The organism is Paenibacillus timonensis (assembly GCF_022427145.1).
Classification (GTDB): domain Bacteria; phylum Bacillota; class Bacilli; order Paenibacillales; family Paenibacillaceae; genus Fontibacillus; species Fontibacillus timonensis.
Genome location: NZ_JAKSXN010000051.1, coordinates 1 through 41,306 on the forward strand (window position 1 = coordinate 1; position 41,306 = coordinate 41,306).

General features: G+C 57.2%; 31 protein-coding genes and 2 riboswitches. Of the genes, 4 read left to right on the plus strand and 27 right to left on the minus strand.

Annotated elements, in window-relative coordinates:
• Positions 1–25: 25 nt before the first annotated feature.
• From MJ257_RS18425 to MJ257_RS18470, 10 genes are all read right to left on the minus strand, one after another.
• Positions 26–1,180 (minus strand): GGDEF domain-containing protein, encoded by a 1,155-nt coding sequence (locus tag MJ257_RS18425; RefSeq protein ID WP_240270611.1) that lies wholly within the window; start codon positions 1,178–1,180, stop codon positions 26–28.
• Between the two features lie 172 nt (positions 1,181–1,352).
• Complete coding sequence (locus MJ257_RS18430) at positions 1,353–2,369, minus strand: DMT family transporter (protein WP_240270612.1); 1,017 nt, start codon at positions 2,367–2,369, stop codon at positions 1,353–1,355.
• A 129-nt stretch (positions 2,370–2,498) separates the two neighbouring features.
• A riboswitch (FMN riboswitch) is annotated at positions 2,499–2,655 on the minus strand.
• A gap of 105 nt (positions 2,656–2,760) precedes the next feature.
• Positions 2,761–4,047, minus strand: coding sequence for a glycoside hydrolase family 18 protein (locus MJ257_RS18435; RefSeq protein WP_240270613.1), 1,287 nt, complete (start codon positions 4,045–4,047; stop codon positions 2,761–2,763).
• 82 nt (positions 4,048–4,129) lie between these two features.
• Entirely contained in the window at positions 4,130–5,005 is an 876-nt protein-coding gene (locus tag MJ257_RS18440; RefSeq protein WP_240270614.1) for a MetQ/NlpA family ABC transporter substrate-binding protein, read from the minus strand.
• A 17-nt stretch (positions 5,006–5,022) separates the two neighbouring features.
• Complete coding sequence (locus MJ257_RS18445) at positions 5,023–5,685, minus strand: methionine ABC transporter permease (protein ID WP_240270638.1); 663 nt, start codon at positions 5,683–5,685, stop codon at positions 5,023–5,025.
• A gap of 20 nt (positions 5,686–5,705) precedes the next feature.
• Complete coding sequence (locus MJ257_RS18450; protein WP_240270639.1) at positions 5,706–6,470, minus strand: methionine ABC transporter ATP-binding protein; 765 nt, start codon at positions 6,468–6,470, stop codon at positions 5,706–5,708.
• A gap of 173 nt (positions 6,471–6,643) precedes the next feature.
• The gene (locus MJ257_RS18455; protein WP_240270615.1) at positions 6,644–7,525 is read right to left on the minus strand and encodes a nucleotidyltransferase domain-containing protein; all 882 of its coding nucleotides are present in this window, start codon (positions 7,523–7,525) and stop codon (positions 6,644–6,646) included.
• Positions 7,526–7,568: 43 nt separating this feature from the next.
• Positions 7,569–8,333 carry an SDR family NAD(P)-dependent oxidoreductase gene (locus MJ257_RS18460; RefSeq protein WP_240270616.1) on the minus strand — a complete coding sequence of 255 codons (765 nt, stop codon included), beginning with the start codon at positions 8,331–8,333 and terminating at the stop codon, positions 7,569–7,571.
• Positions 8,334–8,497: 164 nt separating this feature from the next.
• The gene (locus tag MJ257_RS18465) at positions 8,498–9,832 is read right to left on the minus strand and encodes an S-layer homology domain-containing protein (protein WP_240270617.1); all 1,335 of its coding nucleotides are present in this window, start codon (positions 9,830–9,832) and stop codon (positions 8,498–8,500) included.
• A gap of 213 nt (positions 9,833–10,045) precedes the next feature.
• A complete protein-coding gene (locus MJ257_RS18470; protein ID WP_240270618.1) occupies positions 10,046–10,384 on the minus strand; it encodes an ArsR/SmtB family transcription factor in 339 nt (112 codons plus the stop codon).
• Positions 10,385–10,521: 137 nt separating this feature from the next.
• Here MJ257_RS18470 and MJ257_RS18475 point away from each other — a divergent pair, with 137 nt between their 5' ends.
• Positions 10,522–11,928 (plus strand): MFS transporter, encoded by a 1,407-nt coding sequence (locus MJ257_RS18475; protein ID WP_240270619.1) that lies wholly within the window; start codon positions 10,522–10,524, stop codon positions 11,926–11,928.
• A 97-nt stretch (positions 11,929–12,025) separates the two neighbouring features.
• Here MJ257_RS18475 and MJ257_RS18480 read toward each other — a convergent pair whose 3' ends face one another.
• From MJ257_RS18480 to sdaAB, 6 genes are all read right to left on the minus strand, one after another.
• A complete protein-coding gene (locus MJ257_RS18480) occupies positions 12,026–14,560 on the minus strand; it encodes an ABC transporter permease (protein ID WP_240270620.1) in 2,535 nt (844 codons plus the stop codon).
• On the minus strand, positions 14,547–15,260 hold the full coding sequence (locus MJ257_RS18485; protein ID WP_240270621.1) for an ABC transporter ATP-binding protein: 714 nt from the start codon (positions 15,258–15,260) through the stop codon (positions 14,547–14,549). Before MJ257_RS18485 ends, MJ257_RS18480 begins: the two co-directional genes overlap by 14 nt.
• Before the next feature lie 114 nt (positions 15,261–15,374).
• A complete protein-coding gene (locus MJ257_RS18490; protein WP_240270622.1) occupies positions 15,375–16,427 on the minus strand; it encodes a sensor histidine kinase in 1,053 nt (350 codons plus the stop codon).
• Complete coding sequence (locus MJ257_RS18495; RefSeq protein ID WP_240270623.1) at positions 16,424–17,113, minus strand: response regulator transcription factor; 690 nt, start codon at positions 17,111–17,113, stop codon at positions 16,424–16,426. The genes MJ257_RS18490 and MJ257_RS18495 overlap by 4 nt, the downstream gene beginning before the upstream one ends.
• Positions 17,114–17,196: 83 nt before the next feature.
• Positions 17,197–18,078, minus strand: coding sequence for an L-serine ammonia-lyase, iron-sulfur-dependent, subunit alpha (sdaAA, locus tag MJ257_RS18500; RefSeq protein ID WP_240270624.1), 882 nt, complete (start codon positions 18,076–18,078; stop codon positions 17,197–17,199).
• 16 nt (positions 18,079–18,094) lie between these two features.
• The gene (sdaAB, locus tag MJ257_RS18505; protein ID WP_240270625.1) at positions 18,095–18,766 is read right to left on the minus strand and encodes an L-serine ammonia-lyase, iron-sulfur-dependent subunit beta; all 672 of its coding nucleotides are present in this window, start codon (positions 18,764–18,766) and stop codon (positions 18,095–18,097) included.
• Between the two features lie 183 nt (positions 18,767–18,949).
• A riboswitch (glycine riboswitch) is annotated at positions 18,950–19,076 on the minus strand.
• Between the two features lie 510 nt (positions 19,077–19,586).
• On the opposite strand from sdaAB, the gene MJ257_RS18510 reads away from it, so the two are divergent.
• Positions 19,587–25,046 (plus strand): S8 family serine peptidase, encoded by a 5,460-nt coding sequence (locus MJ257_RS18510; RefSeq protein ID WP_240270626.1) that lies wholly within the window; start codon positions 19,587–19,589, stop codon positions 25,044–25,046.
• 61 nt (positions 25,047–25,107) lie between these two features.
• On the opposite strand, the gene MJ257_RS18515 is transcribed toward MJ257_RS18510, so the two are convergent.
• From MJ257_RS18515 to MJ257_RS18560, 10 genes are all read right to left on the minus strand, one after another.
• Positions 25,108–25,728 (minus strand): hypothetical protein, encoded by a 621-nt coding sequence (locus MJ257_RS18515; protein WP_240270627.1) that lies wholly within the window; start codon positions 25,726–25,728, stop codon positions 25,108–25,110.
• Positions 25,729–25,747: 19 nt separating this feature from the next.
• Positions 25,748–25,957, minus strand: a complete 210-nt coding sequence (locus tag MJ257_RS18520) for a hypothetical protein (RefSeq protein WP_240270628.1) — start codon at positions 25,955–25,957, stop codon at positions 25,748–25,750.
• An 83-nt stretch (positions 25,958–26,040) separates the two neighbouring features.
• Positions 26,041–27,024 carry an ABC transporter ATP-binding protein gene (locus MJ257_RS18525; RefSeq protein WP_240270629.1) on the minus strand — a complete coding sequence of 328 codons (984 nt, stop codon included), beginning with the start codon at positions 27,022–27,024 and terminating at the stop codon, positions 26,041–26,043.
• Between the two features lie 16 nt (positions 27,025–27,040).
• On the minus strand, positions 27,041–27,853 hold the full coding sequence (locus tag MJ257_RS18530) for an ABC transporter permease (RefSeq protein ID WP_240270630.1): 813 nt from the start codon (positions 27,851–27,853) through the stop codon (positions 27,041–27,043).
• Positions 27,850–28,638: an ABC transporter permease gene (locus MJ257_RS18535; protein ID WP_240270631.1), complete on the minus strand. Its 789-nt coding sequence runs from the start codon at positions 28,636–28,638 to the stop codon at positions 27,850–27,852. The genes MJ257_RS18530 and MJ257_RS18535 overlap by 4 nt, the downstream gene beginning before the upstream one ends.
• A 448-nt stretch (positions 28,639–29,086) precedes the next feature.
• Positions 29,087–31,195 carry an alpha-galactosidase gene (locus MJ257_RS18540; RefSeq protein ID WP_240270632.1) on the minus strand — a complete coding sequence of 703 codons (2,109 nt, stop codon included), beginning with the start codon at positions 31,193–31,195 and terminating at the stop codon, positions 29,087–29,089.
• A gap of 7 nt (positions 31,196–31,202) precedes the next feature.
• The gene (locus MJ257_RS18545; RefSeq protein WP_308193222.1) at positions 31,203–33,353 is read right to left on the minus strand and encodes an alpha-galactosidase; all 2,151 of its coding nucleotides are present in this window, start codon (positions 33,351–33,353) and stop codon (positions 31,203–31,205) included.
• Positions 33,354–33,529: 176 nt separating this feature from the next.
• On the minus strand, positions 33,530–35,137 hold the full coding sequence (locus MJ257_RS18550; RefSeq protein WP_240270641.1) for an ABC transporter substrate-binding protein: 1,608 nt from the start codon (positions 35,135–35,137) through the stop codon (positions 33,530–33,532).
• A 169-nt stretch (positions 35,138–35,306) separates the two neighbouring features.
• On the minus strand, positions 35,307–37,133 hold the full coding sequence (locus MJ257_RS18555) for a sensor histidine kinase (protein ID WP_240270633.1): 1,827 nt from the start codon (positions 37,131–37,133) through the stop codon (positions 35,307–35,309).
• On the minus strand, positions 37,111–38,676 hold the full coding sequence (locus MJ257_RS18560; RefSeq protein WP_240270634.1) for a response regulator: 1,566 nt from the start codon (positions 38,674–38,676) through the stop codon (positions 37,111–37,113). The genes MJ257_RS18555 and MJ257_RS18560 overlap by 23 nt, the downstream gene beginning before the upstream one ends.
• 250 nt (positions 38,677–38,926) lie before the next feature.
• Between MJ257_RS18560 and MJ257_RS18565 the strand changes: the two genes are divergently transcribed.
• The gene (locus MJ257_RS18565; RefSeq protein WP_240270635.1) at positions 38,927–39,898 is read left to right on the plus strand and encodes an ABC transporter permease; all 972 of its coding nucleotides are present in this window, start codon (positions 38,927–38,929) and stop codon (positions 39,896–39,898) included.
• A 21-nt stretch (positions 39,899–39,919) separates the two neighbouring features.
• On the plus strand, positions 39,920–40,813 hold the full coding sequence (locus MJ257_RS18570; RefSeq protein ID WP_240270636.1) for a carbohydrate ABC transporter permease: 894 nt from the start codon (positions 39,920–39,922) through the stop codon (positions 40,811–40,813).
• A gap of 276 nt (positions 40,814–41,089) precedes the next feature.
• Here MJ257_RS18570 and MJ257_RS18575 read toward each other — a convergent pair.
• On the minus strand, positions 41,090–41,306 hold a 217-nt coding region (locus MJ257_RS18575; protein WP_240270637.1), incomplete at its 5' end, for a hypothetical protein.

A 41,306-nucleotide genomic window follows, 5' to 3' on the forward strand; every position in this document is an offset into this window, starting at 1 on the left:
CCCCCAAGGGCCCGGCCTTTTTAAGTTAAGTTCCGCTGCGGGCCGCCCGGTTGCGGCCGGCGTGCTTCGCTTGATATAGCGCTTCGTCGCTCGACTTGAACAGATCCGACAACGAGGCATCGGAGCCCGACGGAACCGTCACGACTCCGATACTGATCGTGTAATCGGGCCATTTCCGGTTTCCCCTGCCTTCCGCCACGGCCGCACGCAGCGATTCGGCAAAATGATCCGAGGTTCGCTCGTCCGCCCCGGGGAGAAACATGGCGAATTCGTCTCCGCCATACCGGCCGAACAAATCCCCTGCCTTCAGCAAAGGCCGGACCGTTCCGGCGAACTCCCGCAGCAGCTCGTCCCCGATAGGGTGCCCGAAGGAGTCGTTGATCGTTTTAAAGTGATCGACGTCGATCAGGATGAACGACGCAGGGAGCGCTTCCTGCCTGCAACGGAGCAGCGTCTCCCGCGTCTCGTGCATGAACGCCCGGCGATTCAGTGCGCCGGTCAAGTCATCATTATTGGCCAACCGCAACAATTTTCGGTCCGCCTGTTCTTTCGACAACAGAAAAAAACCCGTATTCCCCAGCATCATGATCACGTATAGAGCAAGAAAGGATAAGGTTCGGTAAAAGCCCGGACCCAGCATGTCCACCGGCACGGGCGAAAATAAGGCCAGCGGGGTTCGAATGATCAACGCGGCTGCTACGGTCAAATACATGTAACCCAAAAGAAGCGACAACGTCGATCTTCCCGGGGAAGCCGCCATCCTGCCGGCAGGAACGCCGATCATGACCGCGATCGAAAGCGACGCCACCGCAATGCGAAGCGAAGCGGAGTTATGCAGGACTTCAACCAGCAGATAAGCAACCAGTCCAGCCCCCGTCCAATACAAATAAAACCGCCTAACCTTGGATCCGAACCCGCCAGTCACCCTCAGCAAAGCCGTCGATTCCAGCGCAACGCCGAACAGGAAAAACAGGTTGGCCGCAACGATGACCGCCATGCCCGGAGCTTGCCCCGATACGACGAATAGCCCCCAGGTCATAGCCTGAAGCCACTTGGAGGCATAAAACATCTCCAGCGCCGGGTCCTTGGCTGTTTGGTGCCTGTAAGCACTAAAGAGGATAACGGCAAGAAGGTGGCCCAGCACAAGCAATACGAATACCGTCATCCTATCCAGATTCATGTCCATCTTGACGTTTCCCACCGTCTCTATCGCATATTTATTTATCCTAAATTTAAATGATTACTCTATCATAACTCAAATATCGCGAAAGAGGGATGCGAGCATAAAAAAAGCGAGTTTCTCCGACCCAGGGAACGGGCGCAGGAACTCGCTTCTGTTTATTAACGAAATGTTATTGGTTAGCTGCTCCTTGGCGGGAGATCAGGAACAATGTGCCCCAAATCAGCACGAATCCGCACGCTTGAGCCACCGTAATCATTTGCTGGAAGGCGATCCAGTTGATCAGGACGCCAACCATCGGGAAGCTCAGCTCCGCCAGCGTGGCGACCGACGCTTTGGTCGTCGTCAGCCCCTTGTAGTACACAAGCAGGCTGAGGAGCCCGGGCAGCAGCGCTTGTCCCAGCATGTTGAGGGAGAGCGCGGCGATTTGCGAGGTGCCGGCCGGCAGATTCCAGGCAGCCCCTTCGTTCCAAGTGATGGCAAGCAGCAGCGGCAGGGCCAAAATAAACCGCAGCGACGTCACCGTCTCATATTTCATATGTCCGACCATCATCCGGCCCATCACCGTGGACCCGCCCCACAACGCGGCCGCGCCCAGCGACAGCAGGCTGCCGATCTGCACGAAATCGCTCCAATGCCCGATCGGCATCGTAAATCCGAAGGTCAGCAAATACGTTCCGAGCAGCGCAATGAGCAAGAAGCCGAAGAAGAACCGCGGCAGCTTCTCCTTGAGCAGCAATCCGGCCAACAGGATGGCAAACAGCGGCTGCATCTTTTGCAGCAGCAGCACGGCGTTCAGATCGCCGTTCGACAGCGCCATCGTAAACAGGATCGTGGCGATGGCCGAACCGCCCCAGGATATAAAGAGCAGCGCGCCGCCTTGCTTCCAGCCGAGCCCTTTGAGCTCGGTACGGTTTTTCCACAAGACCGGGATGGCGAAGAGCGCGATAATGAGATGCTCGATGAGTACGATCTGCGCCGAGGTGAGCGACTTCAGCAGGATGACCCGGAACAAGGGGTCGACGCCCCACAGTGCCGCGCCTAATACGACGAGCCAAAAACCGCTGCGCGATTTGCGAGCCTCCGTCGTCTTGGACGAAGGCTGAACCTGGCTTGACGTGCCCGCTAGCGCCCCTGCGCCCGCTCCGGCTTGGATTCGGATGCCGCTGCTTGCATTTGCTTTTTCCATCATGTTTGTCCCCTTCTTGAATAGAGGGTCTACGCAGAAAACCCCCGCATCGACCTTCGTAAAGGTTTGCGGGGGCTGACCAAATAAGCCTGGCAGGAACCGTGAGGTCCCTGGATCAAACTAAGCTTGATTGATCTTCTCCCATCCGGACTTTACCGTCGGCCTTGGAATCGCACCAAGTCAGTCGCGCGCGGCCGTTAAAGCCGCAGGCGAGTCGCGGGCTGCGGTTTCCCTGCTGGAAAACCTCACCGCCGGTCAGGAATTTCACCCTACCCCGAAGATCTCTATTCTTTTAAATTTTGATTACTTAAGTTGTTTCTATCATAACGCAGGATGTAGCGTAACTATGTTACAAAAATCACAAAGTCTGCCTGCATCCCCGAATTCGGAATTATCCCCGTTTGACCACGTCGAAATTGTTTTCGATCAACAGCCAATTTTGCGGGAAACTCAACCCTAGCTTCCAGTAGCTCATCCCGCGCAGCCCCAGCTCCTTGACCAGGTTAAACTTGGCTTGGATCGAGCGGGCGTCCTCAAACCATACTTCGTGTTCCCGTCCCTCGCCATCCCAATAATGAAAAAACGGAGCTTGGTCGCGCTCGCTGTACCGGATGGCGACGCCATGCCGCGCGGCGATTTGGATCGCCTGCTGCGGACTGACCGCCCGGGCGACGCTTCCCTGCACGAACGGCAGCGTCCAGTCGTAGCCGTACAGGTTTTGGCCCATCATGATTTTCGAGCCCGGCATCTCGGTCAGCGCATATTCGATCACCCGTCTGACCGGACCGATCGGCGACACCGCCTGGGCCGGACCGCCGCTATAGCCCCATTCGTAGGTCATGATCACGACGAAGTCGGCGATTTCCCCGTGCGCCCGGTAATCATGCGCTTCGTACCACAAGCCTTGCTGGCCGGCACTCGTCTTGGGCGCCAGGGCGGTAGACATCAGCCAGCCCTGCTGCGCAAAACGCGCCTTGGCTTTACGCAGGAAGGCGTTGTAAGCTTCCCGGTCGGCCGGCCGCAAGAACTCGAAATCGAAATGGATGTCCCGAAAGCCGTAATTGCTCGCCGTCGTAACGATGTTGTCCAGAAAACGGTCCTGCACCGGGATATCGTTCAGCAGAATCCGGCCAAGCTCATCGCTGAACTGATCGTTCTCCTGGTTCGTGATCACCATCATCAGCACGACCCGGTTCGCCCGGGCAATTTCCGGAAATCGGTTCAGCGGGGGCTCCCGCAGCGAACCGTCCCGCTGCGCTTGAAAGCTGAACGGGGCAAGGTACGTCAGGTGCGGCGCCGCTTCACGCGCGCTTTCCTCCAGCGCCGGCGCAACCGTTCCGCCGCGCGGCTCGACATAAGCGTTGAATTCGGCGTTTCTTCGCGGCCGCGGCGGGATGTACAGCCGAAATCCGACCGACAGGGTTTGGTCTGCGGAAATGGCGTTAACGCGGGCCAGCTCCTGATAACTTAAACCAAAACGCCGGGCGATCGACCATAAGCTGTCCCCGGGTTGAACCCAGTAATAGCTGCCGACGATCGGGATAACCAAGGTTTGTCCGACCACAAGCCCCTCGGGGTTCGGCAACTCGTTTGCCTCAACGATATCTTCATAAGGTACGCCATAGGCTTCCGCGATGCTATACGTCGTTTGGCCTTGCTGGACGACATGAATCTGCATCTACTCCCCTCCTCCATATGGATCATGCTATCTACATCCTATGAAGGAGCAAGTTTGGCCTATTCCGCTAGCTAGAGTTGCATTAGAATGCCGGAAGGGCAATCTCGTCGTAATTGTCTTTAAGGAACTGCTTCACTTCCGGGCTGGAAATTGCCTTGGCCAGCTTCTGGATCGCTTCCGAATCCCGGTTGTCTTGACGGGCGACCAGGGTAATCGCGAAAGCCGAATCGACGGTTTCCGTCAACAAAGCGTCCTTCTTCGGCGTTAGTCCCAGCGGGCTGGCATAAGCCGGGGTCATCAGCACCAAATCGGCGTCGTCCAGCATCCGGGCCAGCATGAGCAGGTCTACTTCTTCGAATTTATAGTTATGGCTGTTTTCCACGATGTCCGCCTGGGTGGCTTCGATACCCACCCCTTCCTTCAGCTTGATCACGCCGGCTTTATCCAGCATGACAAGCGAGCGGCCGATGTTGGAGGGGTCGTTTGCGATCGCGATCGTCGCCCCGTCCGGCAATTCCTCCATCGATTTATAGCGTTTGGAGTAAGCGCCATAAATCGCGTGGTATACCGGTTGAACCGGAACCAGCTCGGTATTTTTGCTCTCGTTGTACTGCTCCATGTAAGGCACGTGCTGGAAGAAATTCGCGTCCACTTCCTTGTTCGCCAGCGCGTCGTTTGGTTGTACATTGTCGGACAAAACGACGACTTCCAGGTTGATGCCTTCCTCTTTCAATTGCGGTTTGATCAACTCCAGGATGTCCGTCATCGGCGGAATCAAGGAAGCGACCTTCAGCGTGGTTGTCTCCGTCGCCTCGGACTCGGCCGTAGCCGGCGTCGCCACGCCCGTCTCTGCATTACCGCCATTCGAAGCGTTCGAAGCATTGCCATTGTTGCCGCATGCGCTTAGCACCAGCATCAGCAGCGCAAGCGTCATCATCCATTTTCCTGTCTTAAACATGGTTTCTCCCTCCGATATTAGCGTTTATCCAGCCAGCGGGACAACGCATTCCCTATAAATTGGATTCCTTGCACTAAAACGATCATCAGCAGGATCACAACGGCCATCAGCTCGGTTTCGAAGCGCTGATAGCCGTAGCGGATGGCGAAATCGCCAACCCCGCCGCCGCCGACCACGCCCATGACCGTCGAGTAGGAAATGAAGCTGATGGTTGAGGAAGTCAGCCCCAGCACTAGACCGGAACGGGCTTCCACGTACAAAAATTTCGTGATGATCTGAAGTCTTGACGCGCCCATGGACCGCGCCGATTCGATCACTCCCCGGGGCACCTCCAGCAGCGATTGCTCGACGAATCGCGCATAAATGGCGATCGCAACGACCGCCAGCGGGATGGAGGCCGCCAGCGTCCCGATCGCCGTGCCGACGATGAGGCGGGTGAGCGGAATCATAAACACCACCAGCAGCAGGAACGGAAAGGAGCGAACGACGTTCACTGCCCCGTTTAACAATCCGTACCCGAGCCGGTGTTCATAAAGCTGGCCTTTGCCGGTCAGATACAAGGCCGTCCCCGCCGGCAAACCAAGCAGGACGGCTGCCAGCAGCGCGATCCCGACCATGACGAAGGTCTCGCCGACCGCTTCGCCGATTTGGCTGCGAAACTGGACGAAGCCGTCCCACATCAAGGCTATATCCAACACCCTTACACCTCCGTCCCGCCAAGCAGCTGTTCCCGGTACGATGCGCGGTAACCCGCCATGCCGGCCGTTCCATCCTCCGCTTCGTTTCGTTCGAGCGTAAACGCATCGGTTAGCCGGCCGTCCTCCATGACCGAAACCCCTTGGCAAATGCTGCGCACCACGTCCATCTCATGCGTGACGATCACGATGGTCACCCCCAGCGTCCGATGGATATGCAGCAGCACCTCGAGAATCTCCGCGGTCGTCTTCGGATCCAACGAAGAGGTCGGCTCATCGCAGAGCAGGAGCTCCGGCCGGCTCGCCAACGCCCGTGCGATGGCCACCCGCTGCTTCTGCCCTCCGCTGAGGGAAGCCGGGTATTGGCCGGCTTTGTCCTCCAGGCCGACGAAACGCAGGCATTCCCGCACACGGTCGGCGCGCTCCCGCTTCGGCAAGCCCGCAAGCTCCAGCGGAACGGAGACGTTGCCGCTAACCGTCCGGTTATTCAGCAGGTGAAATTGCTGAAAAATCATCCCGATCGACCGGCGTACTTCACGCCGCGCCGCCTCAGGGAGCGCGGTAAGCTCCTGGCCCAGGACCGTTACTTTCCCTTGATCCGGCAGCTCCAGAGCGTTCATCATGCGCAGTAGCGTCGATTTCCCTGCCCCGCTGGGGCCGATGACGCCGTGGATCGTGCCTTGGGGAATCCGCAAGGATACGTCGCGTACCGCCTCGAATTGCCCGTTTTGCACGCTGTACGATTTACTGACATGCTCCAAAGCGATGATAAGCGCCCCCCCTTTCGGGCTTCTTCTGTACTACTTATTTTAAAGATCTGTTTCATCGATCTTTCACCAGTTGATTATAGACTATTAATTACGCTGTGTCACTAAATTATGTTCATTATTATAAGAGATAATCAAAAACGCAAAAAACCACCATCGACTTCGGTGGTTGTTTTTTACCCTAATCTGATGTTCCAAACCTCCCGCAGGACGGAGCGAAACAATTCATCCAGCCTGTCATGCAGCGTATCCTCGCTCCGGTTTCGGGATTCCAGCGCCGGAGCAAGCCGCTCAAAATATGCCAAGCGGTCGGCCAAGTATTCGTCCAACCGGGGAAGGCGGGGCTCCGGTTCGGGTTTGGCCCCGCTTTTCTTACGCGCCAGCAGCAGTCCGACCTCCTCCTGGAGCCCGCCGCCGCTTACGTCCGGCAATGCCGCCTCGACGAGCTTCTCGATGTCCATCGGCGGCGGCGTTCCGCGGCTCTCGATCCAAGCGCAGGCCAGCAGCGGCCGGAGGACGTAGAAGTAGGCCTTAGGCGCGGCCTTCTCGCCTCTCAGCTCCGTCCGCAGGTTGCGCTTCGCCATATGCAAATAATGGTGGATCGCCGCCTTCGCGGAGAAGGCGAGCGGCGTCAGGGCCTGCAGCCGTTCCGGAAGCCGAAAGGCTTCGGCGTAGACGATCGGCGAGGCCAGCCACTCGAATAAGGCCGGATTGCCTTTGCCGAGCAGCGACAACGCCTTGCGCAGATCCCAACCGGCCAGGTCAAGGCCGCCGGCGTTCCCCGGCTGAGCCAGCACGGAACCCTCCTCTCCAGGGTGGGAACCCCCCGTGCCGATGCCGATCGGGCGCTCGATGACGTCTCTTTTGTCCCTGATCGACAAATACCACTCCACCGGCCGCACGTAAAGGAACCTCACGTCGTAATCGCTGGCGGCGGACGCGTAAGCCCAGGCCCGGCTGCCCGCTTCGCAAGCGTAAAGAACGCGCACCCGTTCCGTTTTCTCCACTTGCCGCAATTGGCTCAAGATCAACGATCGATGGTCTTCCGTTTGCTCCATCCGCGCTAGCTCCTTTCTTGCCCGGCCTAGCCGGCTCCCGCGCCTAAATCGCCGGCATCACATTGCCGCCGCTGACCGGGAGGTAAGTCCCCGTAATAAATCCGGCCAACTCCGAAGCCAGGAACGCAACCGCATTGGCGATATCCTGATCTTCGCCCCGGCGTTTCAACGGAACTCCGGCGATATAAGCCGCATCGTTGCGATCCACAAGCCCGCGATCCTGTTCGCTGATCGTCCAGCCGGGCGCCACCTGGTTGACGGTGATCCCGTGCTCCCCCACTTCTTTAGCTAAGACGCGATAGACGCCGTCCATCCCTCTTTTTCCCGCCGTATAAGCCGACTGGTTGGGGAAGTTCTGCATGGCGCATTCGGTATTGATCCCGATGAACCGCCCTTTTCCCTTGCCGATCATGGCCGGAATAAATGCCTTGGCCAAAAACACGCTCTGCAGCACGCAGGATTCGAATTGGCTCACGTAATCCTCCGCCGGTTGTTCAAGCACGGAGGTCCAGTTATACTGCACGATCGCATTCGCAACCACGATGTCCGGATCGCCGAGCTCCGCCGCCACCTTCGCTTGCATCGCCACAATGTCCGCTTCCCGCGTAATATCGCCCTGCACGGTCATGGCCGTTCCGCCGGCCGCGGTAATCTCCCGCAGCAATTCCTGCGCTTTGGCTTCATTATGCATGTAGTGAATGGCCACCTTTGCGCCGCAAGCCGACAGCGTGCGTGTCATCACCCGTCCCAACTGGCCGGTCGCCCCGGTAATGAGCGCGGTTTTCCCCGATAGATCGATCGTTAACATTGGCTGGTTTCCCCCTTGAATCCGTTATCGCAGCTTAGCCCGAATCGGGCATCACTCCCATTCTACCTTTCGCCCATTGGAAAAGCGAACCGCAAAAAGGCCCGGCAAGGAGAATCCAGAAACCTCCCTTAAGCCAGACCTTTTTTTGCAAAATGGATGAAAATTTATTGCGATTTGGCCGCAATCGAGAACACGACCGTTTTGGCGTTATTATCAACCAGTACGCTCACGGAAAAATCCCCGAGGGTCGCCTGTTTGTCGGCTAGCGGCCGACCGGCTTCGACCTCGGCGCAAATCGCGTCGAACCAGCGGCGGAACGCGATGGCGTCGTAGGTGAACAGTTGATTGGCAAACAGCTCGATCGATTCCGAATTCCGGGCCAGCGTTCCTTCCCGAAGCCGGACCGTAATTCCGTACGTGTTGTACGTCGGATCGAGCCAGATCGCCGCTTCCTCCGCCGCCGTTCCGCCGGATGAACCGGCACCACCTGCGGCCGTGGCCTGCTGCACCGCCGTTTTCTCCTTTTCGTCCTTGTACAGGCGCAGCGTAGTGTCGAACAAATCGTAATTGGTGCCGCGCAACTGGCCGGCCTTCCGCAACGTATCATAGGCATCCCACATCCGTTTGTCGGGAAAAGCGACGATTCGTTGTCCCCCGCTGGCGGTCGGCACAAGCCGCTGCAGCTTCCCTTCCTCCGGTTGAATCGGGATCCGCTTGGTTTTGTCGGTCAGGCGGTTCAGAATCACGAGGGCCTCGGCCCGCGAAACGGTCCGTCCGACGCCGAAATTTCCGTCCGGGTACCCCTGCATGATCCCCTTGATCAACGATTCGGCGATGAACTTCTGCTGCCGGTCGCTTGCACTGGTCAAATCCCCATAGGACGCAGCCACCGTGCGGCTAAACTGCTCATCCTCCAGAAACTCGGTTTCTTGCAGCGTGTAATAGAGCACCTCCGCCACATTTTCCCGGGTCATTCCCGTTTGAAAATCGCTGTAACGGCTTTTGTTCAAAAAATTCAGATCGCTCGCCACATCGATATAGGGCTTGGCCCAATAGCCCGTCATGGCCGGTTTGAAGTCGAAATAACGGTAATCCTGTTTCAAGATCGTCCGGTTCTCTTCGCTCAGCGATTCGAGAAAAGAGGCCCGCCAAGTGCGCTCCAAGTTCGGATGTTGCTCGCTATAGGACAAGATCAGCATCTTGATGAACTGGTCCACCTGTACCGGCTCGTTAGGCCGAAATGTCCCGTCCGGGTACCCGTTTAGGATCCCCTGTGCGACCATGGACTCGATTTCCTCCAGCGCCCAATGTCCGCGAATATCTTTAAAAACACCGGTATTGCCGGATACGGCCGCCGCAGCCCCGGCAATGGACGGACCGATAAGATCTTTCGCCGTCCCGTACCCTCCAGCCAAGCCGATAAAGCCGGTCAGCAAGCAAAACGCTGCCGCTTGACGCAATCTCCGTTTGAAGATGCGCTTCCAATTGATTCTGATCATGACGTTAGCCTCCCAAAGTCTTTACACATGTTGCGTTATGTACAGCCGCGTAAATACGCCGCCACTACTCAGAAAACCATAATTCGGAACGGATGTGAATAGGCCGAACGACAGCCGGAATTCCGGCATAACCGGCGCGGATTCGCCTGCGCTAAACGAACCAGAAAAAGCCCGGGGGCAGTGCCCTGGGCCTGGTCGAATGAGACGTTCTTGTTACTCCGAAATGGTGCTTTCATCCTTCGGGTCGGATTTCTCGTACGCCAGAAGGATCGAATCCAGCAAGCCGGGAAAGCGGGATTCCAAATCTTCCTCCCGTACCGACATAAACCGCTGCGTGCCTTGGATGCGGGTAGACACGACGCCGGCCTCCCGCAGCGTCCGGATATGATGGGACAACGTCGATTTGGCGATCGGCACCTCGAAATAATTGCAAGGTCGTTCGCCGCTGCGGCGCATTTCAGCCACTACGCTGAGCCGGATCGGGTCGCTTAAAGCGTACAACACGGAAGACAACTGAATGTCATGCCGGTCGGGATGATATAGGACCTTCATCAGGAAAACTCCTTTATTTCAAAAATCGTGATGGTTTCATGATTCCCTATTTACATCATAAGCGATGTCATGCTATATTTCAATCGTTCGATAATATTCGAACATTAGAACAAAGAAAGAGTGGGTGAAAAGAGACCATGCAAAATATCTCCACCGAATTTGAAAATACCGCAATGCCGGCTTCCTCACCTTCCATAAACAACGAAGGTCTGTTAACGGCGTTGCTCGCGATTGCCGTCGTGTTGGTCATCATGAACACGGCCATGTTTAACTTGGCGCTGCCGGACGTCACCGAAGCCTTCCATTTGTCGGCCGCCGTCACTTCCCTGATCGTCACGGGTTATTCGATCATGTTTGCCATCTCGTCGATCACGTTCAGCCGTCTTTCCGATTTCCTGCCGATCCGGCGCTTGCTGGCGATCGGACTTACGACGCTGGGGATCGCCGCCGTCGCCGGATTGTTCAGCCCCAGCTTCTGGATGCTGCTTGCCGTTCGCGTGATTCAGGCATCCGGCGCAGGAGCGGTCGTCTCGCTGTCGCTGGTGACCTTATCCCGCTACGTACCCATCGAGCGGCGCGGCAAAGCGATGGCCTTGATCATGTCGGCCGTATCGCTGGGTCTCGGACTTGGCCCCGTGGCCGGCGGCGCGATCGTAGAATATTTCGGATGGAGATACCTGTTCATCATCACGGCGTTTACACTGCTGCTGGTGCCGCTGTTTCTGCGCCATATCCCGCGGGAACAACCGGTTCGCGGCGCGTTCGATACCCCGGGCGCGATTTTCGTGGCCGTCGGCACGACCGGTTTGCTGTTGTTTCTGACGGAGCATTCCTGGACGGCGCTGGCGTTTGGTGCCGCAGCGCTGGCTCTGTTCGTCTGGCGTATCCGCACCGCCTCCGACCCGTTCGTCTCGCCCGCGTTGTTTAGCAACGGGTCGTACCTCGCCTTGTCGATCGTCGGCATCGCAGCGTATTTGTGCAGCTTCGCCACCTTATTTTTGCTGCCGCAAATTTTGGTTCATCGCTTTGGGTTAACCGCCAGCCATGCCGGGCTGATCATCTTCCCGGGCTCAATGCTGGCGATGGTCGCCTCCCGCAGGGTCGGCTCCGTCATCGATCGCCACGGCAACGGCGCGATCCTGCGGTATGTTCCGCTGCTCGTGCTCAGCTCCATGCTTCTGTTCGCCCTGTTCAGCGGGCAATCTTGGCTGGCCATCCTGTTCATCTATATGCTAATCAGCTTAGGGTTCACGATGCTTTCCAGCAGCGTATCCAACGAAATTTCCCGGATTCTGCCGGCATCGCAGGTTGGCTCGGGGATGGGGCTCTACCAATTGCTGCAGTTCTTCAGCGGCGCCTTCAGCGTAGCCATGGCCTCCAGCGCCATGGAATGGCAGCACGGACTGTCGCTGTCCGCCGCCTACTCCAACATTTTCTGGGGACTCATGGTGATGGCGTTGCTCGCCCTCGGCTCGTCATTTGTTTATTTACGCAGCATGGCCATAAAAGGAAGATCGCAGCAAGGCACCTCTTTTGAAGCGTAACCCGGTTGAATATAACGAAAACCCCTGGGGCTAAACGGAACAAATGCTTTCCGCAGCCACCCCAGGGGTATTGCTGTTGTTCAAGGACATCCCGGACTTACTCGGCTTCCCGTAATCTCTCCACAATCGTGGCTTGAGACATCCTGCGGTAAGAGGACAAGGTCACGATCATAGCCATCCCAAGGAGCAGCGCTAACATACCGGCCATCGGCAACGGACTCATTCGGAAATCCGTAAACGCCATCCCGTTAGCGATTCCCTTGGCAACCCCATACGTTAATCCCATGCCCACCGTGCTCACGATTAGGCCGGTCAGCAATACGCTATAAAGGCCTTCCAGCACGAGCATCGATTTGAGCTGTTTCCGGGTCATGCCAACGCTCTCTAAAATGGCGAATTCGCCCCTTCTTGACCACATGCCCGTAATCACCGTATTGACATAATTCAGGATTCCAATCAAGCCAATCACCAAGCTCAGGCCGTAGCCGATCGTTTGGAAGACGCGGATAAAACCTTGCATCTCTTCCTTGTAGTCCTCCCGCGACTTCACAATTAAGCTGGGACTAGACGCCGTGAAGGATTTCACCGCCGATTCCGCTTCACCGAGTTTGGCCGGATCGACGTGGAGGGTCACGGACAACAGGATCGGATCCTTCACTGACTTCACGAACTCGTCCGCCGGCCAAAACACCTTAAAGCCTCCAACGGTGTAGTATTGGGTCCCCGCCGCATACAGCGCATCCGAACTGAATACCGCCATCACCTCGTAACTCTTGTGGATTCCGTCGAACTGGATCCGGTCGCCCGGCTGATAATAACGGGCATAATGATCGGAGCCCAGCAACGCTTCCGACACCAGCACATAATCGCCGGAGGCGAATTTGTTCCGGTCAAACGTCCCGGCGACGATATCCTTAGGTTCGATCACCCCGTACCACCCGGGATCCAGGCCATGGAGCTGCAAATCGACAGCCTTATTTTTTAGAATCCAGGCCATCGGGGACTCCTCGGGAGATTCCGTCTTCGACAGAGGTTCAATGATACGTTGGATCTTCTCGTTCAACGGCAGTGAGGCCATACGGTAGTACACTTTGTCCGCGCTCCTTACGCCATCGATTTGACTTAACTTCCGTGCGAACTCTTCCGTCAAGGCGGCTTTATCGGGAGCCGGGACATCCCCTCGTCCGCCGACTTCCTCCTTGATCACGAAATCCCCCGTAATAAAGCTGTTTAAATATTTATTGACGCTAAACGAAGAAATGACCGTATGAATCACGCTGAACAAAATCAGGCTTAACGACAAGGAGGCCAGCATAAGCAGCAGCTTCTTTTTGGATCGAAACAGATTTGCGAAAGCCATACGCGTGAGCTTGGCCCCCTGCGACGAACGTTTTACCTTTCGGCCCAGGCCCCGCCCCTCGTTCCCGGCGAGACCCGAATATTTCACGGCTTCGACCGGGGAAATTCGCGACGCCGTGCGCCCCGGTTTGCTGGCAGCGATCCGTACGGTCAGATAGGCAAAGAGGGCCGCCGCGATAAAAATCAAAGGGTTGCCGGAGCTCACCGTCTCCTCCGTTGCTTCGCTGGAGAACCCGCCGATCAGCGGCATCAGCCACACCCCTGTTCCGTATCCTAGAGCCAATCCAATGGGAAGGCCCACCAGATAGAGAAAGTTCGCTTGCTTGGAAACGACACGTTTGAGCTGACGCGGAGTGGTGCCGATGGTTTTCAAGAGACCGTAAAACTTAATGTCCCGCACGACAGAAATATGAAAAATGTTGTAGATCAGCAAATAACCGCTGACCATGATGATGAGGATTAGAACGAGGAAAGCCGCCACGCTCGTCGGATCTTCCTCCAGGCCGACGCTGCTATAGGCCCAATTCACCCCGTATGGAGCATCTATTCCGGTATCCGACAGCACCTTTTGCAGCTTCTTCTCAATCCCCAAGGAATGGTCAAACATGACATCCAGCCGAATCGTATTCACGTAACTGCCCGTTTTCCGAGCCTGCTCCGGATCCAGCCGGGATAGGTGCTGCTGGACGAAAGCTTCCGATACGAACGCCATCCCCGCCATCGACAAGTTTCGGTCCGCCGGAAAATACCCCGCCAACACAAACTCCTCCGTTACCGCTTTTCCGTCGATATCCAGATCCAGCTTCACCTTGGCCCCCAGCTCATGGGGGACACCCAGCAAATCAAGCACCCAGGTACTCGTCGCGATCCCTTTCCCCTCGGTTGGCAAACTGCCTTCCTCGAATCGGATGAAGCTGTGTTTGGCCTCTTTCTCGTCGATTTGATCGACTTCCAGCGCCGTGCCGCGAAAGACGTCGCTGGTTGCTCGGCCGACCAATACGGATTGGCCGTATTCCTTGATCAACGGATGCTGCCGGAGCTTCTCCGCCTCGGCGGGGGTGAGGTATTTGAAGCTGCCGTGATAATCCCCGCCGGCCGTCTTCATCTTGGTTAACTGCATCGATTCGTTGATGCTGAACGCCATCGTAAATACCGAAGTAAGCAGCAGCGTCGTTAGCACGATAGCGCTGACGATCATCGCGTTGCGCGGCAGGTTCGCCTTCAAGCTGCGGTGAACGATCGTTGCAACTCCGATTCGTTTACTCGCTGCCATTTGGCGCACCCGCCCCTCTTCCGGCTCGACCGGAACGGCTGACGATTTGGCCGTCCTCGATCCGCACGATGCGATCCGCAGAAAGCGCGATTTCTTCATTGTGCGTAATCATCACGATCGTCTGGTGGAATCGTTCGCTCATCTGCTTCAGCAGGACCATCACTTCCTGGCTTGTCCTGCTATCCAGGTTGCCGGTCGGTTCATCCGCCAATACGATGGATGGCTTCGTGGCCAGCGCCCGGGCAATCGCCACCCGCTGCTGCTGCCCGCCGGACAGATTCGCAGGTAAATGGTGCACCTTATCGGACAGCCCCAGTGCGCCGATCACCTGTTCCACATGCTCCCGATCCACGCGGGCACCGTCCAGCTCGATCGGTAACACGATATTTTCGTACACATTCAGGATGGGGATCAGATTGTAGCTTTGGAACACAAACCCGACCGACCGTCGCCGGAAAATCGTCATCTTCTCGTCATTCATGGCATAAATCTCGTTTCCATCCACGTACACTTTGCCTTCGGTGGGGCGGTCCAATCCGCCCAGCATGTGGAGCAGCGTGCTTTTTCCGCTGCCGCTTGTGCCCACGATCGCGACAAACTCGCCTTTATCCACGCTTAGCGTGATCCCGTTCAGCGCCTTGACGGCGTTAGACCCTTGGCCATAGGTTTTCTTTAACTCTTCCACTTGCAAAATCGGCATGCCGGTTTCTACCTCCCAAAAAAAATCCTGTACGCGTTCGTACAGGATTTAATGTAGCAGATCATTCTAACGATCGGATGTCCGAAAAATAACAGGATCGACATAATCCATCTTTTACATGCCAGGCAAGAACACAGAGAATACCGTCCCTTCACCAAGTCTGGACGACACTTTGATGTACCCGCCTTGAGCCGCAATAATCTCCCGGGCCAGATACAGGCCGATTCCGACGCCTTCATGCTTGGCCGCTTGCTTGCTGCGGTAAAAGCGTTTGAATATATCGTTCCATTCCTGCTCCGCGATGCCCATGCCCTGATCGGCGACATCGATGCGGACGAACATTTCCCCCGCCACGGCCGAAACCTGGATGCCGCTCCCGGCGGCGCTGTATTTGACCGCATTTTCCAGCAGGTTAAATAAGGCCTCGCCGGTCCATTTGGGATCATGCCGCACCGAAAACTCCGGGTCGCAGTCGATGGCGATTCCAACGCCTTTGCGCTCCGCGGCTGCGAAAACCTGCGATACGGCTTGCGTGATCGTCGGGATCAGCGGCGATACGGCCGTTTGCAAGGTGATCATCCCCGTCTCGAGCCGGGACATTTTGACCAAGGACCCGATCAACCAATCGAGTTTGGCCGCTTGCGTCTTTACTTGAGCCGCATACTGGCGGGCCTCCTCGCCTAGATCCGGGGTTTCCTCCAGCAGCTCGCCGTATAGCATGATGCTCGACAGCGGCGTTTTCGTTTGGTGGGAAATATCGGAGAGAAGCGTCTGAAGATGGCTTCGCTCCGCTTCGACTTGCCCTTCGCGCGACCGGGCCAGCTCGACATATCGAATCACCTTGTTCTCCAGTGCGGAAAGTTCCGTCTCTTCATAGCCAGTCAGGCGCGGCCGGCCGGCGATCGCCGTATCCACGATTTCATAGGCTGCCTGGATGGCGGCAGCCGACCTCGCCCGCAGCGTCCGAACGAAAGAACCGGCCAATAAGAGAAGCGCCCCGGCGAAACTTGCAGGCAGCCAAAGCGGGGGGGTAAAGACTTCCCCGGACCAAACCCAGGCGGCCAGCGGATAACCCAGCACCAACAGGACAAACAGCGCCCCGTAAACTAGGTAAAGCCAATCGAAGGCAAGCCCGTTCTCCCCGCCGGATTCCCCGCCGTTTGTCATGCCTGCACCCCCGTGTCGGCCCACAGGTATCCCAGCCCGTAGACGGTCTTGATATATTGGGGGGCAGAGGGATCCTCTTCGATTTTGGCCCGCAATCGTTTGACCGTAACGGTCAGCGCGTTTTCATCCACAAATTCGGCATCATGCCCCCATACGAGATAGATCAGCTGCTCCCGGGTCAGAATTTGTCCGCGGTGGCTTACCAGCGCTTTCAGCAGTTTTTGTTCCGTCACGCTGAGCGGGATGGCTGCGCCCTCCTTGCGGTAGTCCATTTTGCCGAAATCGAACACCAGAGAGCCGATATTCACTTTATCCTCGCGGCTCGGATCGCAGCGCCGGAGCACGGCCATCACCCGGGATCGGAGCACCATCAGGCTGAACGGCTTCGTGATATAGTCATCCCCGCCCAGCTCGAAGCCCATCACGATGTCGGACTCCATATCGTTCGCCGTCAGGAAGATGACCGGCACCCGCGAAGCCTCCCGGAGTTTGGCGCAGAAATCCAGACCGCTCCCGTCCGGCAGCCTGACGTCAAGCAGCACCAGATCGATCCCGCCCGCCGCCAGCCGCTCCTCCGCTCCGGCCAGATCATACGCTTGCTCCACGGCAATTCCGTCCCGGGCCAACGTCAACGCGATGCCTTTGTTTAAGCCTGCATCATCTTCAACGATCAGAATGTTCGTCATGACCGATTGCCAACCTGCCTTCCCAATTCCATTAAACTGGCCCTATTATACACAATCGGCAAGGAAAGGGGATGATAGATTGGTTACTTTTTTCGGCTGCGCAGCTCTTTCATGATCTTGCGGCCGGTCGGCGTTTGCGCCAGTCCGCCTTGCGCGGTTTCGCGGTGACGGCTGGGCATCGCCGAACCGACCTCCAGCATCACGTCGATGACTTCGTCCGACGGGATCGCGCTGCGCACGCCGGCCAGCGCCATATCGGCGGCGGCCAGCGCGTTAACGGCACCGAAGCCGTTGCGAACGATGCAGGGAATCTCCACCAGGCCGCCGACGGGATCGCAGATCAAGCCCAACGTGTTCTTCAGCGCGAGGCCGACGGCGTGCACCGCCTGCTCCGGCGTCCCGCCGCGCAGCTCGACCATCGCTCCGGCCGCCATCCCGATCGCCGATCCGATTTCCGCCTGGCAGCCGCCTTCCGCGCCGGAAATAAACGAATTGTTGGCGATCACGTAGCCGATGGCCCCGGCGCAAAACAACCCGCGCACGAGGTGCTCATCTTCCCATCCGAAACGCTCTTGGGCGCTGACGAACACGCCCGGGATGATGCCGCAGGAACCCGCTGTCGGCGTGGCCACGATCCGCCCCATCGAGGCGTTGACCTCCGACACCGCCAGCGCGTAAGCCATGGCCTGGCAAGCGATGTCGCCGACGGACGCCTCTCCGCCGACGCGGTAAGTCTCCACCCGCTTGGCGTCGCCGCCCGTCAGTCCGCTCGTGGAGACGATGTCCTCCGTCAGCCCCTTGCGTACCGCCGTTTTCATGATTTGGTAGTATTCGCCCATGGCGTTCAAGATCTCGGACTCCGATTGCCCGCTCTCCGCCGCCTGATCCTGAATCATGATGCCGGAAATCGTCTGGGATTCCCGCTCACATAATTCGACCAGCTCCCGCAAATTTTTAAATCGCATCCTGCCTGCTCCTTTCTTATCTCGTCAGATCGATATAAACTACCCGGCTGACATGCTCCAGCGAGCCGATCGCCTCCCATAATTCCGGCGGGATGGGCGAGTCGGCTTCCACGACGGTCAACGCCTCAGCGGTCCGCCCTTTCCGGTCGGTGATGATGTAGCCGATGTTGACGTTCTCCCGGCTGAACAAGGCGGTAATCCCGGCCAATACCCCTTGCCGGTCGGCATGGGATATGACTAGGGTCGGCAGCTCGCCCGAGCTCTTCACCTCAAACCCGTCGATGCTGCGAATGACGATCGTCCCTCCGCCGATGGAAGCACCCGTCACCTCCGTATGCCGGCCGTCTTGGCCGGTTAGTTTTATTTTTACCGTATTTGGGTGTGCTCCAGGCAGGACTCCCGTAGAAAATCCGATCTTGATCCCCTGCTCCTCGGCGTCTTGCAGCGAATGGCGGATTCGCTCGTCGTCCGTGCGGTAATCGAGGATGCCGCCAACCACGGCCAAATCGGTACCGTGTCCGCTATACGTTTCGGCAAAAGAGCCGTAGAAGCAAATCGCCGCTTCCGCCGGCGCACTCCCAAGCAGTTGACGGGCAAACCGTCCGATCCGCACCGCCCCGGCCGTATGCGAGCTGGAAGGCCCGATCATCGCGGGACCGATAATGGAGAACACGTTTTTGAATCGCATGGATTAATCTCTCCCTTGTTTACAATAAGGATGTCTCATCAGCCGATCACGAAAAAGAGACAGGACAAAAAGGCCGCTGCCCTTTTGCTCTGTCCCCGTTACCTGAAAGTTTAATGTTCCCGGTGAACCGTTGATCCGGGATCCATGTACCTCTTGGGTGGCTGATCGCTCTCTCCAGAGTGGCGTCCGATCATGGTCCTTGTACCTGAGAGATTCGGCTGCCGGGTTGCAGGACCGGCCCTTTGCTCCTTCGGTGCCGCTCTTGGCTAGCCGTTTCGGTTCGCCATGCGGACTCTCCCATCATCCTCATTCGCCTGTATGAATTGTATTAATGTAAAACGAAGTTAGTAAGATGTCAAGATAACTTACATAAGATTACGTATTTCGTCAATCTATTCTAGTCATATTTTCCTATTTTTATGTGAAAATATAGTTATTTTTCATATAGAACCACTTGTATCCTTAATTTTACAGATATATACTATCTCCAACAACTCCAGATTTTACCTTATTTTATGAATTGTTGAAAATAAGGTGCACTCCGCGTCAACTTTCCTTCACATCAGGATGACTTGGATTTCCGTTACGCCTCTCACTCCATCCGGCTTCAACTTCAACTTCAATTTCAACTTCTCATCCACCATGGCATACCCGCATTTGCTTCAATAACTTCGATTAAGGAGGTGATGAACAAAGGGACGCTTGCTCTTGCTCCACCCGTTTCCAGGCATAACGTGTCCGGACCTTGCCGAACGTTGCTCCGGGCGGCCGCCAAAGGATGTATGCTGGACTTTAAAACCTCATAAAGGGAGTGAAGAAGTTGATAAGTCTCAAGAGATTTCGCAAATCTTTCTCGCTTGGCATGTCGATTCTTCTGGCGTTGACCCTCGTTCCCGCAGCCTCTGCCGACAGCAGCGGAGTTTCGGGAAAAAGCAGCCTGAAGTCGACCGCGCCCCACGTGGCCGAAGCCAAAATCGACGCCAAATTGCAGACCCAGTTTAAGCAGGACGACTTCGTCACCTACCTAGTCAAACTCAAAGAACAAACCGATACGGCCTCGGTCGCCAAGCTGGCTCTCCAGAAAGCCACGCTGGAGAAAGCAACGCCTTCCGCCGCGAAGCTTTCCGCCCGAACCTCCGTCGTCAGCGCGTTGCGCGAGACCGCCTCCCGCACCCAATTCGCGCTGGAGGATTACTTGCAGAAAGCCCAGCAATCCGGAAACGTGAAAGACTACAAAAGCTACTTTATCGTAAATGCCATGGCGGTGACAAGTACGAAAGAGGTACTGGAGCAAATCGCCCTTTTTCCTGAAGTGGAGAAGATCCTCCCGAATGAAGAACGTCACTTGCAAAAGGTCGAAATCCATAAAGAACCGGCAACGCTGCCCGTCGAAGAGACGCCTTCCGCGAAACCGGCTGACGGAAAGGCGTCTTCGCTGGACGGCGCAAGCAAGGATCCGGCGAAGGTCACGCCTAGCAGCGTCGAATGGAACATCGCCCAAGTCAATGCCCCCGAGGTTTGGAACATGGGCATCGACGGGACCGGCATCGTCGTCGCCAACCTCGATACCGGCGTCGAGCTGAACCACCCGGCCTTGCGGAGCAAATGGCGCGGATTCGATGCCTCGGGCAATATCGTCGATCCCGAGCTCAGCTGGTACGATCCGCATAGCCATGCTTCGCTCCCGACGGATGGCCACGGCCACGGCACGCACACCATGGGGACGATGGTCGGCTCGGAGCCGGACGGCTCGAACCAGATCGGAGTCGCGCCGGGGGCCAAATGGATCGCGGTTCGCATTTTTAACCCCTCTACCACGGACGCGATCATCCTGGACGGCGGCCAGTGGCTGCTGGCCCCGGTGGATTCCGAAGGAAATCTCCATCCGGAGCTGGCTCCCGATGTCGTCAACAACTCCTGGGGCGGCGGACCCGGCATCGACGAATGGTTCCGCCCGATCGTGCAGGCTTGGAGAAGCGCGCAGATCTTCCCCGAGTTTTCGGCAGGCAACGTTGATGAATTCAACCCGGGCGGCCCCGGTTCCGTCGCCGCACCGGCCAACTATCCCGAGGCGTTCGCCACCGGCGCCACCGATATCAACGGGAATTTGGCCGACTTCTCTTTGCGGGGCCCTTCGCCTTACGACAAAATTAAACCGGAGGTTTCCGCGCCGGGCGTGAACATCCGCTCCTCCGTCCCCGGCGGAGTCTATGAGGGGGGCTGGGACGGCACCTCGATGGCCGGTCCGCATACGACGGCGATCGCCGCCCTGCTGCTGCAGGCGAACCACTCCCTCACGGTAGACCAGCTGGAGGATATCCTGACCAGCACGGCTACGCCTCGGACGGACAGCGAATATCCCACGACGCCCAACAATGGGTACGGAAGCGGGATCGTGAATGCGTTGGATGCCGTCGGCTCCGTCCTGCAAGGGGTAGGCACCGTTTCCGGGCGCGTAGTCACCGCCGGAGAGGACCTGGACGAGCCGGCTTTGGAACATACGCCACCACCTTTAGTATATGAAGGCTTCGACGTGACGCTTTCCGCACGCGTCAGCGACGATGTCGCCGTCACGTCGGTCGAATTTTACGCCAAGGAAGCAGGAACCAGCCATTATTTATACCTACCGGCTAAACGGGTTTCCGGGAATGAAAAGGACGGTGAATACGAAGCCACCGTCCCCGCCTTCCTGATCGGGACGGCCGGACTAGAATATTACATTCGGGTGAATGACTTCGGCAACAACGGGTTCGACAGCAAGCCGTATGCCGTCACGGTGTCGGCCGGCATCGAGCCGGGGTATCTCCAGGATTTTGAGACGGAGGTCACCGGGTTCCAGTCGGGCGGTACCGGGAACACCTGGGCCTGGGGAACGCCGGTTAGCGGACCGGGCAGCGCTTATTCCGGCGACAAGGTGTACGCCAGCAATTTGACCGGAAGTTACGCCTCCGGCGCCGATTCGTATCTGCTGACGCCGCCGATCGATTTGACGGATAGCCCGCGAGGGGCGCTGCTTTCTTTTAAACATTGGTATGACCTGGAGGCAAGCCGCGATTTCGGCACGGTGTACATCGCTTCCTTGGACACCGATTACGCTTTCGTTCCGCTGGCGGAATTCACCGGCACGAGCGGCGGCTGGAAAACGCAATATCTGGACCTGCGCGAATATGCCGGCCAACAGATTTACCTGCAGTTCGGACTGAGCAGCGACGGCTCCGTGCAGAAGGCCGGCTGGTACCTGGACGACCTGTCCCTGCAAGCGCCTGACGCCACTGCGCCTGCGGCACCTGCCGATCTGAGCGGTTCCGTCAATTTTGCCGGCAACGCCGAATTGTCCTGGTCCCCGTCCGCCGATGAGGACGTGAAGCTGTATACGGTGTACCGTTCGACCACGTCGGGATCCGGTTATGCAGCGATCGGAACTACCGCGCAGACGGTATTCACCGATGCGGCAACCGAAACGGATCATACCTATTATTACGCAGTCACCGCGACGGATTACAGCGACAACGAAAGCGCCAAGTCCAACGAGCTGGAGCTAACGGTCGTGCGTCCGGCAACGGTATTCAGCGACAACTTCGACGGCAGCAGCGACAATGGATGGACGCACAGCGGAACACGGGACGAATGGGAACGCGGCATTCCTGCGGGGACTGGACCGGCCAGCGCGGTCTCGGCGCCTAACGTTTGGGGGACCGACCTCGACAACAGCTATGAGAATGGAGCAAGCGCCTCCCTCGTCTCCCCGACGATCGATTTGGGCGCCGTCGATCATGCCACGCTGCTGTTTGATCAGTGGTTCGAAATCGAAACCAATTACGATAACGGTTATGTGGAGATCAGCTCCGACGGCGGAAATACGTGGAACGAGCTGGGCAAATTCTCGCATAGCACAAACGGCAAGCAGTGGAGCCCGGTATACTACAATCTCGATGCTTACGCCGGAGAACAAGTCAAGGTGCGGTTCCGATTAACGACGGACAACAGCGTCGTGAAAGCCGGCTGGTACATCGACAACGTTCAGGTGTTAAGCGCAAATACGCCGGAATCTCTCGTAACGAAGAACGTGCTTGGCGAAGCAAGTACGAAAGCGGACAAGGCGGTAAAATCCGGACCTGCCTATAAGCTGATCCGTACGAGCAAGGCCGAATACGAACAGCTCGTGGAGCAAGCGAAGCCTGCCGGAGACATCGGCATCAGCAGCCTGCCGGCGAGTGCGACCGTAACGGTGCTGGAAACCGGGCGTTCGGTGAAAACCGATCCCGCCACCGGACGGTACAGCTTGAATCACGTCGCCGGGGATTACACGCTGAAAGCGGAGGCCTATGGCTATTATCCGCAAACGGCAAATGTCACCGTTGCCGATCAAACGAACGCCAAGGTGAACTTCAACCTGCAGCCGATTCCGAAAGGAACCCTTGGCGGGACGATTACCGACGAACGCACCGGAGAGCCGATTCAAGGCGCTACCGTCATGGTGCTAGAGGATGCGACGATCGCGCCTCAATCGACCGGAGCCGATGGAAGCTTCTCGTTCGAGGTGCTGGAAGGCACCTATACGTTGTCGGTCCGAGCGGCCGATTATTACGGGAATACGTTAACCGTTACGGTTCCGCCGAACGGAACGGCCGACGGCTCATTGGCCCTCAAGCCATTCGTCGGCTTGCCGGGCGAAATCGCCTACGATGACGGCACGGCGGAGAATGCCTGGGCCTTCAACGCCGCAAATAACGCTTGGGCCGTTCGCATGACGCCGGACGCCGGCGCGGCGCAAATCACCGGCGCGTCGATCCGGTTCTGGAACACCGAATGGCCGGTTCCGGGCGGAACCGCCTTCCAATATGCCGTTTACGATGCATCGGGACCGGACGGGGCGCCGGGGCGGCCATTAGCCGGTCCGTTTGACGGCACGGCGCTGCGCAACGACCAATGGACCGTGCTCGAGCTGCCGGAACCGGTAACCGTCGAAGGGGACTTCTATATCGTCTACATTCAAACATTGGCCGGAACGAGCGCTCCTGGAGTAGCCACCGACGAAACCGGTCCGAACGCCCACCGCAGCTGGAATCGGATCAGCGGAACGTGGGGCTTGACGGACGAAGAAGAAGGCAACTACATGATTCGCGCCACCGTGCGTTATCCGGTGAACGCGCCGGTGATTACGTCTCCGACGAACGGGGCTTACACGAATCAAACCACCTTCACCGTGACCGGAACCTCGCCAGCCAACGACGCCGACGTTAAGCTCTACAACGGCACCGAGCTGGCAGGCGAAACCACGGTCGAAAATGGGCAGTTCAGCCTGCCGATCGAGCTTCATGACGGAGCCAACGCCTTGTCTGCCGAAGTGATCGTGAACGGGAAAACAACCGACCGTTCGCTGCCGGTCACGATTACGCTGGACACCGCCGCTCCGGAGCTGGATGTCGTTTCGCCGGTGGATGGCTTCCGGACCAATTCGGAAGTGCTGAACGTGACGGGCTCTGCGCTCGATGAGTTCCTGAGCAAGCTGACCGTAAATGGTCAAGAGGTTCCGCTGGAAGGCGGCGGCGCATTTGCGTACCGCTTGCTGATTAACGCCGGCGAAAATCGGATCACCGTCACCGCGTCGGACCTGGCCGGAAACGAAACGACGGTCACCCGGACCGTATACGTGGATACCGAGCTGCCGGAGATCGCCCATCTGACGCCGGCTGAGGACGTCCATCTGACAGCAGGAGAAGCGCTGTCGGTATCCTTTGACAGCGTTCCGGGTCTTACGGCTTCGTTCCGCATCGAGTTGCCGTTGTCGTTATCGGGCGGTGCGGGCAACGGAATTCCGCTTACTGAAACGACGCCGGGGCATTACGAGGGGACGTATACGACGCCCGCATCGCTTGTCCTGGAAGGCGGCCTGATCGTGGTTACGGTTCGGGACGCGGCTGGGAACAGCGGCGACTTCCAGGCACCGGGCCGCTTGTTCGTCAGCGCACCGGGTGAGGATCCCGGGGAAGATCCTGGAGAGGATCCTGGAAACACCCCGAACGTCCTGCCGGTTGCCGTGATCGATGCCGTCGAGCGTGCAGCCAAGAATAAACAGATCGACTTTGACGGTTCGGCCTCCTCGGATACCGACGGCCGCATCGTCCGCTACAGCTGGTCGTTCAGCGACGGCGGCACGGAGCTCGGCCCCAAAGTCAATCACCGTTTTTCTGCCGCCGGTGGTTATACCGTCACCTTGACGGTGACCGATGACGACGGCGCCGTAAGCTCGGTGGTTCACAAAATCGTGATCCGGTAATTTTCGGACCCAAAGCAAATCGGCTCCAAGCGGTTTATGCCGCTTGGAGCCGATTTTTTAACTAGGAAGGTGTATTGGCCCGTTCCCATATCTGTTTCAGTTTATCCGCTAACTCCGGATCCTCTTGCTGGGCTGCCGAGAAGAGGTATTCTTTATCCAGATTCTCTAGCTGTGCCGCCAGCAAGAAGATGGCCCACTCCTCGCTGCGCTTGTCATTCCAGTATATGGCGGCTTTTAGACGGTCCAGCACCAAATCCTCGATCCCAATAACATAGCAATATCCTTCGGGCGTGCTCAGCTTGATGATTTTATCTTTTGATCCCGCCAGAGTAGCGCTTGGGATCTCAATTGGCATATCCAATTCCTGTGCATAATAATGCCTGCGATCAGATGCCCGTTCAAAACCCAGCAGCTCAAATAACCGGCGCGCTAAATCGTCACGAATCAATACCAAATCGATATCCGCCGTTTTATAACTGCCCGAAGTGTACAATTCCACCGCATGTCCTCCCACAATGACGGCAGGATCAGCTCCGACCTCATCGAGCAGCGGAGTCAAGATCCCCATGGCATAAAATTCTTTCCAGTTCGCACGCTCAGGATCGACAGCAAGCTCATGCAAGCGTTGTTTGGCCACAATTAATTTTTCACGAAACCCTTCACTTTCCCATACGGTAGACAATGACGTCCCTCCCCGGTTTTTAGCGCAAGGTCCATTCTCTCTCGCTGTCGATTTGGATACGCCCTTCCGAAAGACTCTTCAAAAAGCGACTTCTCACGCTCCGCATCAACAGCTCCATTTCGGCCTCCGAACGCGCAGGCTTTAAAGAAACCGAAGTCTGGATGATCTGTTTCTGCCTCTTCCGGCTAACCGGGCGTATCATCTCCGAAATATCCACCTGCCGCATCATCCAACCCTCCTCGTTCGCCGATTCGTCTAATAAGTTACCTATAAAATAGCTTAATGGGCATCAAAATACAACCACGCCTTTCATTAAGAAGCCGAAAAGCTGCGGATGACCTCCTCGAACGCCGGCTCGGCCATGTCGACGTCATCGATGTCGCCCCAACCGCCCAGCAGCCGGATGATCTCCATCGTTCCGATCTCATGCCGGTTCGCTTCGACGACCACCATGCCTTCCTCGGTGTCCGTCACCCGAAACGGCAGTCTCCCCGTCTCCGCTTCCTCCGGTACCCGAAAGGGGCCGCGGAATTTGACGCGAATCACCGTCGGCAAACCGATCTGTTCCCGCAGGGCCGGAATCGTACCGTCGTAGGTCAGCCTGCCTTGATCGATGACCATCACGCGGTTGCAAAGCTGCTCGATGTCGTCCATGTCGTGGGTCGTGAGCAAGATAGTTTTGCCGAAATCCCGGTTCAGCTTCTGCAAAAATTGCCGGATATTTCGCTTGGCATGCACATCAAGTCCGATCGTCGGCTCGTCGAGGAACAACAGGTCCGGATCATGCAGCATCGCCGCCGCAATGTCGGCCCGCATCCGTTGACCCAGCGACAGCTTGCGGACCGGGGTCAACCAGAACTCGCGCAGATCCAGCAGCTCGGCGAATTGATCCAAGCGCTGCACCTTCTCCGCTCCGCCGACGCCGTACATCTCCGCCAGAATATCGTAGGAATCCTTCACCGGCAAATCCCACCACAGTTGACTGCGCTGTCCGAATACCACGCCAAGTTGACGCACCGCCTGCCGCCGGTCCCGGTGCGGATTAACGCCGCCAACCGTCACCTCTCCCGAGGTCGGGTGCAATATGCCGGTGAGCATTTTGATCGTCGTCGATTTACCTGCCCCATTCGGCCCGATGTATCCGACGAATTCCCCGCGCTCGACCTGGAAGCTGATGCCCCGCACCGCCTCCTTCAATCGGTATTCCCGCGAAAACAACGTGCGGAGCCCGGAAAATTTCCCTTCGCGTACAACGGGGGTTTTGAAATCCTTCGTTAAGTTTTGTACTTCAATCATCTTCGTCCCACTCCCCTTAGCTTCCCGTACTCTGGTATTTGGTGATGCCGTACCTCCAAAACCGCAGGCTGGCGAATAAGCAGATGGCGGCGATGCCCGCCGTTGCCGCGATCACCCACGGTCCCATGTCTCCGCGCAAAATGTACAATGAAGGCACGTAGTTGACGAAGCCGACCGGGATGGCGAACAACAGCAGCGAGGACATCCATTTCGGATACAAGGTCAGCGGGTACTGCGCGGCGGTACGGGCCGCATCCTCCGTAATGTTCTGCAGCTCGACGATCCGGGTCGTCCAGAAGCCCAGCGTAGCGGTGGCCAGCCCGATCGAGAACAGAATGACCGCCCCGGTCAGGATGATGAACAGCGTCACGATCACAGCGGTCCAGCCAACTTGTCCGCTGCGCATCATCGCTCCCAGCGCCCAGCAGAGAATGACTCCGCCCTGCAGCACCTCGGCGGGCATCAGCCGGAGCTTCAGCGGCATCAACGCCAAGAGCAGCGGCATCGGCCGGGTAAGCAGTTGATCGAGTTCGCCGCCGACGAGGTATTTTTCCAAATGATGCACTTCATCGGCAAACGTGCGGTAGATCGTTTTGGATAACGTCATCACCGCAAACAGGTACCCGATCTCGTACACCGACCACCCCCGGATCGCGCCAAAGCGGTCCAACACGATGGCGACCATCAGAAATTCGGAGATTTGAACCAGCGCGGCCAGCAAGGTGCCTACAATAAAGTTGAACTTGTATTGCATCCGGCTCCGGATGGTCGTGCGAACGAGCAGTCCGTATAGTCTTAGCCAGGAGCGTAATTTCGCTGCTGAGATCATCCCCCTTGCACCTCCACTTTCCTCCGAAGCAACCGGGTGGCCAAGAGGCATAGCAAGGTCATCAGGGCGCACCAAAATACCGTCCCCCATAATGCGAAGACGTTTCCGTTTCCGAGATACAGCGTTGTCGGCACATACAGCAAATAAGGGTACGGCGTGAGCCATGCGAAGGATTCAAGCCATCCGGGCAGCCATTCCAGCGGAATAAAAAAGCCGGCCAGCAAATTGACCAGTGCGTGATGCCCCCAGTAAAACCATGACGACTCGGTGGTCCATAATGCACTGATCCCGATGAGATAGTTGATGCAAATGGATAAGTAGGAGGCTCCAAGCAAGCCGGCGACGGTGAACAGAACGGCGATTCCATCGCCTGGAACCGGTAGGGAAAAGACGAAAAAATACAGGAGATAAATCGGGATGGATTTGTAGACGAGCTGGTAGGCGATTTGCCCCCATTCCTTGGCCATCGCGTGGGTGAAAAGGTGAATGGGCCGCATCAGATCCAGGGCGATTTGCCCGGTCCTGACGGATTGCGGAATACCGAGGCCGTTCGTGATGAAGCTGGTGATCCAGAGGGCGGACTGCGTGAAGGCGATGTAAGCGACCATGCCTTGCGTTCCGTAGGTTCCCAGCGAGTGGTCCCGGCCCAGCCCGATCCAGATGCACGCGTACATAAAGCCGAACATGGCGCTTGCGACATTATGCACCAGGTGGGCTCCGCGGTACTGCACATTGCGGGCGTAGGCTTTGGAAGCCAGGGTGAAATAAAGCCCAGGGTTAAACATTTGACACCTCCGATAAGCATGTTTAGAGCGAATCGTATCGCTCTCCCGGACGGATGACCCGTCCACTTCAGACAAGGCGAATATGAAAGAAGGACATTAGCATACCGCAATAATACGGGCGTGGCAAGTAAATTTTTCCTTTTGGCGTGTTTCTCCCGGCTCATCCCTATTCCGATTGTTGGACAGCTCCAAGCCAAGATCAGGCAACAAATGTATGCGAAAAATCGAATAGAATGGAGAGATTCCGAAAATTCCAATGAATTGTAGATGAAATTTCATACACATTCTCGCCTCATCAGGTATTAGGCACAGAATCTGTATGAAAAACCGAATAGAATGGAGAAATTTTGCCGCCGTCCGCATTTTGTATATGAAAAAACGAACACAATTCAACGCAAATAACCCCAACCCATTTCTCACAGTAGGCTGGGGTTATCCGTAGACAACGCTATGCTTCGCGAATTCGGTACAGCAGGCTGTCAAAGTCGCCGCGCAGCGGGAGCTCGAGGCCGATTTGCATCAGGCTCCGGCCGCTCCGGGTGCCGGGTTGCCCTTCGATCGCGTAGGATTTATCCGGCGCCAGGCCTTGCAGGCATAAGCGGGGCAGGTGGTCGCCCAGCCGCTGCGAATGCAGGAAGGCCAGCAGCACGCTGTCCCCGCGGGCTTCATCCACGTATTGGACCGCCGTCACGCCCAGGTGGTCCAGCGCATCCAGCCGGTACTGATCGCCGAACTGCACCAGCGGACGGATCTCCTTGTATTGCCGGACGAAGCCGGCCGCCTCTTCGAGCTCCGCGTCGCTCCAGTGGTTCAGGTTCGCGCCGATGCCCAGCGTTCCCGTCATGGCGCTGTGGAACCGGTACGGCAGCGACAGAACGCGGCGGTTCATCCCGGTAGGGGACTCGGTCACCCAACAGGTCATCATCTTCGGCGCATAAACATAGGAGAAGCCCTCTTGAATGCTTAGCCGGTCAAACGCATCGGTATTATCGCTGGGCCAGGCCTGGTCGGCATATCGGAAGATGCCGAGGTCGATCCGCGAGCCCCCGCCGGCGCAGGTCTCGAATTCCACGTGCGGGAAACGCCGGCGAAGCTCGGCCCAAATCTCATATAGGCTTTGCACGTGGCGAATCCAGATCTCCTTCTGGCGGTTCAGCGGGTGATCCTTCATGCCCGGCTCCGTCACCGTCCGGTTCATGTCCCATTTGATGAACTTGATTTGGTGCCGGCTCAGCAGGTCGGTCATGAACTCCAGGATGTAACTTTTGACCTCCGGTTTGGAGATGTTGAGGAGCAACTGGTTGCGCAGCTCCGTCCGTCCCCGGGTCGGAAAATGGTACACCCAATCCGGATGGCTCCGGTACAGGTCGCTGTCCGGGTTTACCGCTTCGGGCTCCACCCAGATCCCGAATTCCATGCCAAGCTCGTGCACCCGATCGATTAACTCGCCAAGCCCGTTCGGGAACTTCTCCCGGTTGACGACCCAATCGCCGAGTCCCGCACGGTCGTGGTTACGCGCCCCGAACCAGCCGTCGTCGACGACGAACAACTCGACGCCCAGCTTGGCCGCCCGCTCCGCCAGGGCCATTTGATCCTGCGCGTTTACATCGAAATACGTCGCTTCCCAGGAGTTGTACAGCACCTTGCGCGGCTCCCGGCTCGGCAGTACGTGATGATGCTGATAGCGATGCAGTTGCCGGCTCATCCCGCCGAACCCGGCGGCGCTGTAACCGCCGATGAACATCGGTGCCGCAAAGGTCTCGCCGGGGCCGAGCAGCCACGTGCTGTCGAAGTCGTGGATGCCGCCGGTTACGCGCGCGAGACCAAACGCGGTTCGTTCGGCGACGATCTTCCAGTTGCCGCTCCACGCCAGCGCCCCGAACCAGACGTCGCCGCGGTCCTCCGCCGCCGTCCCGTCATCGACGGCAAACCACGGGTTGGCATGGCCGTCCGTAAAGCCGCGCCGCGACTCCAGCACTTTTTTTCCCTCGGAAAGGAACGTCCGGCGCAACTGAAATTCGCCTGCCCATTTGCCGGTCACGTGCGTGAACCGGCAGTCCCGCAGCACCGGCATCGTCCAGGCTGCCGATTGGATCGTCTCCAGCAGCACCGGCTCGTCGCCTAAATTCGCGAAGCTAACGGATCGTTCCAGCACGTCGTGCTCGGAAATGGCCGCATAACTCAAGCGAACCTCGAACGGATATACCTCATCCCGAAACGTCAATGTCAGCGTTTCCTTCCCATTTTGCCGATCCACCAGGCATCCGGTATATTGGGGGCAAAAATCACGCACGCCGTCCGGCCAAGTCACTTTCAGCGACGGTTCGACATAGCCGACGCCGCCCCAGAAACTGAACTCTTCCACCTCCCGTTCGATCTCCGCGTCAAAGGAGCTATGCCCCCACGTCCCGAGCAGCGGCAGCGCCTCCGCCGGATCAATGGGCGCCCCCCAGTACAAATGCTGCAGGCGGCCCTTCTCATTGATGCCAAACACATATGAGCTACCGTTCGTTTGCAGCGCGAAACCTTTATTTTGCTCATCCACCCAAATGGCCATGTCCTGATCACCTTCCGCTGAGTTTGAATATTTTGGCTTCCGCCGGCGCCAGGTCTACGACCAGTTGGCCCGCGGCTTCGTGCTCCTTACCTTCCCACAAGTCAACTACCCGGTAGTGCGCCTTCAGGTCGAGTCCCGCCCGCGCCAGAGATATCGTCTTCCGGGCCGCCGTCGTTCCGTCGAAGTTGAACGCCGCGACATACAGCGCATCGCCGCCGTTTGTCCCTGAACCGGGAGCCTCCAACACGAACACGTCGGCCGCCCGGTCGCCGAAGCCCCATTCCAGCGGCCGGAAGGTCCGCCCCAAACGGGCGACGTCCATCACCGCGCGGTTGCCGAGCCAAGCTTTGGCACGCTCCGCCGCCCCTTCCTTGCGGAAGTCGTCGCCAAGCAGCAGCAACGTTCCGGCGATGGCCGATGCCGTCAACCGGCTCCGCCCTTCATGATGGCCCGTTGCTTCCTGGTTGAAGCTCTTGTACAGCACCGTGTGGTCCGGGTCGTTGAAACGATATAACGAATCGTTCATCCACCAGCCATAAGTCAGGGAATTCAGCAAATATTCGGTATCGCCGATTTGTCCGAACACGTCGCAGGAAATGCGGCGGCTGTGAGCAAAGGCGTACGGGAAGAGCGGCGCGATCGACAGGTTGACGAAAAACGGCCGTCCCGCCGCCTCCGGCGACAACTTCGAGGCCAAATAAGACAAGCCGCGGCGGTAAGCGGCGATTCCGGTCGTGATGGCCGGGTCATGATGCTTCCCTTCCAGCGCCCCATGCGCCATGAAGTCCAGTTTGAGGTATTCGAAGCCTTCGCGGATGACCTTCTCGGTGAACCAATCGATCCGTTGCAACGCTCCGGGATGCGTCGGATCGATCGCCAGACCGCCGGCGATGTCGGCCACGATCTCCCCTTCCGCGTCGCGGAGCAGGATCTCGCCGTACGTATACTTGCCGTCCGTTCCCTCCACTTCGCGACCGAATTGCTCCGGTCCGCCCCAGAACGCAAACGGCGTCCAATACGTGCCCGGCTTGTGCCCGTTCGCCTGCACCCGGCGCAGCGCGTCGGCCATTTCCTCCGCCGTCAGCCGGTCCCAGAAGGCGTCGAAATTGATATAGAGCGTGCCGTCGCTCTCAAACCCCAGCGGCTGCACCTCCCGCTTCAAAAAGTCGCTCGTCGACGTATACAGCTCGTAATCCAGCGTGCTCATCGCCGCGGACCAGCTGTTCCAGCCGAATGGCACGCCGCCCTCCCATTTCAGCGGAGGTTCGACCGCCGCGTTGGCCCGGCCATACGCCTCCAGCCCCTCGCGGTAATCGTCGTAATACCCGGCGAATACGAGCGGAGACGCGACCCGGGGACCGTGTACATAGCCATGCGGCTGCGTATCGCGCGTCATTTCGCTGGCAGCCCCGGCATACAGCTCGAACTCGTCCAGCTTGCCGGGCTGTTCGCTTCGGATGCGGATGCCGGTTTTCCACACGTCATGGGACACCGAACCGGTCACAAAGCCTCGCCGGCTCCCCGGGAAGAAAAGCGCGGCCGCTTCGTAGCTTTCCGTCTCCCAAGGCAGCGCCTTGGCGATGTAGCGTACCCATTTATCGTTGTCGTAAGGGATGCGCAGGGCATGCAGCTGGTCCTCCCCGGACGCCCCGTTATCAGCGCCTTTTTCGAGTTCCAGCTTGGCCGACTTCAGCACCGCCATCCGGTTCAGCTTCATTCCGTCTCCGCCGGTCACGACGACCCGGATCAAAAAGAACGGCTGCCGCTCATAAAGGTAAAAATGCTGCTCAACCTCCGGCAAGCCGGTTTTTTCATGCCGAATCACCACCTGGACGCCTCGGCCGAAACGATCGTTCAGCTCCTTCGGCTCCCCGTACGCCTTATGGCTCCCGTACATCCCGGTATGAACCTCCCGGCCTTGCCAGCGGAACGCGCTATGGATCCCGCTCCAGTTCAGCGCGCCGCGGCTGGCAAAGGCGAATTCGCCGCCGGCCAGATCATAGGTTAACCGGGCGAGGCCGTTATCCAAATGCAATTGCGTATCCGATTCCGCCCAACAGCGGACTTTTTCCGTACTCGGTCCGTCCATGGTCATCCAACTCCACTCCTTCTCCGCATATTCGCCCTCATTATAAGGTCGAACTCCCCAGGGTTCCATAGAGCGATGTTCCGATCGATAGCGGGAAATGACTTTTTTGTTTACCGGTGTTCTGCCCTGGGTTGATGCGAGCTATTGTTGTTGCGGGAGTTGATGGGCAGCCCCGCTGCGCAAAAAAACGCGAGCCGGCGGAGGAACCCAGTCCCCCGCCGCTCGCGTCACTCTGCCCTAGCGCTCTATTCCCACAATTTCATACGCTCTTCGTAGTTCTTATTGTAGACTTCCTCAAGTTTCGGCAAACCCGCGGCATCCACTTGCTTCATCATGGTTTCGTACAAGGTGACCACGTCCTGCTCGCTCGGAGCCAGGGCCATCTTCAGGAAGTACTCGTTGATCGTTTCGTTAACCTTCGTCTCCATGATCGCTTCCGGCGTACCGCCGGCCGGCCCGAGGCTGTCGTAAGGCGCCGTATCGAACGACGTATCCGCGAGGTTCTTGATCGCGAGGTCGGTTGTCGGATCGGTCATGCCGCGGCCGATCAGGTCATACGGCGTACCGTCGGAGCCCGGACCGTTCTTGATCGTCCAGGTCCATTTCCGGATGCCGGTCGTGCGGGAAGCTTCCGCCCAATCCTTCTTGAAGGCGTCCAACACTTCTTGACGCGGCACGTGCTTGCCGTCCTTCATGTCCCAATGCTCGCCTTCCACGCCCCACATCATCAAATATTGCCCTTCCTCGCTGGCGAGGAAATCAAGGAACTTGATCGTGCGTACCGGATCCTTGTTCGTTTTGCTGATGGTGATGCCGTCCCAACCGAGCGAGCTCTTCGGCCCGTAGGTCGTTTGGTCCGGTCCGACGCCCGGCGCCAGCACTTTATATTGGTAAAACTGTCTTTCCTCCGCCTTGGCCGGGTCCGGGGCATCTGCCTTCAGCAAGCCGTTGGACGTCCCCACGTTCCAGCCCGCGTCGGCCGTGGCGAAAATATTGCCCGCCCCCAGCTTCTGCTCATACTGCTTTGTTTTCATCGTCACCCACTCTTTGTCAAGCAGGCCTTGACGGTACAGGGAGTTCATATATTTCATCATGTCCAAGTACCGCGGATCGCGGATATCCTTCTGCAGCTTGCCGTCTTTCTCGTAAAACGGCATAATGCCGAACATCCCTTTGAACGTCCCGGTCACGCCGCTCATGTTCTCGCCGTTCAGCGTCATCGGGATGGTTTCCTTGCCGTCGATCGTCGGGTACTTCTCTTTAAACGCCTTCAGCAGGTTCTCGAACTCTTCGGCCGTAAACGGCTCGCCGTTGTTCACCTTATCCCCGACGCCCAGCTCCTTCATCAAGTCCATCCGCATCAGGAAGCCGAACACCGGATACTGCTCCAGGCCGTACCAGTTGGCCAAATAGTAGTTCTTCCCGTCCGCGCTGCGCGTTTTCTTCAGCGTATCCCCGTACATCTTCTTGATGTTCGGTCCGTACTTCTCGATCAGATCATCCAACGGAATGACGGCTCCCGAGGAAATATACTTGTTCATGATGTCGCTGCCGCGGCTCATCAGCACGATGTCCGGCAAGTCGTTGCTCGCGAGCATCAGATTCAGCTTCTCCGCCGGATTCCCGGTCGGCTGCTGGATCTCCACCGTCACGCCGGTTTTTTCTGTAATCGCTTTCGCTACCGGGTTCGTAAAAGGATCGCCCGTGTTCTGGTCAAACAACGTTAACGTGATCGGCGACTTATCATCCGCTGGCGCCTCCCCGTTCGTCCCTCCGTTCGCCGCGGGCAAATTCCCCCCGGCCGACGGGGCGTTCCCGGACCCGCAGCCTGCGAGCAGGGCGAGGATCATCATAGAGGATACCATGAATAGCAGCTTTTTCTTCATTCGCGTAAACCCCTCTCTTGTGCTTTTGCGCTTGGACCTCAAGCTCACCTCAATTGTAAAAAGCGCCTCCCCGTTTATCCATAACGCAATGTTACTATTCATAGTGGAAAACGACTTTCATCGGCTGGGCCGGGATTTAGCCCGTGTTTAGCCGGGTTTCCAGCTCGGACGCATTCGGATTCAGCGGCAGGCGGATCGTGACATTCGTCCCGATCCCGAGCCGGCTGAAGACCTCCACGCCGTATCGTTCCCCATAGGCCAGCTTGATCCGGTCGTCGACGTTTTTGATGCCGTAGCCGGATTGATTGCTGGCTTTGCTGAACGCCTCTTCCAGCCGCTCCCGGGTCATTCCCTGCCCGTCGTCGATCACCTGCAGCAGAAGATCCTCTCCTTCCTCCTTCAGCTTGACGATGATATGGATGCCGGCTTCGTTCCAGATCGCATGATTGATGCAGTTCTCGATAAACGGCTGCAGGATCAGCTTAATGACCGTCCGGTTAAACAACGACTCGTCCAAATCGTAATGCATGTGCAGCATCCCGCGGAAACGGATCTCCTGGATCGAAACGTAGTTTTTGACCAGCTGGATTTCCTGTTCCAAAAGGACGACCCGTTTGCCTTTGTTCAACGAGATCCGGTAATACTTCGACAAATGGCTGACCATCTGGTAAACCTGCATGCTGCCTTCCTTCAAAGCCAGCGAGGAGATCGAGGACAACGTATTGTACAGAAAATGCGGATTGATCTGTGCTTGAAGCGTCGTCAATTCCGAGTCCTTGACCGCGATTTCCTTGACGTACACCTCGTCGATCAGCTCCTGGATTCGCGCCGCCATCTTCTGAAACGCGTACGACAGCTGCCCGATCTCGTCGTTGCCCATCGGCTTGCGTTTAACCTGGAAATTCCCCCGCTCCACCTTGCGAATTTGCTGCAGCAGCACCTCGATCCGCTTCGTAATCACTTTGGCCGTCACGAAAATCAACAGGGCCGCCACTGCGATCACGGTGACGGAAATCCAGACGATTCGCTTGGTCGCCTGATTCGTGTTGGCCAGCAATTCGTCATACGGGACGGTGATCACCGTCGTCCAGCCATTACTTAACTTCTTGTAGGTGAAAAAGCGTTCCTGACCGTCGACCCTCGTGTCAAACTTTCCGCCGGACAACGTCAAATCGGCTTGAATCGGATAGACGTCAAAGAGCTGCTGCCCCTTCATCGCCGTATCTCCGGAGCTGATGACGCGGCCGGTATCGTCGATGATATAGACGCTCTTATTGACGTTTTCTTTTTCGATCAGCGAATAGATTTCCTTGTCGTCGATATTGATCGTCAGGATGCCGTAAGGTTGTCTCAGGCTGAAATAACTAAGCGAACGGGCCAGCGTGACGTAGGACGTCCCGGCCTGCGGATCGTCGATATGGGTGTAGACCGGACTCCCCGCCGCATTCAGCGCTTGTTGCTTCACCGTTTCCGGCAGCTCCTCGGTGTATTTGATGTACTGCTTATCGGAATACAACGTCTTGTTATCGATGTAAATGGTGATGCCCTGAATATTGGCGTTCGAAATCATCATGGAAGACATCGTGCGGTTGATGTACTGGAACGCATCCAGATAATAATAAGCCTGCTCGTAATCATTGGACAAAAAATTCCGCAGCTGCGAATCCATGTACAGGATATTCGTCAACTGCTCGTAGTACCCCAGACGGTTTTCCAGGTTGGTATTGATCTGGTTCAGCGTGCCGCTTAACGAAGCGTACGTCTGCTCGGTGATCGTGTCCCGCGTGGAGGTATAGGAGTAATAAATAAGCACGGAACACGGGATGAAGGACACGAGCAGGAAAATGATAAACAGCTTATTGCGCAGCCGCAGATTGGCGTACCAATGATGCCGGAACAGAGACAGCCGCCGGAACACAGGAGCCCCGCCGCCTGTTTCCTTATAGGTTTTTTCGATATTCATTGGGCGTGACTCCTTGGTTTTTCAGGAATAAGGAAATGAAATAGGACGTGCTTTCGTAGCCGATCTTTTGGGCGATGTCCTGCACTTTGAGCGATGGATCGGCCAGCATTTCCTTGGCTTTCTCGAGCCGGATGCGGGTCAGGTAGTCATGGATGGTCATGCCGGTTTTATCCCGGAAGATCGATCGCAAATAGTTCGGCGACAAATAAACTTGGCCGGACAAGCTTTGGATCGTGATCGGTTCGTGATACGTCCTGTCGATGATCTGGCACACTTGATGCACGAGCTTGGCGTTTTTGTCCGTAGACCGCTCCATCCGCAGCTCCAAATAATGCGTTGCCGCCCGCCGGACGGCCGACTCGATCTCCTGCAGCGTCTGGCAATCGTAAACGGATTGATAGAGAGCCGCGCGTTTGACCGGTTCGCCGCCATGGCCGTTCAGGCCGGGGCTATGCAGCTGTTCCTCCAAACGGGCCAGCAGGTCGATCGCCCATTCGAACACGAGCGGCTTATGGATTCGCAGCTGGCGCACATTCGCAAGATATTCGCTCAGAATCCCTTCCGCGTCCTCACCGCGCAGCTGTTGCAGCGCCTCCCTCCATTCTTGCTCCGGGAAGGGCGGCAGCGTGTCATAGCGGTACCCCGGCTTGACCTCGCCGGCGAAAATGATCTCTCCCGGCCCAAGGAAAAACCGCTCGTCCTTCAGGACGCGCGCCTGCTCATACAGCCGGGCGATGTTTGCGGGTTCGGCCGCTTCGCTGCCGACCGCCAGCGTCACCGACAAGCCGAGCAGCCCCCGGATCGTCTGCTGCAGCGTGCCCCACTGCTCCCGCGAAACCCCCGGCTCGCTGCCGGCCTCGATAAAGATCGCCAGCTCTCCCTCTTGGAGCGCGGCGACTACGGCGTCCTTGCGGACCGCGCGGAAATACTCCTCCGCCACCCCCGGCAGGCGGGAGAGGGCAGCCGCCGCCGAGCCCGGATGCTCCCCTCCGGCGGCGCCGCGGTCTACGCTGCAGAGCGCCAGCGTGTAGGAGCCGACCGCCTCGCGCCGTTCCAGCTTGCCGAGCTCGGCGGCGAGCTGCTCCCGCCGGGCCGCGTCCTGTTCGTGGAGCAGCTCTTTCAACAGCTTGCCTTTGGTCATCTGGATCGATTTATATTTTAAACGCACCTCTTCGCATCTCTGCTTCACCCGCCCCATGACCTCGGCGATTTCCTCCAGGTCCAGCGGCTTGAGCAAATAACCGACCGCGCCGACGTGCAGTGCCGATTTGACGTAACTGAACTCGTCGTGGCCGGTCAAGAAGACGATTTGCGTCCCTTCGTACTGCTTGCTGACCCAGTTGGCCAGCTCCAAGCCGTTCATCAGCGGCATCTGTACATCCGTCAATACGATGTCGGGTTGAATGGCATGTATTTTCTCCTGGGCGTCCTTCCCGTTGATGCCGACACCGGCGACGTAAATCCCCATATCCTCCCAACGGATGAAGTCCCGCATCATCTCCAATTCCAATTCCTCGTCGTCCACCAGAAAAATGCTGTACATGTCCGCAAGCCCCCTTCGTATGCAGCCTTTCCGTATCTGATCACCGTAAGGTTAGGCAGTTCCTTGAACTGCCTCCTCTCTGATTATAGCGCTTACATGCCGGCTAGCTGAATCCTCCTTTCGCATGAAAGTTATTTTCAAGCATGATTCGATACTTTGCTTTATCGACAGCGAATTTTCGGGGGTCTTATAATTTTTTTAAGCAGTAAAGCTGAACGTCACGACTAAGAAACCAATGCGAGGTGCCGCTATGCAAACCGACTTGAATCTACGCGAAGGTACGGAACTGAAAATTCCGCGCCGCAAATTATGGCCCGTCTTTAAACAGCAGAAATACCTGTTTCTCTTGATGCTGCCGGCGCTCATCTGGGCGATCCTGTTCGCCTATACTCCCATGGCCGGATTGTATATGTCGTTCGTCAACTACCAGCCCACGCTCGGCCGATTCTGGTACAGCCTGTTCCACAGCGAGTTCGTCGGGCTGCAGTGGTTCCGTTACTTTTTCAATAACGGCGATTTCCTGATCATCATGCGCAACACCTTGGCTTCGACCTTGATCACGATCTTGTTCTCTTTTCCGATGCCGATCCTGATCGCCCTGGCCATCAACGAAATCAAAAACGTGCATTTCAAAAAAATCGTGCAAACGTCCTCGTATTTGCCGTATTTCATCTCCTGGGTCATCGCGGCCAACATTATCGTGACGCTGCTGTCCTCGGACGGGGCGGTGAACGCGCTGTTGAAATTTTTTCACGTCACCAACGAAAGCATCCTGTTCCTGCAGAACGGCAAATATTTCTGGTGGATCGTCGCCTTGGGCAATACGTGGAAGGATATGGGCTACAGCTCGATCATGTATTTGGCGGCCATCTCGTCGATCAACCCGGAATTATATGAGGCAGCCAAGGTGGACGGGGCTAACCGGTTTAAACAGATCCGTTTTATCACGCTCCCGCATCTGAAGCCAACGATCGTGATCCTGCTGATTCTGGCCATGGGCGGCATCCTGAACGCCGGGTTCGACCAGCACTTCCTGTTGGGGAACGATCTGACGAAGGACTACTCCGACGTGCTCTCGACCTATTCGTTCCGCTACGGGATTCAGAACGGCATGTTCTCGTACGCTGCCGCCGTCGGCATGTTCAGCTCGGTGGTCGCCTTTATCATCGTGGTGATCGTCAATAACGTCGCGAAAAAAATCAACGGCCAGTCCTTGTTTTAAACCTGGCATGGAGGAAACGGCATGAAAAACCATAAAACGATTACCGAGCATCTGTTTGACGCTGCCCTATATCTGTTCCTGACTTGCATCTTTCTCGTCACGTTCTACCCGTTCTGGAACATTCTCATCATCTCGCTGAACGACGCCACGGACTCGCTGCGCGGCAACCTGTATTTCTGGCCGCGAGAGTTTACGTTCGCCAGCTACACCACGATTTTCCGAAACCCGGAAATCTGGAGCGCGCTGCAGGTGACGGCGCTGCGGACGGTGATCGGAACCGCGGTGTCGATCATCTGCATCTCCATGCTGGCCTACACCTTAAGCAAACGGTATTTGCTCGGCTGGAAGTATTTTTCGTTCTTCTTCGTGTTTACGATGTATTTCGGCGGCGGCCTGATTCCGACTTACATGGTCATCAAAGCGCTGGGGTTGATCGATTCGTTCTGGGTGTTTATTTTCCCGGGGCTGATCGGCGTGTTCCTGATGATCCTCGTACGCACCTTCATCGAGCAGTTGCCCGGCGAAATCGAGGAATCGGCCAAAATCGACGGCGCGAACGACCTGCAGATCTTCGTCCGCATCGTTCTCCCGCTATGCGTGCCCGTGCTGGCGACGATCGGGTTGTTCCTGGCCATCGGCCATTGGAATTCGTGGTACGATTCCTATATTTACACCTACAAGCCGGAGCTCAAAACGCTCCAGGCCGTCCTGGTCAAAATCCTGAACCAGTTCCAAACCGGCGCGATGATGACCGATGCCCAGCAGATGGCGCAGAACGCCAAACGCATCCCGGTTTCCAGCGAAAGCATCCGGATGGCGGTCACGATGGTCGCGACCCTGCCGATCATCATGGTCTACCCGTTCGTGCAAAAGTACTTCGTCAAAGGGATCATGATGGGCGCGATCAAAAGTTAGGTTTGGTAATGAAGAAACCCGTCGCGGCGAATGCCGGACGGGTTATTTGTTGTGTGGGGAATGGTTGGGTTGCTGGGTTGCTGGGGTGCTGGGGTGCTGGGTTGCGTACGTGCGTGTTTGGTTGCTGGTTGCTGGCTTGGTGCGTACGTGCGCGCTTGGTTACTAGCTTGATTGCGCGCTTGCGTACTTGCGTGCTTGGTTACTAGCTTGATTGCGCGCTTGCGTACGTGCGTGCTTGGTTACTAGCTTAATTGCGCGCTTGCGTACGTGCGTATGTCAGCGGGCGTTCTCCCCCCAGTCGTCGAAGGGGCAAAATGTTGCACTTTGTACAACATTTTTCGGCTCGTTAGGAGGGTTGAGGCGAAAATGTTGCATTTTATACAACATTTTTGGCTCAAACCGCCGGTTAGCGGCTGAGATGTTGCACTTTTTACAACATTTCAGCCGCTTTGGCGTGGAGATCCCCGAAAATGTTGTACTTTTTACAACATTT

Coding starts and splice junctions, on each gene's coding strand:
- MJ257_RS18425 (WP_240270611.1), bottom strand. CDS start 1,180: ATGAATCTGGATAGGATGACGGTATTCGTATTGCTTGTGCTGGGCCAC.
- MJ257_RS18430 (WP_240270612.1), bottom strand. CDS start 2,369: ATGGAAAAAGCAAATGCAAGCAGCGGCATCCGAATCCAAGCCGGAGCG.
- MJ257_RS18435 (WP_240270613.1), bottom strand. CDS start 4,047: ATGCAGATTCATGTCGTCCAGCAAGGCCAAACGACGTATAGCATCGCG.
- MJ257_RS18440 (WP_240270614.1), bottom strand. CDS start 5,005: ATGTTTAAGACAGGAAAATGGATGATGACGCTTGCGCTGCTGATGCTG.
- MJ257_RS18445 (WP_240270638.1), bottom strand. CDS start 5,685: ATGTGGGACGGCTTCGTCCAGTTTCGCAGCCAAATCGGCGAAGCGGTC.
- MJ257_RS18455 (WP_240270615.1), bottom strand. CDS start 7,525: ATGGAGCAAACGGAAGACCATCGATCGTTGATCTTGAGCCAATTGCGG.
- MJ257_RS18460 (WP_240270616.1), bottom strand. CDS start 8,333: ATGTTAACGATCGATCTATCGGGGAAAACCGCGCTCATTACCGGGGCG.
- MJ257_RS18465 (WP_240270617.1), bottom strand. CDS start 9,832: ATGATCAGAATCAATTGGAAGCGCATCTTCAAACGGAGATTGCGTCAA.
- MJ257_RS18470 (WP_240270618.1), bottom strand. CDS start 10,384: ATGAAGGTCCTATATCATCCCGACCGGCATGACATTCAGTTGTCTTCC.
- MJ257_RS18475 (WP_240270619.1), top strand. CDS start 10,522: ATGCAAAATATCTCCACCGAATTTGAAAATACCGCAATGCCGGCTTCC.
- MJ257_RS18480 (WP_240270620.1), bottom strand. CDS start 14,560: ATGGCAGCGAGTAAACGAATCGGAGTTGCAACGATCGTTCACCGCAGC.
- MJ257_RS18485 (WP_240270621.1), bottom strand. CDS start 15,260: ATGCCGATTTTGCAAGTGGAAGAGTTAAAGAAAACCTATGGCCAAGGG.
- MJ257_RS18490 (WP_240270622.1), bottom strand. CDS start 16,427: ATGACAAACGGCGGGGAATCCGGCGGGGAGAACGGGCTTGCCTTCGAT.
- MJ257_RS18495 (WP_240270623.1), bottom strand. CDS start 17,113: ATGACGAACATTCTGATCGTTGAAGATGATGCAGGCTTAAACAAAGGC.
- sdaAA (WP_240270624.1), bottom strand. CDS start 18,078: ATGCGATTTAAAAATTTGCGGGAGCTGGTCGAATTATGTGAGCGGGAA.
- sdaAB (WP_240270625.1), bottom strand. CDS start 18,766: ATGCGATTCAAAAACGTGTTCTCCATTATCGGTCCCGCGATGATCGGG.
- MJ257_RS18520 (WP_240270628.1), bottom strand. CDS start 25,957: ATGATGCGGCAGGTGGATATTTCGGAGATGATACGCCCGGTTAGCCGG.
- MJ257_RS18525 (WP_240270629.1), bottom strand. CDS start 27,024: ATGATTGAAGTACAAAACTTAACGAAGGATTTCAAAACCCCCGTTGTA.
- MJ257_RS18530 (WP_240270630.1), bottom strand. CDS start 27,853: ATGATCTCAGCAGCGAAATTACGCTCCTGGCTAAGACTATACGGACTG.
- MJ257_RS18535 (WP_240270631.1), bottom strand. CDS start 28,638: ATGTTTAACCCTGGGCTTTATTTCACCCTGGCTTCCAAAGCCTACGCC.
- MJ257_RS18540 (WP_240270632.1), bottom strand. CDS start 31,195: ATGGCCATTTGGGTGGATGAGCAAAATAAAGGTTTCGCGCTGCAAACG.
- MJ257_RS18545 (WP_308193222.1), bottom strand. CDS start 33,353: ATGGAACCCTGGGGAGTTCGACCTTATAATGAGGGCGAATATGCGGAG.
- MJ257_RS18550 (WP_240270641.1), bottom strand. CDS start 35,137: ATGATGATCCTCGCCCTGCTCGCAGGCTGCGGGTCCGGGAACGCCCCG.
- MJ257_RS18555 (WP_240270633.1), bottom strand. CDS start 37,133: ATGAATATCGAAAAAACCTATAAGGAAACAGGCGGCGGGGCTCCTGTG.
- MJ257_RS18560 (WP_240270634.1), bottom strand. CDS start 38,676: ATGTACAGCATTTTTCTGGTGGACGACGAGGAATTGGAATTGGAGATG.
- MJ257_RS18565 (WP_240270635.1), top strand. CDS start 38,927: ATGCAAACCGACTTGAATCTACGCGAAGGTACGGAACTGAAAATTCCG.
- MJ257_RS18570 (WP_240270636.1), top strand. CDS start 39,920: ATGAAAAACCATAAAACGATTACCGAGCATCTGTTTGACGCTGCCCTA.